Origin of the sequence: Arthrobacter sp. 2MCAF14 (assembly GCF_052115645.1) — a bacterium.
Classification (GTDB): Bacteria; Actinomycetota; Actinomycetes; order Actinomycetales; family Micrococcaceae; genus Arthrobacter.
In genome coordinates this window covers 1-56,342 of sequence record NZ_JBFRHB010000030.1, presented here as the reverse complement: position 1 = coordinate 56,342, position 56,342 = coordinate 1, and the positions used below count along the sequence as shown (strand labels likewise).

General features: G+C 64.3%; 52 protein-coding genes, 1 tRNA gene, 2 pseudogenes and 1 riboswitch (1 of these 56 running past the window's edge). Of the genes and pseudogenes, 29 read left to right on the top strand and 26 right to left on the bottom strand.

What is annotated here, in order from left to right:
* A pseudogene (locus AB4074_RS18535) lies at positions 1-421 on the bottom strand (helicase HerA-like domain-containing protein); it reaches 1,279 nt to the left of the window's first position.
* Between the two features lie 58 nt (positions 422-479).
* A complete protein-coding gene (locus AB4074_RS18530) occupies positions 480-1,037 on the bottom strand; it encodes a dihydrofolate reductase family protein (protein WP_441414698.1) in 558 nt (185 codons plus the stop codon).
* 44 nt (positions 1,038-1,081) lie between these two features.
* On the opposite strand from AB4074_RS18530, the gene AB4074_RS18525 reads away from it, so the two are divergent.
* The gene (locus AB4074_RS18525) at positions 1,082-1,660 is read left to right on the top strand and encodes a DinB family protein (protein ID WP_441414697.1); all 579 of its coding nucleotides are present in this window, start codon (positions 1,082-1,084) and stop codon (positions 1,658-1,660) included.
* 51 nt (positions 1,661-1,711) lie between these two features.
* Here AB4074_RS18525 and AB4074_RS18520 read toward each other — a convergent pair whose 3' ends face one another.
* The gene (locus AB4074_RS18520; RefSeq protein WP_441414696.1) at positions 1,712-2,233 is read right to left on the bottom strand and encodes a GNAT family N-acetyltransferase; all 522 of its coding nucleotides are present in this window, start codon (positions 2,231-2,233) and stop codon (positions 1,712-1,714) included.
* 56 nt (positions 2,234-2,289) lie between these two features.
* Positions 2,290-4,239 carry an FAD/NAD(P)-binding protein gene (locus AB4074_RS18515; protein ID WP_441414695.1) on the bottom strand — a complete coding sequence of 650 codons (1,950 nt, stop codon included), beginning with the start codon at positions 4,237-4,239 and terminating at the stop codon, positions 2,290-2,292.
* Positions 4,240-4,503: 264 nt separating this feature from the next.
* Here AB4074_RS18515 and AB4074_RS18510 point away from each other — a divergent pair, with 264 nt between their 5' ends.
* The 10 genes and pseudogenes from AB4074_RS18510 to AB4074_RS18465 all read left to right on the top strand — a co-directional run bounded on the left by AB4074_RS18510 (position 4,504) and on the right by AB4074_RS18465 (position 14,353).
* Positions 4,504-5,586: an amino acid ABC transporter permease gene (locus AB4074_RS18510; protein ID WP_441414694.1), complete on the top strand. Its 1,083-nt coding sequence runs from the start codon at positions 4,504-4,506 to the stop codon at positions 5,584-5,586.
* Positions 5,583-6,377: an amino acid ABC transporter ATP-binding protein gene (locus AB4074_RS18505; protein WP_441414693.1), complete on the top strand. Its 795-nt coding sequence runs from the start codon at positions 5,583-5,585 to the stop codon at positions 6,375-6,377. The genes AB4074_RS18510 and AB4074_RS18505 overlap by 4 nt, the downstream gene beginning before the upstream one ends.
* Before the next feature lie 11 nt (positions 6,378-6,388).
* The gene (locus tag AB4074_RS18500) at positions 6,389-7,372 is read left to right on the top strand and encodes an ABC transporter substrate-binding protein (RefSeq protein WP_441414692.1); all 984 of its coding nucleotides are present in this window, start codon (positions 6,389-6,391) and stop codon (positions 7,370-7,372) included.
* A pseudogene (locus AB4074_RS18495) lies at positions 7,369-8,532 on the top strand (LLM class flavin-dependent oxidoreductase); the annotation flags it as partial. The gene AB4074_RS18500 and the pseudogene AB4074_RS18495, both read left to right, overlap by 4 nt.
* A complete protein-coding gene (locus AB4074_RS18490) occupies positions 8,530-9,411 on the top strand; it encodes a DUF1684 domain-containing protein (protein WP_441414702.1) in 882 nt (293 codons plus the stop codon). The pseudogene AB4074_RS18495 and the gene AB4074_RS18490, both read left to right, overlap by 3 nt.
* Positions 9,408-10,595: an LLM class flavin-dependent oxidoreductase gene (locus tag AB4074_RS18485; RefSeq protein WP_441414691.1), complete on the top strand. Its 1,188-nt coding sequence runs from the start codon at positions 9,408-9,410 to the stop codon at positions 10,593-10,595. Before AB4074_RS18490 ends, AB4074_RS18485 begins: the two co-directional genes overlap by 4 nt.
* Positions 10,596-10,604: 9 nt before the next feature.
* Complete coding sequence (locus tag AB4074_RS18480) at positions 10,605-12,002, top strand: NtaA/DmoA family FMN-dependent monooxygenase (protein ID WP_441414690.1); 1,398 nt, start codon at positions 10,605-10,607, stop codon at positions 12,000-12,002.
* 628 nt (positions 12,003-12,630) lie between these two features.
* The gene (locus tag AB4074_RS18475) at positions 12,631-13,176 is read left to right on the top strand and encodes a hypothetical protein (RefSeq protein WP_441414689.1); all 546 of its coding nucleotides are present in this window, start codon (positions 12,631-12,633) and stop codon (positions 13,174-13,176) included.
* A gap of 238 nt (positions 13,177-13,414) precedes the next feature.
* Complete coding sequence (locus AB4074_RS18470; RefSeq protein ID WP_441414688.1) at positions 13,415-13,978, top strand: GNAT family N-acetyltransferase; 564 nt, start codon at positions 13,415-13,417, stop codon at positions 13,976-13,978.
* 114 nt (positions 13,979-14,092) lie between these two features.
* Complete coding sequence (locus tag AB4074_RS18465; protein ID WP_441414687.1) at positions 14,093-14,353, top strand: ribbon-helix-helix protein, CopG family; 261 nt, start codon at positions 14,093-14,095, stop codon at positions 14,351-14,353.
* Between the two features lie 731 nt (positions 14,354-15,084).
* Here the strand turns inward: AB4074_RS18465 and AB4074_RS18460 are convergent.
* Together AB4074_RS18460 and AB4074_RS18455 are read right to left on the bottom strand one after the other, a co-directional pair.
* Positions 15,085-16,356, bottom strand: a complete 1,272-nt coding sequence (locus tag AB4074_RS18460) for an ATP-binding protein (protein ID WP_441414686.1) — start codon at positions 16,354-16,356, stop codon at positions 15,085-15,087.
* Positions 16,357-16,377: 21 nt separating this feature from the next.
* Positions 16,378-17,055: a MepB family protein gene (locus AB4074_RS18455; RefSeq protein ID WP_441414685.1), complete on the bottom strand. Its 678-nt coding sequence runs from the start codon at positions 17,053-17,055 to the stop codon at positions 16,378-16,380.
* Between the two features lie 146 nt (positions 17,056-17,201).
* On the opposite strand from AB4074_RS18455, the gene AB4074_RS18450 reads away from it, so the two are divergent.
* The gene (locus AB4074_RS18450) at positions 17,202-17,360 is read left to right on the top strand and encodes a hypothetical protein (protein WP_441414684.1); all 159 of its coding nucleotides are present in this window, start codon (positions 17,202-17,204) and stop codon (positions 17,358-17,360) included.
* A 606-nt stretch (positions 17,361-17,966) separates the two neighbouring features.
* On the opposite strand, the gene AB4074_RS18445 is transcribed toward AB4074_RS18450, so the two are convergent.
* The 3 genes from AB4074_RS18445 to AB4074_RS18435 all read right to left on the bottom strand — a co-directional run bounded on the left by AB4074_RS18445 (position 17,967) and on the right by AB4074_RS18435 (position 20,439).
* Entirely contained in the window at positions 17,967-18,401 is a 435-nt protein-coding gene (locus AB4074_RS18445; RefSeq protein WP_441414683.1) for a GNAT family N-acetyltransferase, read from the bottom strand.
* A 45-nt stretch (positions 18,402-18,446) separates the two neighbouring features.
* The gene (locus AB4074_RS18440; protein WP_441414682.1) at positions 18,447-19,397 is read right to left on the bottom strand and encodes a D-2-hydroxyacid dehydrogenase family protein; all 951 of its coding nucleotides are present in this window, start codon (positions 19,395-19,397) and stop codon (positions 18,447-18,449) included.
* 67 nt (positions 19,398-19,464) lie between these two features.
* Complete coding sequence (locus AB4074_RS18435; RefSeq protein ID WP_441414681.1) at positions 19,465-20,439, bottom strand: ABC transporter substrate-binding protein; 975 nt, start codon at positions 20,437-20,439, stop codon at positions 19,465-19,467.
* A gap of 189 nt (positions 20,440-20,628) precedes the next feature.
* Here AB4074_RS18435 and AB4074_RS18430 point away from each other — a divergent pair, with 189 nt between their 5' ends.
* The 3 genes from AB4074_RS18430 to AB4074_RS18420 all read left to right on the top strand — a co-directional run bounded on the left by AB4074_RS18430 (position 20,629) and on the right by AB4074_RS18420 (position 25,057).
* Positions 20,629-21,057, top strand: a complete 429-nt coding sequence (locus tag AB4074_RS18430) for a YybH family protein (RefSeq protein WP_441414680.1) — start codon at positions 20,629-20,631, stop codon at positions 21,055-21,057.
* Between the two features lie 111 nt (positions 21,058-21,168).
* On the top strand, positions 21,169-22,158 hold the full coding sequence (locus AB4074_RS18425) for an LLM class flavin-dependent oxidoreductase (RefSeq protein ID WP_441414679.1): 990 nt from the start codon (positions 21,169-21,171) through the stop codon (positions 22,156-22,158).
* A 259-nt stretch (positions 22,159-22,417) separates the two neighbouring features.
* On the top strand, positions 22,418-25,057 hold the full coding sequence (locus AB4074_RS18420; RefSeq protein ID WP_441414678.1) for a trehalase-like domain-containing protein: 2,640 nt from the start codon (positions 22,418-22,420) through the stop codon (positions 25,055-25,057).
* A gap of 73 nt (positions 25,058-25,130) precedes the next feature.
* Here the strand turns inward: AB4074_RS18420 and AB4074_RS18415 are convergent, their stop codons facing one another.
* The 3 genes from AB4074_RS18415 to AB4074_RS18405 all read right to left on the bottom strand — a co-directional run bounded on the left by AB4074_RS18415 (position 25,131) and on the right by AB4074_RS18405 (position 27,025).
* Positions 25,131-26,057: an AEC family transporter gene (locus tag AB4074_RS18415; RefSeq protein ID WP_441414677.1), complete on the bottom strand. Its 927-nt coding sequence runs from the start codon at positions 26,055-26,057 to the stop codon at positions 25,131-25,133.
* A gap of 151 nt (positions 26,058-26,208) precedes the next feature.
* Positions 26,209-26,637, bottom strand: coding sequence for an aspartate 1-decarboxylase (panD, locus tag AB4074_RS18410; protein ID WP_172465683.1), 429 nt, complete (start codon positions 26,635-26,637; stop codon positions 26,209-26,211).
* Between the two features lie 55 nt (positions 26,638-26,692).
* A complete protein-coding gene (locus AB4074_RS18405; protein ID WP_441414676.1) occupies positions 26,693-27,025 on the bottom strand; it encodes a hypothetical protein in 333 nt (110 codons plus the stop codon).
* A 99-nt stretch (positions 27,026-27,124) separates the two neighbouring features.
* Here AB4074_RS18405 and AB4074_RS18400 point away from each other — a divergent pair, with 99 nt between their 5' ends.
* The gene (locus tag AB4074_RS18400; protein WP_441414675.1) at positions 27,125-27,718 is read left to right on the top strand and encodes a TetR/AcrR family transcriptional regulator; all 594 of its coding nucleotides are present in this window, start codon (positions 27,125-27,127) and stop codon (positions 27,716-27,718) included.
* Here the strand turns inward: AB4074_RS18400 and AB4074_RS18395 are convergent.
* Complete coding sequence (locus AB4074_RS18395) at positions 27,702-28,556, bottom strand: LysR substrate-binding domain-containing protein (RefSeq protein ID WP_441414674.1); 855 nt, start codon at positions 28,554-28,556, stop codon at positions 27,702-27,704. The genes AB4074_RS18400 and AB4074_RS18395 overlap by 17 nt on opposite strands.
* 150 nt (positions 28,557-28,706) lie before the next feature.
* On the opposite strand from AB4074_RS18395, the gene AB4074_RS18390 reads away from it, so the two are divergent.
* Positions 28,707-30,104 carry an MFS transporter gene (locus AB4074_RS18390; protein WP_441414673.1) on the top strand — a complete coding sequence of 466 codons (1,398 nt, stop codon included), beginning with the start codon at positions 28,707-28,709 and terminating at the stop codon, positions 30,102-30,104.
* A 78-nt stretch (positions 30,105-30,182) separates the two neighbouring features.
* Here AB4074_RS18390 and AB4074_RS18385 read toward each other — a convergent pair whose 3' ends face one another.
* The 3 genes from AB4074_RS18385 to AB4074_RS18375 form a co-directional block, all read right to left on the bottom strand.
* The gene (locus AB4074_RS18385; RefSeq protein ID WP_441414701.1) at positions 30,183-31,316 is read right to left on the bottom strand and encodes a N(5)-(carboxyethyl)ornithine synthase; all 1,134 of its coding nucleotides are present in this window, start codon (positions 31,314-31,316) and stop codon (positions 30,183-30,185) included.
* Positions 31,317-31,333: 17 nt separating this feature from the next.
* Entirely contained in the window at positions 31,334-31,468 is a 135-nt protein-coding gene (locus tag AB4074_RS18380) for a hypothetical protein (RefSeq protein ID WP_264637052.1), read from the bottom strand.
* An 86-nt stretch (positions 31,469-31,554) separates the two neighbouring features.
* Positions 31,555-31,628 (bottom strand) — tRNA-Gly (locus AB4074_RS18375).
* Between the two features lie 237 nt (positions 31,629-31,865).
* On the opposite strand from AB4074_RS18375, the gene AB4074_RS18370 reads away from it, so the two are divergent.
* Positions 31,866-32,312, top strand: a complete 447-nt coding sequence (locus AB4074_RS18370) for an SRPBCC family protein (RefSeq protein WP_236818717.1) — start codon at positions 31,866-31,868, stop codon at positions 32,310-32,312.
* A gap of 61 nt (positions 32,313-32,373) precedes the next feature.
* Here AB4074_RS18370 and AB4074_RS18365 read toward each other — a convergent pair whose 3' ends face one another.
* Entirely contained in the window at positions 32,374-34,155 is a 1,782-nt protein-coding gene (locus AB4074_RS18365; RefSeq protein WP_441414672.1) for a CAP domain-containing protein, read from the bottom strand.
* Between the two features lie 133 nt (positions 34,156-34,288).
* Here AB4074_RS18365 and dcd point away from each other — a divergent pair, with 133 nt between their 5' ends.
* Positions 34,289-34,864: a dCTP deaminase gene (gene dcd, locus AB4074_RS18360; RefSeq protein WP_236813334.1), complete on the top strand. Its 576-nt coding sequence runs from the start codon at positions 34,289-34,291 to the stop codon at positions 34,862-34,864.
* 54 nt (positions 34,865-34,918) lie between these two features.
* On the opposite strand, the gene AB4074_RS18355 is transcribed toward dcd, so the two are convergent.
* The 7 genes from AB4074_RS18355 to AB4074_RS18325 form a co-directional block, all read right to left on the bottom strand.
* Complete coding sequence (locus AB4074_RS18355; RefSeq protein WP_441414671.1) at positions 34,919-35,860, bottom strand: endonuclease domain-containing protein; 942 nt, start codon at positions 35,858-35,860, stop codon at positions 34,919-34,921.
* 127 nt (positions 35,861-35,987) lie between these two features.
* Positions 35,988-37,193 (bottom strand): cation:proton antiporter, encoded by a 1,206-nt coding sequence (locus AB4074_RS18350; RefSeq protein ID WP_441414670.1) that lies wholly within the window; start codon positions 37,191-37,193, stop codon positions 35,988-35,990.
* A 5-nt stretch (positions 37,194-37,198) separates the two neighbouring features.
* Positions 37,199-37,681, bottom strand: coding sequence for a cation:proton antiporter regulatory subunit (locus tag AB4074_RS18345; RefSeq protein WP_059389838.1), 483 nt, complete (start codon positions 37,679-37,681; stop codon positions 37,199-37,201).
* A 77-nt stretch (positions 37,682-37,758) separates the two neighbouring features.
* Positions 37,759-38,544 (bottom strand): glucosamine-6-phosphate deaminase, encoded by a 786-nt coding sequence (locus AB4074_RS18340; RefSeq protein WP_441414669.1) that lies wholly within the window; start codon positions 38,542-38,544, stop codon positions 37,759-37,761.
* A 50-nt stretch (positions 38,545-38,594) separates the two neighbouring features.
* The gene (locus AB4074_RS18335) at positions 38,595-40,118 is read right to left on the bottom strand and encodes a glycoside hydrolase family 3 protein (RefSeq protein ID WP_441414668.1); all 1,524 of its coding nucleotides are present in this window, start codon (positions 40,116-40,118) and stop codon (positions 38,595-38,597) included.
* A 64-nt stretch (positions 40,119-40,182) separates the two neighbouring features.
* Positions 40,183-41,349, bottom strand: a complete 1,167-nt coding sequence (locus tag AB4074_RS18330) for an ROK family transcriptional regulator (protein ID WP_441414667.1) — start codon at positions 41,347-41,349, stop codon at positions 40,183-40,185.
* An 84-nt stretch (positions 41,350-41,433) separates the two neighbouring features.
* Entirely contained in the window at positions 41,434-42,837 is a 1,404-nt protein-coding gene (locus tag AB4074_RS18325; RefSeq protein ID WP_441414666.1) for an MFS transporter, read from the bottom strand.
* A gap of 86 nt (positions 42,838-42,923) precedes the next feature.
* Here AB4074_RS18325 and AB4074_RS18320 point away from each other — a divergent pair, with 86 nt between their 5' ends.
* The 6 genes from AB4074_RS18320 to mnhG are packed head-to-tail and all read left to right on the top strand — an operon-like array spanning position 42,924 to position 49,337.
* Positions 42,924-46,016, top strand: coding sequence for a Na+/H+ antiporter subunit A (locus AB4074_RS18320; protein ID WP_441414665.1), 3,093 nt, complete (start codon positions 42,924-42,926; stop codon positions 46,014-46,016).
* A complete protein-coding gene (locus AB4074_RS18315) occupies positions 46,013-46,468 on the top strand; it encodes a Na(+)/H(+) antiporter subunit C (RefSeq protein ID WP_236813318.1) in 456 nt (151 codons plus the stop codon). Before AB4074_RS18320 ends, AB4074_RS18315 begins: the two co-directional genes overlap by 4 nt.
* Entirely contained in the window at positions 46,465-48,039 is a 1,575-nt protein-coding gene (locus AB4074_RS18310; RefSeq protein ID WP_441414664.1) for a Na+/H+ antiporter subunit D, read from the top strand. The genes AB4074_RS18315 and AB4074_RS18310 overlap by 4 nt, the downstream gene beginning before the upstream one ends.
* On the top strand, positions 48,036-48,602 hold the full coding sequence (locus AB4074_RS18305) for a Na+/H+ antiporter subunit E (RefSeq protein WP_441414663.1): 567 nt from the start codon (positions 48,036-48,038) through the stop codon (positions 48,600-48,602). Before AB4074_RS18310 ends, AB4074_RS18305 begins: the two co-directional genes overlap by 4 nt.
* Positions 48,599-48,877, top strand: a complete 279-nt coding sequence (locus tag AB4074_RS18300) for a monovalent cation/H+ antiporter complex subunit F (protein WP_078107371.1) — start codon at positions 48,599-48,601, stop codon at positions 48,875-48,877. Before AB4074_RS18305 ends, AB4074_RS18300 begins: the two co-directional genes overlap by 4 nt.
* Complete coding sequence (mnhG, locus tag AB4074_RS18295) at positions 48,867-49,337, top strand: monovalent cation/H(+) antiporter subunit G (RefSeq protein WP_441414662.1); 471 nt, start codon at positions 48,867-48,869, stop codon at positions 49,335-49,337. Before AB4074_RS18300 ends, mnhG begins: the two co-directional genes overlap by 11 nt.
* Here mnhG and AB4074_RS18290 read toward each other — a convergent pair.
* On the bottom strand, positions 49,334-49,594 hold the full coding sequence (locus AB4074_RS18290) for a DUF4235 domain-containing protein (RefSeq protein WP_306963155.1): 261 nt from the start codon (positions 49,592-49,594) through the stop codon (positions 49,334-49,336). The genes mnhG and AB4074_RS18290 overlap by 4 nt on opposite strands.
* A 51-nt stretch (positions 49,595-49,645) precedes the next feature.
* Positions 49,646-50,392, bottom strand: coding sequence for an NUDIX hydrolase (locus tag AB4074_RS18285; RefSeq protein ID WP_441414661.1), 747 nt, complete (start codon positions 50,390-50,392; stop codon positions 49,646-49,648).
* Positions 50,393-50,604: 212 nt separating this feature from the next.
* Positions 50,605-50,741, top strand: a riboswitch (TPP riboswitch).
* Positions 50,742-50,815: 74 nt separating this feature from the next.
* Between AB4074_RS18285 and AB4074_RS18280 the strand changes: the two genes are divergently transcribed.
* The 4 genes from AB4074_RS18280 (at position 50,816) to AB4074_RS18265 (ending at position 55,493) form a co-directional block, all read left to right on the top strand.
* Positions 50,816-51,445: an ECF transporter S component gene (locus AB4074_RS18280; protein WP_441414660.1), complete on the top strand. Its 630-nt coding sequence runs from the start codon at positions 50,816-50,818 to the stop codon at positions 51,443-51,445.
* The gene (locus AB4074_RS18275) at positions 51,445-53,061 is read left to right on the top strand and encodes an ABC transporter ATP-binding protein (RefSeq protein WP_441414659.1); all 1,617 of its coding nucleotides are present in this window, start codon (positions 51,445-51,447) and stop codon (positions 53,059-53,061) included. Before AB4074_RS18280 ends, AB4074_RS18275 begins: the two co-directional genes overlap by 1 nt.
* Positions 53,058-53,864 carry an energy-coupling factor transporter transmembrane component T family protein gene (locus AB4074_RS18270; protein ID WP_441414658.1) on the top strand — a complete coding sequence of 269 codons (807 nt, stop codon included), beginning with the start codon at positions 53,058-53,060 and terminating at the stop codon, positions 53,862-53,864. Before AB4074_RS18275 ends, AB4074_RS18270 begins: the two co-directional genes overlap by 4 nt.
* Positions 53,865-53,969: 105 nt before the next feature.
* A complete protein-coding gene (locus AB4074_RS18265; RefSeq protein ID WP_345448475.1) occupies positions 53,970-55,493 on the top strand; it encodes a UDP-N-acetylglucosamine 1-carboxyvinyltransferase in 1,524 nt (507 codons plus the stop codon).
* The last annotated feature ends 849 nt before the right edge of the window (positions 55,494-56,342 follow it).

Here is a 56,342-nt window from a genome sequence, read left to right as displayed (position 1 = left end):
AACGAGGTGATGGTCGCCCGGACGGGAACGCCGTTGCCATCCCCGCCCAATGAAAGGAACTCGACCGGAAAGCCTTGCCGGACCACTCTTGGCCGAGGCTCGCGGTGCGGGCGGTGAGTTTCTCGCTGGCCGTCGCCGCGGTGGCGAGTCCCGAAAGGTCACCCTTGATGTCCGCCAGGAAGACGGGCACTCCGCCAGTGGACAGCTGTTCTGCCATCATGTGCAGGGTGACGGTCTTGCCGGTGCCCGTGGCGCCTGCCACCAGGCCGTGCCGGTTCATCATGGACAGTGGCAACCGGACTTGTGCTTCTTTGTGGACTTCGCCGTCGACGATGGCGGCACCCAGTTCGATCGTGGCGCCATCGAGGCTGTATCCCTGCTGGATCGTAGCGATCTTTTCAGCTGTGGTTTTCGTGGCCATGCGCATAGCCTAGTGGTGCAGGGCCGCAGTTTGGCCGAAATAAATCTTGCCGTATTTCCTATGCTCGCTTGGCATACCGGAGGTAGACGACGCCGTTGCCAAAGCGACGTTCGTCCAACAGCTCAAGGGTCAGGCCCACGCCGTCGGGGAGGAATTGTTTGCCGCCTCCGACGACCACCGGCGTGAGGAAGAGACAGAACTCGTCCACCAGGCCGGCCTTGATGGCTTGGGCGGCGAGAACCGTGCCACCAATGGACATGTCCTGCTCTGACGAATCTTTCAGCGCTCGGATGGCTCCGGCGTCGAACTCCCGCTCAAGGCGTGTCTTTGCGGTGGACGGACTTTCCAAACTTGTGGAATACACGATCTTGTCCGCGGCACGCCAGATCTCCGCGTAGTCCCGCATGACCGGTGGCTCCTCGGAAAGGGACATGTCCTCCCATGCGGACATGACCTCGTACATCCGCCTGCCGTAGAGGTATGTACCGATGGGCCGCTCAAGGTCGTTGACGAAGGCGTGCACTTCTTCGTCCGGCATGCTCCAATCGAACTTTCCGTCGACATCGGCGGTGTAGCCGTCCAGGGACATGATCCCTGCGTAGATCAGTTTTGCCATGCACAGACGGTACACACTCGCGACGGCAACGGTATAGTGCCCGGATGGATGACAAAGCGGTTCTGCTCAAATATCTGCGTGCCCGTCGCGGCGAGCTCCTCGCCAAGCTTGACGGACTCGACGAGTACGACGTCCGCCGGCCCATGACCCCCACCGGCACCAACCTCCTGGGCCTCGTCAAACATGTGGCCAGTGTGGAGCTGGGGTACTTCGGGGAGGTCTTCGGTCGGCCCAGCGGCCGGGACTTGCCGTGGCTCGCGGACGATGCCGAAGCCGACGCGGACCTGTGGGTTCCCCCGGAACAGAGCAGGGAGGAGATCATCGAGCTGCACCGGTTCTCGGCCGAGCACAGCGATGCAACCATCGAGTCGCTCCCACTCGACGCTCCCGGGGAAGTGCCGTGGTGGCCGGAAGAACGCCGACACGTGACGCTCCATCAAATCCTGGTGCACATGTGCGTCGAGACAGCCCAGCACTTGGGGCATGCCGACATACTTCGTGAGCTCATCGACGGCTCGGCAGGGAAAGGCCCCGGGGACCTGAATTTGTCACAGCGAAGCCCCGAAGAATGGGCCGATCACCGGGCCCGGATCGAAGCCGCGGCGCGCCAGGCCGTGGGGTAGCAATCGAGGGGTGAGATCCCGGCCCTTTGCGCGCGCGAAAGGCCCGAGACCTCACGCCTCGATGGGCGCCAGGTCCTTCGTGAATGCCAAGTGCTTGATCTCTTCCGGATCCGCGTCAACATCGAACAACGGGGTGTAGCCCGTGGCCAGGTACAGGTTCTTGGCTTCGGGCTGCCGCGGACCGGTGGTGAGGTAGATCCGTCGGTAGCCGCGCCGGGACGCCTCGGCCTCGAGTTCCGCGAGGACAACACGGGCCAGCCCACGACGGCGGTGGGCCGAATGCGTCCAGATCCGCTTGAGCTCCGCCGTCCGGGAGTCGTAGCGGCGGAATGCCCCGCCAGCCACGGTTTCGCCGTTCTCCTGCAGGATGAGGAGGCCACCGTGGGGTGCGGCAAACTCGCCGGCCGGGTACCTGTTGAGCTCTTCGGCCGCACCACCGCTGCCGAAGAGGTCGCCATAGCGCGTGGTGTATTCGAGGGCGAGTTCGTCCAGAAGAGGCTTGACGCGTGGATCGCGCATGGGCAGTGTCAGGACGGAAAGGCCCGACGGCGGCAGGGTTGGCGTTGTTGTCATGGCTTACCTTTCGTGAATTTCCCCAACAAGCTCGCAGTTGTTGTCGTTATCGGGCGTCAAAACGACAACAAATGTGAGTTGGTTGGGTGGCTGGTGCTTGGGTGACGGGCGGAGAGTTCGGCCAGGAGGCGGCGGGCCAGGGCATCGTTCTCGCGGAACGGTGCTGCGTTGGTTCCGGGCCGCGCGAACGCACCGGCGCCCCAACCCGAGGTCCAGGGTCCGACGGCGAAAAGCCCCGCCTGCCGTCCGCCGTCGGGAGCCAGGACTTCGTGCGAACTCGAGACCAACAGCTTACCGGTGGAGTGCGGGCCGTCCGCGGTGAGAAGCGACTGTTCGGTGCCCCAACCGGCGTCGTGCAGGTCCGCCAGTGCGGGGTTGGCCGATCGCGCCACCGACGGCGAAGGCAGCCGTGCTTCGATGTACGCCGCCGCGTCCACTACCACGGGCGATTGGAAGGAACCGGCCACGAAACGGCCTCTGGCCTCGTCCGGGCGCACCCACATGCCCGGGCCCAGGAACTGCAGCAATCCGGCGCGATGCAGTGCGAGGATTTCGCGCAATCGGTGAGGCGGCGGGCCTGAATCCACGAAGCTGAAGAAACCGTGCCACCATCCGTGCACCGCTTGTTGGGAGCGCGAATTGAGCCTCTCCTGTGGGACCAGCCGGCCGAGTTCCATGTAGACGCGGAGCAGTGCCGTGAACAAGGCGAGGGTTTCCGAATGGTCGGGGCTCGTGCGGAGCTTGAGGTCGCGTTCGATGTAGTTCGCCACGGACCTCTGCACCGCGGCATGGTCCGCGAAAGCGCAGCCGCTGAACGGTTGGTCCAGGGTCTCGAGGTCGAGCCGGAGGGTCGGGTCGGGGATGGCCGCGGCCACGAGGTCTTCGCGCGCGCGGCTGTACCAATCCAGGGCCTCGAAGCGCGCGGAAAACTCGTCCCAGCTTCCCCGGACGCGCTCGGGATATCCGGTGAAGAGTTCGCGGTAGTAGGCGTGGCCGGCGTCCTTGGCGATGAGCGGCCAGAGCTGGGTCCGGAAATCCAGCTCATCGTGGGCTGCGAGCAGCGATTCCACGGCGCCCGCGGTGAAGTACCGGGGTGCGCCGACGGGCTCGCCGCGCAGGGTCGACAAGATCTTGGAGTGGTAGGGGACTCCGCGGCGCGAGCCTGCCCAGAGTCGCGGTTCGGCGCCGGACGGCACATAGTCCAGGCCGCCGTCGGGCCTGTCTTCGAAGCGACCGCCGCGGCCCTCGAACAAGAGCACCAGAAGGTCCACGAATGCCAGACCCATGCCCGAGACCAGGACGTCCTGTCCAGGGGCAATCGGCGAATAGTCGACGTCGGTGGTGTACGACGGCGCCGCGTGGAACCCGCCATGGCGCGCGGCAAATCCGTCCAGCCGCGCTGATTCCGGCCCGGCTCGGGAATCCGTGTGCCCCAGCGAATACACCACGAGGTCCGCCTCAAGCACCCCGCCGGAGGCGAGCCGCACACGGTACTTCGCACCGCCGCGCTCCGAAACAAGATGCTCGACGGCGGTGGCCATGTCCCGGTGGACCGTCACCGTAACGTCCGGGCCGAGTGCCGCGACGGCCCTGCGGAAGAACCACTCGAGGTACTTGCTCTGGAGCTGGCGGCTGGGAAACGAGGCCGGTGTCAGCGCCCGAAGCTGCTCAAGGAGGTGGGGCTCGAACTGCGGGACGTCGCGGATGGAACCGTCCAACACGCCGGCTGCCCACGCGGCGAGGCCCGGTCCGTCGACTGCGGGTCCGTCGCAGGCCACGGAACTGTCGGTGAACATCGTGACGTCCGCTGCCGTGGAGTTGAGCAGGAGTCCCGGGCTCTGGTCATAGCGCCAGATCCTCCCGGAACCGGGTTCGTACGGCTCGACGACGTGGATGGAGAGTGGGCCGTCGAAGAGTCCGGGCTTGTTGGCCGCGAGCCGTTCGAGGATGCCGGCTGAGCGCGGACCACCGCCAATGAACACGATCGCGGGGGCGAAGGACGGCATGGCAACTCCTGTTGGCGGTGGCTGGTGGTACCCGAGCCTAGGGACCTGGCGGTGCTTCGGTCGAGGCGCCGGTAACGGCCGTTCACTGCGCGTCACGGTGCGTCAACAAGCGCAAAGAACGGACTCATATGGCTCCATATGAAGCCGCGCGAAGCGCGATGAATCCCCATGAAGAAGTGCAAAAATCCGCCTTGCAGCCGCTTCGAAGACGCCCCTAGATTGGCAGCCATCCGATCAATCAAGCGATACGAAGCGAGGTGGCGCGTGAGTTCAGCAGCAACCAAAGTGGCGCAGTCCGCACAGCAATGTGAACCGGAACCGGCACCTGGCGCCTTTTTGGAACACAGCGCCGCCGCGGAAAGCCCGACGGCGGAAGCTTCCCAGAGTGCCGCAGCCCAGAGTGCCGCAGCCCACAGTGCCCCAACCGACTACTCCGGCTACAAGCTGGTACCGGCCCGGCATCCATGGCGCTGGGTAGGCACCGTGCTGGTGGCGCTTGGCGTCGTCGCTGTTGCCTGGTCCCTCGCGACCAACCCGCGCTGGGAATGGGGTGTCGTGGCGCAATGGTTCACCGCGCAATCCGTGGTGAACGGCCTCGTGGAGACACTCAAGTTGACGGCAATCTCCGGCGCGCTCGGTTTTGTCCTCGGTTTCATCCTGGCGCTCATGAGGCTCTCGGCCTCCCCGCTGCTGCTCTCAGTGTCCTGGACGTTCTCCTGGATTTTCCGCTCAACGCCGTTGTTGGTCCAGATGCTGCTTTGGTACAACCTGGGCTACCTCTACGAGAAAATCAGCTTGGGCATCCCCTTCACGGATATCCGCTTCTTCGAAGTCCAGACCACTACGCTCATCAGCCAATTCGCGGCGGCCGTGCTGGGTCTGACCCTCAACCAGGCGGCATACTCGGCGGAGATCATCCGCGGCGGCATCCTCTCGGTGGATCAGGGCCAGCTCGAGGCAGCCGCGGCCCTGGGCATCCCGGCGTGGCGACGCTCCACCAGGATCGTGTTGCCGCAGGCCATGCGGGCCATTTTGCCCACCGCTTTCAATGAGATCATCGGCCTGGTCAAGGGAACGTCGATCGTCTACGTCCTGGCCTATTCCGAGCTCTTCTACACCGTGCAGGTTATCTACAACCGCACCCAGCAGGTCCTTCCGCTGCTCCTCGTAGCCACCCTCTGGTACGTGGCGATTACGTCGGTCCTGAGCGTCTTCCAGTACTACATCGAGCGGCACTACTCGAAGGGCGCCGTCCGCAACCTACCGCTCACTCCGCTGCAGAAGGCCAGGAAGTTCTTTTCCACCCACGCCCCCGTGAACACTGACCGAGCAAAGGAAGTCCGATGAGTACCGCTGCAACCCGCGGTCACGTGGAAATCACCAACGTCCGCAAGTCTTTTGGGGGCACTGAAGTCCTCAAGGATGTTTCCCTGACGGTTCCGCCAGGCGGCGTTGCGGTGATCGTGGGGCCCTCCGGTTCCGGGAAATCCACCCTCCTGCGGACGATCAACCACTTGGAAAAGGTGGACGGCGGGTACATCACCATCGACGGCCAATTGGTGGGCTACCAGGTCCGGGGAAACAAGCTGCACGAACTGCGCGAAAAGGACATCCTCAAACAGCGCACGGACATCGGCATGGTGTTCCAGAACTTCAACCTGTTCCCGCACCTCACCGCACTGGAAAACGTGACTGAAGCACCCGTCGTCGCGCTCCGCCGGAACAAGGCCGAAGCGCGCAAGCGTGCGCTGGAACTCCTGGACCGCGTGGGACTCATGGACCGGGCCGATGCCTATCCGCGGCAATTGTCCGGCGGCCAGCAACAGCGCGTTGCCATCGCCCGGGCGCTGGCCCTTGACCCCAAGATCCTGCTCTTCGACGAACCCACTTCGGCGCTGGATCCGGAGCTCGTCAACGAGGTCCTCGATGTCATCCGCGAACTCGCCACCTCGGGCACCACGTTGATCATCGTCACGCACGAAATGGGCTTTGCCCGCGACGTGGCGGACACCGTGGTCTTCATGGACCAAGGCCAGATCGTGGAGCAAGGCAGTCCCCGGGAGATCTTCGCGAATCCCCGCGAACCCCGGACACGCAGCTTCTTCTCCAAAGTCATCGAACCAGCTTTCAACATCTGAGGAATCCCTAAATGCCAAGCATCAAAACCAGGCTTCTGGCGCTCGCGGTGCTGCCCGCCGTCGTACTCCCGGCGCTCGCCGCTTGCTCCGACCCCGGTGCGTCCGCTGCTGGGACCAGCCCGTCCGCGAGTGCTGCCCGCAACGGCGTCGTCTACAACACCTCGCCCGAGCAGAACCGCATCCGAGCACAGAAGGACCCCGCCGCGGCAGCCGCCGTTCCTGCTGCGATCGGCAAGGACGGCAAACTGACGGTTGCCACCACCGCCGGGTCCATCCCGCTGTCCTTCCACGCCACAGATGACAAGACCCCGATCGGCGTCGAAGTGGACATCGCACAACTTGTAGCCGACAAGCTGGGCCTCGCCCTGGACGTCCAGGTCACCTCCTGGGAGAACTGGCCGCTCAAGACGCAGTCGGGGGATTTCGAAGCCGTGTTCTCGAACGTGGGCATCAACAAGGACCGGGTGAAACTGTTCGACTTCTCCACATACCGCGCCGCATACATGGGCTTCGAAGCCAAGAAGTCGTCGACGTACAACATCAAGGGCGCGGACGACATCTCCGGACTGAAGGTCTCGGTGGGATCGGGGACCAACCAGGAGAAGATCCTCCTGGCCTGGAACAAGGACCTGGAATCCCGCGGCAAGGCGCCTGCAACCCTGCAGTACTACTCCTCCGACGCCGACACCATCCTGGCGCTCTCCTCGGGCCGGACAGACTTGAACCTCGCGCCCTACCCGTCAGTGTCCTATCGGGAAAACACCCGGAACGACCTCAAAGTCGTGGGCAAAGTCAATGCCGGTTGGCCCTCCGAGACCCTCGTCGCGGCTACCACCCTCAAAGGCAACGGCCTGGCTCCGGCCATCACGGATGCCCTGAATTCGGCCATCAAGGACGGTACCTACGGCAAGGTCCTGGATCGCTGGGGTCTGAGCGAGGAAGCACTCCCGGAATCCAAGACCGTTACCGAGGCAAACTTCGGGAGTGCGAAATGAAGTTCCAGGTACTCGATATCATTCCGCACCTGAAGAACCCGGTAACCGGCGAAATCGTCTCGACGGCGGAGCGGCTCAACCAGGTGGTGGAGACTGCCCGCCGGGCCGAGGAGCTGGGTTTTGACAGTTTCGCGGTGGGGGAGCGGCACGCCGGTGAGTTCATCTCTTCGTCCCCGACGACGGTCCTCGCCGCGATCGCCGCTGTCACCAGCCGCATCAGGCTCCAAACGGGGGTCACCGTGTTGTCCGTACTCGATCCCGTGCGGGTGGCCGAAGACTACGCCACGATCGATCAGTTGAGCCGGGGCCGCCTTGAACTCGTGATCGGCAAGGGCAACGAGGTGCTTCAGTACCGCATGTTTCAGCAATTCCCCCTCTCCCTGGATGACCAGTGGGAGCTGCTCGCCGAGAAGTATGGCTTGTTGCGGCGGCTGTGGCGTGAGGATAACGTCATGTGGTCCGGCCGTTTCAGGCCCTCATTGACCGAAGCGACGACGACGACGCCGCGACCGTTTGCGGGTTCGCCACGGATTTGGCACGGCTCAGCTACAACCCTCACCTCGGCCGCGCTCGCCGCACAGTGGGGCGATCCGCTGTTCACCGCCAACGCCATCCAGCCTCGCGAGAACTACAAGATCCTGATCGACCATTACCGCGAGGAATACGAACGCCACGGTCACGATCCGCGGCACCAGTACCTCGGTTCGGGTTCCGGGGCAGGCGGCGTGTTCATCGCGGACACTACACAGGACGCAAAACGCCAGTTCGGGCCCGTCTATGAGGCGTTGACGGTTGGACGCAACGTCCCGGGCAACAATTCGCCGTTCCGGGACATCGACCACGCCGTGGCTGAAGGTCCTGCGCTGGTGGGCAGCCCGGAACAGGTCATCGACAAGATCCTGAGCTACCACTCGCTCTACGGACACGATCTGCAATCCATTTCCTTGCCCACCACGCTTCCTCTCGAACAGCAACTAGAGATCCTGGAGCGGTTCGCCCTCGAAGTCATCCCGGCCGTCCGCGCCGCCGCGCCCACCACCCTCTGGGAGCCAGCGGATCCCTACGGCGGTCGTCCGGAATTCACTGGAGCCGCCTCGCCTGACGCCGCAGGAACCGTCACCGCAGACCATGCCAACCACAGGAGGAATCATCCCCACCTGCTCCCTAACCTCGCAAGCTCGGCCAGGGAACCCGGCAGGCGTGGCCCCCGCGCCCGGTTCGAAGAGCAGACCCCCACCGCCGCCGCCTGGCAGGAATGGCACGCCGCACACGAGCGCCACCGGGCCGATCCGCACGGATTCCTCGCCGTCACGCACCTGCACTGGCTTGGTTCGGCAGCTGCTCCCTTGGATGGGGTGCCTGGCACCTGGAGTGTGGAGAACGACGTCGTCACCGTCGTTTTGGGGGCGGGCGAAGGCCTGCTTCGGGATGGCAGGGAACTCAACCCTGACGCCGCCGGGGCCACCGTCACCTTCGGTCCCATCGCTGAACGCGACGGCATCAACCTCAACGCGGGGGACACAGTCGTCGAACTCGCCAAACGCGGCGGCGAGTACATCGTCCGGCCGCGGCATCCCGGGAACCCGCTGCTCAACGAATACCGCGGCACACCGGCATATGCTCCGGATGCCCTGTTCGCGGTGAGCGGTACGTTCGTGCCGTTCGAATCCCCTCGTCCCACGACGGTTGGTGCCGCCGTCGAAGGCATCCAGCACGTCTATGAGGCGCCCGGCGAGCTCCATTTCACGCTCGCCGGCCAAGACCAGGTACTGACGGCCTTCAACGGACATGCGCCGGGCACGCTCTCGGTGCTGTTCACGGATGCGACCTCGGGCAAGACCACCTACGCGGCCAATCGCTCGCTCACGGTGACCCCGGCTGCGGACGGCTCCGCGGTCCTCGATTTCAACCGTGCCGTCAACTTGCCCTGCGCCTACACCGACCTTGCCACCTGCCCACTCCCACCTGCCGAGAACCGGCTGACCGTGGCGATCGAAGCCGGCGAACAGATCCCTTACGAAAGGCAGGAGCAGCAATGAGCCGCAATCCTCGTCCGGGCCGGCCCGGATTCTTGGCCTTGGAGCTCGACGGCGACGGGGCCCACCCGGCTGCCTGGCGCAAAGCCCGGCATGCCCCGGATGAGTTGCTGAACGGTGCGCGGATCCGGAGTACGGTGCTGGCGGCGGAGTCGGCCGGCTTCCATGTGGCGACGTTCGCCGACGGGCCCGCGGCCAGTTCAGTCGCTCGCGTGCGAGATGCTGGGGGCCGCCTTAACGCCCTGCAGCGCGCCGCCTTCGCGGGGCCTGTGACGAGTTCCATTGTGCTGGTCCCCGAAGTCGACACCGTCTACACCGAGCCCTTCCATATCTCCACGCAACTGGCGAGCCTCGACTATGTCTCCGGCGGACGGGCCGGTTGGCTCGTCGCGGCGAGCGGTTACGCGGAGGAGGCTGCCGCCGTCGGGCGCTCTTTCGTTGAAGATGCCGCCCGGGCGCAAGAGGCCGCGGCGTCGGTGGAAGTGAGCAGGCGGCTCTGGGATTCCTGGGAGGACGACGCCGTGATCCGCGACGTCCCCACCGGGCGGTACCTTGACGTCGACAAACTGCACTACATCGACTTCGAGACGCCGGCGGATTTCGCAGGGGCCGGGTATTCCGTGAAGGGTCCCTCTATCATTCCGCGCCCGCTGCAGGGGCAGTTGCCCGTGGTGGCGCAGGCTGGCTTGCTTCCTTCGGACGTCGATGTGGTGCTGGTGTCCGCTCCGACGCCTTCGCTTCTTGCCGCAGAGGTTGCGGAGGTGCGTGCCCGGACCGTTATTGGGGGCGGCCCGACTCTTGCGGGCGGCCCGGCGGTGGTGGCGGAGCTCGACGTCGTCCTTGACTCGCGTGGGCAAAGCGCCTCCGCGCGGCTCGCCGAACTGGACGCGTTTACTCCTTGGTCCAGTTCCCGGGCGCGTTTCGTCGGCACGGCCGCGGAATTGGCCGATTTCCTTGCCGAGTTGCTGGCGGTGGCCGACGGCGTTCGTCTGCATCCGGCTGTGTTGGACGTGGAACTCGAGGAGTTGGCGCAGTTGGTGCTGCCCGAGCTTCGTCGCCGCGGGGCGCTCCAGCCTGTTGCCCACGGCGGGACGTTCCGGGAATTGCTGGGTCTTGAACGGCCGCTGAGCCGGTACTCGAGCTTGGGCGCGGCGGCGGGTGCCGCCGTCGTTGGCGCGGAAAACTGAGGAGAGAATATGACACAGCACAACCGTGCTAAATTCCAGCCGAGCGGGAAGATCCAGTTCGGGATCTTCTTCCAGGGCGTGAACTCCGGCACCATCTGGAAAGCGCCTGAATCGGGTTCGCAGACCGACTTTGAGTCGTTCCGAAGGGTCGCCCAGGCCGCCGAGCGCGGGCTGTTCGCAGCCTTCTTCCTGGGCGAGGGCCTGCGCCTGCGGGAACACCTCGGCCGTCCACACGCCTTGGACGTCGCGGGCAGGCCGGACGCGCAGACCGTGCTGGCCGCGTTGGCGTCGGTGACGTCCAACATCGGGCTCGTTGCCACGCAGAATACGACGTACAACGATCCCGCCGACCTCGCTCACAGGCTCGCCTCCCTCGACTTGCTTTCCGGCGGCCGTGCGGCCTGGAACGTCGTGACCACGGACAATGCCTGGACCGGGGCCAACTTCCGGCGGGGCGGCTACCTGGATCACGCCGATCGATACGTCCATGCCGAGGCTTTCGTGGAGACGGCCAAGAAGATCTGGGATTCGTGGGAGGACGGAGCGGTTTCCTCGTCAGTTTCCGCGGAGTCCTGGGCGGTGCCCGGCCATGCTCGGCGTGTGCACCACTCCGGGCAGCACTATTCCGTGGACGTCACGCCCCGGCTCCCGCGCAGCGCCCAGTACAGGCCGGTGCTATTCCAAGCTGGCGATTCCACGGAAGGCCGCGACTTCGCGGCCCGCCAAGCTGACGTCATCTTCTCGGCGCACCCGAAGTTCGACGACGCCGTGGAGTTCCGCGCTGATATCGTCTCGCGTTCCTTGGCAGCCGGACGGGGCGCCAACGACGTCCAGATCATGCCTGCCAGCGAGTTCATTCTCGCCGCCACTGACGAGGAAGCTTGCGAGAAGAAGGAGTGGGTCCGCAGCCTGCAGATCGGGCCCCAGCAGGCGGTCGCGTATCTCGAACAGTTCTGGGGCCGTGAGCTGTCTGGCTACGATCCCGATGGTCCGCTTCCGGAGATCGATCCTGTGGTGGAGGAGACCTCGGAAACCCGGGGGAGCGGTTTCCACGGGGCCAAGGCCCGGCAGCTCGCCGAACAGTGGCGTGCCGAAGCCAAGGAGAAGAACTTGTCCATCCGGCAGTTCGTGAGCTCCAGGACTTCCAGGGTGGACGCGACGTTCACGGGATCCTACACAGCCGTGGCCGATACCTTGGCTGAATACGCCCACGTCGGTGCCGTGGACGGTTTCAACATCTCGCCCTGGCTCATTCCGACGGGCCTGGACGACATCGTGAACCATCTCGTGCCCGAGCTGCAGGAACGCGGCGTGTACCCCACGGAATACCTCGGCTCGACCCTCCGCGAGAACCTGGGGCTGGCGACGCCGGTGCGCTCGGAGTCGTTGGTTCCGGTGCAGCTTTGAACTTCCATCGATTGCTGAGTAAGTGCCGTTTGGGGGGTCCAAAACAGCACTCTGGGACTACGCCGGCAGGGTTCCCTGGCCGAACTTGTGAGGCGAGGGGTCCGGTGGGGAACAGCGGATACAACCATGACGGACTGGTGCGGCTCAAATTAGCAGTATGGGAACAGCAGCTCTAGACGGCTGCATCAAGAACGGAAGAAATCATGAGAACATCCACCTGACCCGGGGTTTCCAAGACAAAGCCGTGGCCTTGGCAGAGGCGGAGGGCCGGGCTCGTATCTCTGCGTTAACGAGATGACGTGGCGTGTAGCGTTTAGGGCACCCCGGGCATTTAATCGGGCGGGTCATACGGGAACCAGAGAGTGCCTGCATATCGGTTTTCTCGAAGGTAAGGCATGAAGGTGGCGAGCTGACCGGCGGGGGACCGTCTTACGGACGATGCTAAGTGGATGCCTAGGGCCGCATTTGACCGAACAGGAGTGGGCGAACACCATGCCGTGGGCACCTTGACTGGTGGGGCTAGGCTTTGGACAATCCAGGAGAAGTCCCGCGGATGCACGCTTCGACAGCGACGAGCTGGCAAAGCGGGAGGCCAATTTCCGGACAACCCGAAAGAAGGACGGGCAGGATGCGACAACAAGACCTGAGTCCCGCGCCTAGAGGATGGGTTGAGAAGCTGCAAGACGCCAATGTTCCCAGCTACCTCCTGATCGTAATTCTTGTGTCGCTGTTTTCACCTCTAGAGGAATCGATAGGATTTTGGCCGGCCTTGGCTACCGTCTTTCTGGCAGGTTTCGCGGCACTACGGCTAGTTGAAGTGCTCCTACGGCCGATGAAGAGAAAACGGATTGCGCTGGACGCGGAGCAAGGACTCTTTGAATGCGCGCATCGTGAGGAAGGATCAGCGCTCAAGCGAAAATGGACTTTAGGGTACGTGAAGGCAGAGCCAGGCAAAGTGCTATTTCAAGCGAAGACGGGCCTCACCGGTTCCGTGGCCGGTCCAGTCGAAATCTATTCAGAGCCACGGCTTGTGCGCGACGGGGTAAAAGCACCATGGACGGTTTTCCCGAAAGGAAGCGTCATTGTTCTGAGTACCAACAAGGGGAGCATTGAACTGGCTGCATCGGCATCCAGCCTAAACCTGCTCACCGAACGAGCCCTGAACGGTGACTGAACTAGCTCGGTCCTGTCGAACGTGTCCGCAGGATCATCTATTCCCGCTAGGCGTCGCGCCTGTGTCCGGTGAAGGATCCTCGAACGGAACGTCAAAACCGCCAAACCGAACTGTGAAAAAGCCGCCATTCCGAACCAACAGTCACAACCGGCCTACGGACACAGTTGAGCGGTGATCAGGCCGCCACCCGCTCAGACAGGCGCCGGAGCGGTCATTCGTCGTTGATAGTGTTCGGGGTATGTTCAATCCCTACTCCCCGTACGCCGAACCAGGGTTCGACGCATGGAAGCAAGGGCTGGAGGCATTGCCACCTTCGGAGGTCTTGATCCGTAAGGCGGAGCAGACGGCGCAGGACGGTCGCTGGATGCGATGGATGCAGGCAGACTGCGAGTCAACCAACATTCAGTCTGTCGAGGACAACGTATCGAAGATTGGGCAGCAGCTCGTTTTGTTGGCAGAGATCGCTGATTATCCTGTCGGCTTTTGTTGTGTGCTCGCGGGTCGAACCGATTCGGACCCGTTGTTCATTCAGCTGGTTGCAGTAGTTCCCTCCGCGCGGCGACGAGGGGTAGGACTCGCGCTCCTTAGCGTGGCCGCCGCGTCGCAGCCACAACGCAACATCGTGATGGCCACTCTCGACGACAACTTCGACGCGCGAAGGTTGAATGAGCGTTTCGCGCAATCGATCGGTGGGAACATTCAGCGTGTTCCCGTCAGCCGGTTCCGGCCGTCCGATTTAGGATTCGCTCGAGACGAGCGTCACCGTCCCTGGATGATCGACCGGCAACAGGAAGCTGATTGACAGCCGCGCTCCGGCGAGCACAGTTGCTGCTCATGCGCCCCGCAAAGGGATCCCCTAACGGACAATGGTCAGTTCATCTGGTCACCGGCAGTTATTCGTAATACGATTGTCTGCATGGAACGCAAGATGCACGGACGGGAGGTCTCGGAGGCCGAGATCGATGAGTGGGTCGAGGAAGCCGAGGCCGGTTACGAGCTTGAGGAGCTGAAGGCGCGGATGGGGCGCCCTGCCCGGGGCGCGGAGGCGTCTCAGGTCGTTCCCGTACGGCTGACGGTCGAGGAGCTTGCAGCGGTGATGGCACGGGCCGAGCGCGAGCACCTCAACCGGTCCGAGGCGATCCGCGCCGCCCTGGCCGCTTGGTCGCACGCGGCGTGATCGTCCGCCGCTCCGCACACAAGCACGGGATCAGCTCCGCTGACGGGATCGAGGCGGCGACCTGGCCGCTGGTATCCGTCCCCCTGGACGATGGCGACCCGCGCAGGTTCCTCCGCCTCGGCTTTGACACCCACGGCCGGCTGCTGGAACTCGTGGTGCTCGTCTGGGACGACGGTAGAGAAGAAACTCATCCACCCAATGAAATGCCGCCCCCAATACCTCGGGATGCTCGACTAGCACTATCTCACCAAGACATCGACACCGACTTCGATTGTGCTCTCACCGATCGGCTAACGGACACCCTCTCCCGCGCCCAATTGTTCATCTTGCGATGTCTTGGTCGTCCTGTCGCTCCGCTCGTGATGCAGCTTCACTCGGATTCCAACGGCTACGAGGACGACGATTAGCCCACCTGCGGCAATGCGCCAAGGATCGAACTCCGGCCGGAAAATGATTGTCCTTGCAATGACCAGGAACCCCACCGTTTGAGGCCAGGAAAGTATGAAGTTCCTTCGCATGCTTCTCCTTAAACAGGACCGACGCGCGGGAAATCGCTCCTGAAGAAGGTCCGCCTTGACATGTTCGGAGCCTACGTCCCAGTACCCGTCCGTGACAGGCTTCTCATCTTTGGGGCAGCTATCGTCCGCTGAGGGTTCCGCTTGCGGGCGTCACACCTCGAGCACCGACCGAAGCGAGCGGTTTCACGCTTTTCCGTGCCCGCAGACCGTCACTCAGGCGGTGAGCAACGCGAGCGGGACGACCGCCACGCCATCCTGTCGACGATACGCGTGGGCGCCCGTGTTGATGACGACGAGATCGACGACTTGGTCGGGGAGCGACTCCTTCAGCCAGAGCAGGTGGCGAACGTCGTGGTCAGTGATCGCGGACTTTAGCTTCACTTCAACACCCACAGCTTCTGCGTGTCCTCGGTGGATGATGAAGTCAATCTCGTGCCTCCCATCATGGTCGCGGAAGTGAGATACTTGCGCGTCGTTCGCCTCCGCATAGGTCTGGAGGCTGAGGGCGACGAGTGCTTCGAAGAAATCGCCGAGGCGAGTTCGGTCCCCGTTGTCGGTCGCGGGTTGGGCGGCGGACATCAGTTTGACCTCGTTGAGGTTGAGCAGGCGCGCGGAGAGTGCCGGATCGGCGAGAAAGTGCTTCGGCGCGAGGGAAGCTCGTGACAGGATCTTCTGGCCGGGCGACCAGGCGTCGACTTGGTCGAGCAGGTAGAGGCTGCTGAGGACGTCACGGTAAGCGATCGACGTCTTCTTCGTCGGTCCTGTTGGTTCACCTGGGTCGAGACTGGCACCGATCTTCGCGAAGGTGGTTGCGGACGCGGTGGCCGAGGCGTAACCCCGCAACCAACCTCGCAGCAGTTCAGGCCGGCGTATGCGGTGTCCCTGTTCGGTGAAGTCGTGAGTGATGACTCGCTCGATGTAGTCATCCAGCCAAACTCCGCGGGCACGATCGCTCATCTGCCGGGGCTGCGGGAATCCCGAGGCGACGATTTCGCGGACGTAGTCACGCAGTTCAACATCACTGGAACCATGGATGTCCGGCGTGTCTACGCCGAGCAGATCGCCGACGCGGACGGTGGGCGTTGCCAAGTTGCGTTCCGCGATGGAGAGAGGTCGCATCCGGAATCTGATGATACGGCCGGCGCCGGAGTGGAGGCGGGCGCCAACGGGTGCGGCGCTGCCGGCCAAGATGAACCGTTCGCCGGTCGAGTCACTGTCGACGAGGCGGCGGACACGGTCCCAGACCTCGGGGACACGTTGCCATTCATCGATGAGGACTGGGGTGTCTACTCTGCTCAAGTACTTGGGATCTGCTTGGATCAACTGCCGTATTTCGGGGAGGTCCAAGTCGAGAATTGTCTGCGCTCGCTGCCTCCCAGTGGAGGTCTTCCCGATTGCCCGAGCCCCGTCGATGGAGATTGCAGCGAACGAGGTGAAGAGCTCGTCGATTGAGTCATCGATGATCCGTCTCTTGTATCCGTCCATTGTGATGATTCTCCAGGTTGACTAGTACACCATTGCGAGCGTTTCCAAGCTACCATTTTGAGCACGCTTACTCCACCGTTTTGAGCGTTCGTGGTAAGCCACTTTGAGCGCCCGCTCGCTAAACGTCCCGCAAGAGGTTCGGCTAACGGACCCTTGTTGGGCCAGACCCTCAGCCGGAAAGAGGACGTGGTGCAACGTACGGGGTCGAGATGGTTGCCAGCCTGTTGCAGGGGCCCGCGACGCGACACTCGGAGGAAGCTCAGAGAACGCAACTCCCTGCGCGCGCTGAGAGCGTGACGCTTGAGGATTCAGGTCGGTGCACCATGCGGGATAGACGCGGAAACCGCGCTTGCCGGGGTGAAGGTCGGAGCTGACGTATCCGAGCGAGATCAGGTGCGCCTTGGTGAATTGGAAGACCCCGAATCGTTCCTGCTCCTCTACGAAGACGAGCAGTCCGGACATCGACTCTTCAGCCGTGAAGGGCCTGGTCGATCCGCCTTCGTCTCGCTTCCAGACCGCGACGAAGGCGCCCGGCTTCGTCGGTGTGATCCGGGCGGTGCGGATTCTCCACTGCTCCATCCCGATGCGGGCGACCCCAGATTCGTAGTCGTTGTTCTGTTCTTCAACCTGGATGACACGCTGTGCATCGGCAGGAACAGGCGCAAGGTCGATGAAGCGCTTGAGTGCGTGGAAATTCACCCTCAAACTGTATTCATCAAGAATCAGGCCTGAAAGCTGCCGGTTGACTATCGGCTAACGGGCACCAAGGCTGACATTCATCGCTGCGATTCCACACTTCGTCCTGGCATTGAATTGTTCTTTGCCCTGTGGGGCAAGATGGCAGGATGCCTCTTGCCAATCTGCTCGCCAGCCTGAGAGAACTTCCTGAATCGGTATCGCGAGACACGTATCTGCAGTTCCTGAACTTGGCGGGGGACGCGGCATTGCGTCGAGATGGCGATCTGGAGCATGTCACCGGGGTCCTGCTTCGTGTTTTCGCCTGAATTCGATCGTGTTCTCCTGTGTTTCCATCGCAAGGGGCAGTTCTGGGTGCAGTTCGGCGGTCACGTCGAGTCGGAGGACGCGTCGGCTGGTTCCCCGATCAACGAATTGCCAGTTCAAGTGCCGGTAGGCTTCTGCGGTCGTTTGGAACGCGTCCGGCGCGCCGCGATCTCACTGAGTGGGACACGGATCGATTAAGAGTGCACGACAGGCTCGGCGTTGAGGTGGCCATCCATGATGTGTCCATTGCGCACATGGCAGAAGAAGGACTCCTGACCGCCCGGCGTTCGCGGCTGTCCGCTCATACCGGTCGGACTGGTCAGTGACACTGAACTTGTCATACTGGACGATCGCCGACCCCTCGACCGAGCTCCTCCCGGAGGATGGCCAGCCCGCGCGGTGGGTCGACGTCGGCTCGGACTGGCGAACGTTCCATAAACCGGATGCGACTGTGATAGCCCGGTTTGCAGAACAGCAGAGCACCTATTGACCCCTACTGCTGCTTGCTCCTGTGATATGGAGGCATTGGCGTTGCCTCGCCGACCAGTCGGCGGACTCAGGATTGCCGCCGATCGTGGCGGGCCGTAGACGACCGCATTCGCTACAAATCAGGCTGCGACCATGAAAACGTCTACCGGATCCTCGGTCTCCAGGACAAAGCCGTGGCGTTCGTAGAGGCGTCGGGCCGGGCTGCCCTGGAGCACGTTGAGCCGGAACGGTCGGTGGTCCTTGGACTCGCCCATGACCCGCTGAAGCACGCCGGCCCCAAGACCTTGCCCCTGGAATCCAGGGTTGATGTAGAAGTGCTCGATCCACAGCGCTTCGGGCTCGGGACGGACAGCGATGACACCGGCAGCTCGCCCTTCCACGGCAATGACGAAAGTGTGATCCGGCTGGAACGCATTCAAGAACCGCTCCCTGACGCGGACCGGATCCCAACGCCCAAGCCGCTCCAAATCCGGATGCATGACGACGGCGCGCAGCTCCGCGATCCAGTGGGCATCGGCAGGCAGGGCGGGACGGAGCGAGAATTCGGCAGGCACTCGACTATTCAACCCCAATCTCAACCCCCATTCGACGCCGCCGAATCAAGCCGTGAGCACCCGCACCGGATTGCCCCGCACCCACGCTCGGACGTCCTCGAAGGCCTCGCCATAGAAATGGGCGTAGCTTTGCGAGGTGACGTAACCCAAGTGCGGCGTCAGCACGGTGCGCGGGGCCGTGAAGAGGGCGTGGCCAGCCGGGAGGGGTTCGACGTCGTACACGTCCAGGGCCGCGCCGCCGAGCCAGCCCTCGTTGAGCCCGCGGAGGAGCGCCGCTTCGTCCACGATCGGCCCGCGGGCTGTGTTCACCAGGACGCCTTCCGGGCCGAGGAGCCTTAGCTCGTCCTCCCCGACGAGCGCCCGGGACCGTTCCGATAACCGCACGTGGACGCTAACGACGTCGGCCTCCCGGAAGAGTGCTTCCTTGCTCACCTTCCTGGCGCCGGCAGCGGCGGCAGTCTCTTCCGTGAGATTGGGGCTCCAAGCAATGACATCCATGCCAAACGCCTTGCCGTAGCCGGCGATTTTGCTCCCGATATTGCCGAGTCCCAGCACCCCTAAGGTCTTCCCTGACAGTTCGAAACCCACCGTGCTCTGCCAACTTCCAGAGCGGAGCCGGCGGTCCTCGAACGGCACCTTGCGTGCGAACGCCAGAAGGAGGGCCCACGTGAGCTCGGGCGCCGCGGCGGGTGAACCGCCTGTCCCACAGACAGTGATGCCCTGCTCCCCGGCCGCGCGCACGTCGATGGCTGCGTTGGCCATCCCCGTGGTGACCAGGAGTTTCAGCTTCGGCAGTTGCCGGAGGATCCCGGCGTCGAAAGTGGTCCGTTCCCGCATGGCCATAATGATGTCGAAGTCGCGGAGGGCATCCACGGCGTCCTCCAAAGACTCCGTGAAGACGGTGACATCGACGCCGTCGTCGGTGAGCCCAGCCCACGGCGCGTAATCGTAGGCGACCGCTTGGTAGTCGTCGAGGATGGCAAGGCGCCGGCCCATGGAATTCCCTTTCGCTTGTCCGGATCGCGGTTCCGGATACGTGGAAAGGTACACCCCGCAGCTGGCCCTAGCTCTTCGGCAAGCCCGGCGGGTTCAGTTCCGACTTCTGGATTGCCTCCGCCGAAAGGCCCCAGCGGTCCAGGATCTTTCCGTACGTGCCGTCCTTGATGAGCGAGTTCAGGCCTGCCTGGGCTGCCGCCGCGAAACCGTTGCCCTTCTTGGTGGTCACCGCGATGCTCGCCTTGAGCGGCCACCCGCCGTCGACCAGGCCCACGTTCTTGGTCTTGCCATCGGTCTGCGACTTGTAGGACGCGGTCGCGTTCGGCCCGAACGTCAGGTCCGCACGGCCCGACTGCAGCGCCAGCGTGGAGGCCGAGTCGTCGTCGTAATACTGGAACTCAACCGGCTTCAGGCCGTTCTTCTTGTTCTCGGCGTCCCAACGCAGCAGGATTGCCTCCTGATTGGTGCCCGAGCCCACAATGATCCGCTTGCCCGCCACGTCCGGAGCCGAGTCCACCTTCGTGATGGAGCTGTCGCTCTTGGCGTAGAAGCCCAGTTTGTCCTCGCGGTAGCTGGCGAAATCGAACTTGAGCTTGCGCTCTTCCGTCACCGTGACGTTCGAGATAACGGCCTCGTACTTGCCCGATTCCACGCCCAACGGCCAGTCGGCCCACGCCGTCGGGACAATGTCCGCCTTGAGTCCCAGCGATTCTGCCAGCGCGACGGCGAGGTCCACCTCGTTGCCCACCGGCGTCTTGTTGTCCGTGGCGTAGACGGCCAGCGGCGCGGCGAACGGGCTCACCGCGACCGTCAGTTTGCCGTCCGCCTTGACCGAATCGGGCACCAAGGCAGCGGCTTCCGGCGAGACCTGAACATGGAAGCGGTTCTGCTCGGGCGCCAGATTGAAGGTTTTGCCCGCGGACGCGGACGACGACGGCGCTGGCGCGGCCGAGGCGCCCGGGTCCGAGCACGCGGCGAGGCCGAGAGTCGTGGTTACGGCGAGTGCCAGTGCGGTGCCTGTTTTGAGGCGTGAGATAGCCATGGAGTCCCCTTCGAAAGTGATGGATGGTGTGCGTTGCAGCAACTATCCGGCAGGGCCAAGAGCCGGTCAAAGCGCTGTGAAACGCTGGGATACAGGGGTTAACGGAGGTTCATTCGAGGTCCCGAAGGGTCACAAAACAACCACGGTGTAGGCTTCCCACACAACCGCCGACACGTGAGGAGATTTTTCGTGAGCAACGAGCAAACCCCGGTCAATCAGGCGCTGGAGGCTTACGCAGTTGCTGTCCACGCGAAGGACGTCGATGCATTCACGGCGCTCTACGACGACAACGTCCACATCTACGATTCCTGGGGACAATGGCAATACACGGGAATCGAGGCCTGGCGGGCGATGGCGGGCGAATGGTTCTCCTCGCTTGGCGATGAGCGCGTGCAAGTCGAATTCAACGATGTGCAGTCCGTCGCGGGGGAGGACGTGGCTTTCGGGCATGCGGCCGTGACCTTCGCCGGGATCTCGGCCGATGGGGAACGGCTCCGGGCGATGACCAACCGCTTCACCATTTGCCTTGAGAAGAAGGACGACACCTGGAAGATCGCCCACGAGCACTCTTCCCTGCCCATCGACATGGAAACCGGCAAAGGGATCTTCACGAGCTGAGACGGAACCCACGCAAGCAAGAGAAATAACCCGGCCACCGCCGTCGTTGTCGCAAGAGTGGCCGGGAAACCGGCCCCTCGAACGAAACCACCTTCGAAAGGCCGGCATAACGTGACTGTTCCCCTCTCCATCCTCGACCTGGCAATCATCGGCAAAGGCCAGACGGCGGCGGAGAGCTTCGCCGGGAGCGTCGCCATGGCGCAACTGGCCGAACGGCTCGGCTACCGCCGGATCTGGTACGCCGAACACCACAACATGGGCTCGATCGCTTCTTCGGCCACGAGCGTCCTGATTGCCCACATCGCCGCCAACACGAGCACCATCCGGCTCGGCGCCGGCGGCGTCATGCTGCCCAACCACTCGCCGCTCACCATCGCGGAGCAGTTCGGCACCCTTGAGACGCTGCACCCTGGCCGCATCGACCTCGGCCTTGGACGGGCGCCAGGCAGTGACCAGAACACAATGCGAGCACTCCGCCGCGATCCCATGGCCGCGGACACCTTCCCGCAGGATATGTTGGAGCTGCAGGGCTACCTCGCGGGACCCACGCGCATCCAGGGCGTCGAAGCCACGCCTGGAAAGGGCACCAACGTGCCGCTCTACATCCTCGGCTCCTCCCTGTTCGGGGCGCATTTGGCGGCGCAGCTCGGCCTGCCCTACGCCTTCGCCTCGCACTTCGCGCCCAACGCGCTGCAGGACGCCGTCGCCGTCTACCGCCGCGAGTTCAAGCCGTCCGAGCAGCTGCAGGAGCCTTACGTGATAGCGGGCGTCAACGTGGTGGCCGCAGATTCGGCGGCAGAAGCCCAACGGCTCTTCCTCGAGGTCAAGCGGGACCGCGTCTCCCGATTCCTCGGCGGCGGACGCGAATTTACCGACGCCGAAGCGGACCTCATCCTCGACTCGCCGCAAGGCCAGCACATCGCGCAAATGGTCAAGTACTCCGCCGTGGGCACGCCGGAGGTGGTGCGCGATTACCTCGACGAGTTTGCCCGCCACGCCGACGCCGACGAACTGATCGTCGCCCACCAGAGCACGGGCACGGAGCAGCGCCTGCGTTCCGTGGAACTGGTGGCGGAGGCCGTGGGGCTGGTTCGGGTGTAGCAAGGTGGGAAACCTAACGGCCGGCGCGGCAGTCATCCGGAAGCGTGCATCTAAGCTGGGCCCACGCCGTCGGGGGTCCCTGACCGAGCTTGCGAGGTTAGGGAGACGGCGGGGCGGTACGAGCGAGCACGCGGAGGATGGGTGCTGCGCCGCCCAAACGTAACCAAGCAAACTCGTTACACCCCGGCAATACGCGGGTCATGGAGGCGAAACCCGCCGGGCGGAAACTGGACGAATCACCCCGGAAGGATCGTCCCCCATGGCTACTCCGCTCAATTTGTCCGTGGCCGATTCGGCGCTGCTGACAAAATCGCTTCCGTTGGGCCTCCTGCGGACGGCAGTCCAATCCGAGGCCGCCCACGATGGAATCACTCCGGAGCTGCTCGCGGAACTGAGGATGCTGGCCCGTACTCCGGGTCTCCTGGTGGCCTGCAACTACGGTGGAACCCTCTGCGCCGCGGAAGGGGTATCCACTGAGACGCTCCCTTTGGGGAGTGCCGCCGTCGCGCTCCGGGCACTGGCAGCCCTGCCGAGTACGCACGCCGCCGTCATCTCCGGCAGGTCGTTGCGGGACCTTGCCGCGGTGTCACGGCTTCCTGCGGAAGTCCACCTGGTCGGTTCGCACGGCGCCGAGTTCGACATGACCTACGCGTACAGCATCTCGATGGCCACGGAAGCCGTCCTTCAACAGGCAGCCACGGCCCTCAACGAATCCATCGGTTTCGAAAAGGGCATCAGCATCGAGCGCAAGCCCGTGGCGGTAGCCATCCACACCCGGCCGGCCACGCCTGCCGTCGTTGCCAGGGTGACGCGCGAGGCGCACCAGATCGCCCGTGAATTGGGCCTGTTTTTCATTGTGGACGGATCTGTACTGGACCTGTCCATCGTGGAACCCTCCAAAGACGCCGCGCTGGAGCATCTGCGTACACAGTTGGGGGCCAGCGCGGCCCTGTTTGCCGGCGACGCGGACAGCGATGAGCTCGCGATCGCCACCTTGCGGGGCCCGGATCTTGGCCTGCACGTCGGAGACGGAGAAACGAAGGCGCGCCACCGCCTGCCGGACCCGGAATCCTTCGCCAAAGTGCTCGCCATCCTGTTCGAGCTGCGCCGTGCGTGGCTGTTCGGCGAGGACGCGGTGGGGCTTGAACGGCATTCGATGATCGGCAACGGGACCTCGACGGCGCTGCTCACTCCGGAGGCCAAGATCTGCTGGATGAGCCATCCCCTCCCGGATTCCGGCTCCTTGTTCGCCCATATTCTTGGTGGCGATCCGGCCGGCCACTTCAGCGTGGAACCGGTCAAGACGTCGAAGGTGCTCGGCCAGCGCTATGTGGACAACACCATGATCGTGGAGACGCGCTGGGCCGACGTCACGGTCACCGACTACCTTGAGCCGGCACCGGACGGCATCACCAGCCTGGTCCGTGTCCTCTCCGGAACCGGCAGCGCGCGGATTGTTTTCGCCCCGCGGCCGGACTACGCCAACGCTCCGTTCAACATGGAAATCCGCGGCGACGAGTTGCACGTCGTCGGCACTTCGGATCCCATCATTCTCTTCGCACCCGGAGTGTCTTTCACGGTCACGAGCGACGGCAAGCACGGCACCGCCACCGCGGAGGTGAGCCTCGCGTACGGTCCCGTCGTCATGAACCTGAGGTGCGGAGACACTGAGCCGACGACGCCGGACCCCGCCGGAGAGCTCGCCCGGCGGGCCGCCGTCGCGCATCAATCCCGGCAGTGGGTCCGGGGGCTGGAACTGCCCGACATGAAGCCGTCGTTGGTGCGGCGCTCGGCGCTGGTCCTCAAGGCGTTGGTGCACGAGCCGACCGGGGCCGTCCTGGCGGCGCCGACTACGTCGCTGCCGGAAGGGATCGGGGGCACCCGCAACTGGGACTACCGCTATTGCTGGCTCCGCGACGGCTCCATGACGGTCAATGCGCTCGTGGATCTGGGTTCCACCGAGGAGGCAGACGGGTTCCTCCGTTGGCTTGGCCGCATCCTTGAGAACGCTCCCGGGCCGGAATGGCTGCACCCCCTGTACTCCGTGACCGGCTCCCCACTGTCCACGGAGGCCATTATCGAGAGCCTCCCCGGTTATGCCGGCTCGCGGCCCGTGCGGATCGGGAATGCCGCCGATCACCAGGTGCAGCTGGACGTGTTCGGGCCGATCGCCGAACTCATCCAGACCCTCAGCAGACGCCGCGGGATGCTGCCGGACGAGCACTGGAAGCTGATGGAGCAGATGGCCTCCGCCGTGCTGGCCCGCTGGCACGAACCCGACCATGGCATCTGGGAAGCCCGGCGGGCGCCACGGCACCACATCTACACCAAGGTGATGTGCTGGGTGACCTTGGACCGGGCCATGCAGACGGCGGTCCGGTTCCGGCGCCCCATCGGGGCCGAGTGGGAGGAAACGGCCAACCTCATCCGCGCGGAAGTCCTCCGCGAGGGCTGGGATGATTCCGCGAGCTCCTACACCGTGGCCTACGACAGCCCGGACCTGGACGCGGCGGTGCTGCACATCGGACTCTCGGGCCTGCTGGACGTCCGCGACCAGCGCTTCCTGGACACCGTCACCGCCGTCGAGCGGGAACTTCGGGTGGGTCCCACAGTGTTCCGGTACAGGTACGACGACGGCCTGCCGGGTTTGGAGGGCGGGTTCCACATCTGCACCACTTGGCTGATCGAGGCGTACCTGGCCGTCGGTCGACTGGACGATGCGCTTGAGTTGTTCAACCAGCTCGTGGCCCTCTTCGGGCCGACAGGACTCCTTCCCGAGGAGTTCGACCCCGGCACCGAGACCCACTTGGGAAACCACCCGCAGGCGTATTCGCACTTGGGCTTCATCCGCTGCGCACAACTGCTGGACAGGTACCTCGACTCGGTGGACGAAGAGTAGGCGCCGACCCAACTGACTCGCACTTAATGTCGTTTTCGGCGCCCAAAACGACAACAAATGCGAGTCAGTTGGGTTAGGTGAGCAGGAGGGCCACTCCGATCATTGCCGGGACGGCCACCACCGTGGTGATGAGGACCGTATCCTTGGCCACGGTGACTCCCGTGTTGTAGCGGCTCGCAGCCACAAATACGTTCTGCGCAGTGGGCAGGGCCGCCGTGACAACCACTGCGAACAATGCATGCGCCTCCAGGCCCAGTGCGAAGCGGGCGAACAGGTACGCGATCGTGGGGTGGACAAAAAGCTTGAATCCGCTGGCCAGGAGCGCGTCCGTCCGGCGGCCCGTGTCCTTTTGGAGGGGCCGGGAGCCGTTCAGGCTCATCCCGAACGCCATCAGCATCGCGGGAATGGCGGCTCCGCCGATCAAATGGATCGGGTCCATGATGAGCGAGGGCACTTGCCAGCCCGTTCCAGCCACCACCAAACCGAGGGCCGATCCCACGATCATCGGGTTCCGCACGATCATCAAGACGAAGCGCACGGGAGTGGTGCGGTGGGCGCTGGTGCTGGCATCGAGCGCCATCAGGTACATGGGCGTGAAAAACGCGAGCTGGAAGATCAACAGCGGTGCCACGTAGCTTGCGTCGCCCAGGACGAACACAGCGATAGGGATGCCGAGGTTCGCTGAATTGGCCAAGGAAGCGCTCATGGAGGACATGAGCGATTCGGGGAGGGAGCGTTTGAGCCAGAACTTCACGATGACGAAGAACAAGCTGCCTGTGACGACGGCCCCCACCGCCGTGACAAGGAGCGGGGCGGCGAAGATGTCGCGGAGATGGGCCTTGCCCAGGGTTTCAAAGAGGAGCGCCGGGCTTGCGACGAAGAAAGTCAGGCCGCTGAGGACCGAACGCGCATTGTCTCCCAGGATCCCGCGCTTGCCGACGAACATGCCCACCAGAATGATGGCCCACACCACGAAGAACCCGGAAAGGACGCCCAGCACTACGGCATCCGGATGGGGACGGGCGCGGAGCGGCGTGGGTTCACAGTCCCAGCCTAAATCAGCTTTATTCGCCTGTAAGGCACGACGGCGGCATGTTCCGCCATGTGGACCGCGAAGAGGGGGTGTCCGTGGGGCAGTGGAAGAGGGGAGTCTAGTTCAGCTGTGCGTTGTTGAGGGCATGAGGCGGGCGCATGATGCCCGGAGTAATGCCTTCGGCGGGATCGCTGCCGAGCTGGACGATTTTGTTCGCCCTGTCCACATGGACAACCTTGGGCTGGTAGGCCTTGGCCTCTTCGGTGGTCATCTCGGCATAGGTGATGAGGATGACGACGTCACCCACGTGCACGAGGTGCGCTGCGGCACCGTTGATGCCAATGACGCCCGAGCCGCGTTCGCCGGCAATGGTGTAAGTTTCCAGGCGCGCGCCATTGGTCACGTCAACAATGGAGACGAGCTCGCCGGGGAGAATATCCGCGGCATCCAGCAGATCCAGGTCGACCGTCACTGAACCTACATAGTGCAGATCGGCATGGGTCACCGTGGCACGGTGGATCTTGGACTTAAACATTGTGCGGTTCATAACGTGACAAGTTTAGCGCGTGGCCGCTCGATCGCCTGGTGATGCCTGACACAGGCTAGGCCTTGGCCGTGTCCTTTCCTGCCTGCCGCCTCTTCAGCGAGCCGTAGCCAGCGAGCAGTTTCGGGACAATCACGTAGACGGCGGTAGGAACCACAACGAGGGTCAGGACGAGGGCGCGCAGCGCGGGGTGCCAGGACTCCGTGAGCGGAGCGAGGATCGTCATGCCGATCGCGACGAGGGGGAAGATGGCCAGCCACGTGATGGCGGCACGCATGTGTACTGACGGCGTGTGCACGGAAGGCAGGTGCGCAGAGTGCGGAGCGGGCGCGGGAACCGGCGCAACCGCGGCGCTATCCGCGGGTGCGGAAACGGGGATTTGGGTGCTCATGACATTCTCCAACTAATTGGTTGCTTTCGGCGTGAGTTCAGACTAGACCTCGCCATCAAAAACTGCAACTACTTGGTTGGAATCTGTTAAGGTGGACACATGGCATGGGATACCGAGCGGACCAAGCGACTCCTCCTTGAGGCAGCGACTGCCGAGTTTTGCCAATTCGGACTCGCCGGCGCCAGGGTGGACCGCATCGCTGCTGCGGCCGGAGTCAACAAGGAACGCATCTATCAGTACTTCGGCAAGAAAGATCTTCTCTTCGACGCCGTGATCGCGTCCCAGCTCAGCAAGGTGGTGGACGAAGTCCGCATCGAGGGCGCTGGTCCCGAAGCCTTGGCCGATTACGCCGGACGCCTGTTCGACCATCACCACCAAGATGCCACCCTTCCGAGGCTGCTGTTTTGGGAGGGCTTGGAGCGGGGCGAATATGTGGTCAACCGTCCGGACCGGGCCGCGAACTGCAGAAACAAAGTTAACGGCGTCATCCGAGCCATGCCAGGGACGTCCAGGGAAGATGCGGCCGATCTGATGCTCACCATCATTGCGTTGTGTGACGCCTGGCCGGTACTGCCCGAGCTGGATGGCCTCATGGCCGGCAGCAAGGGGTCAAGCAGGGCGGAGCGGCGCCGGAAGACGATCGTCCGGACCGTCCTCCTCGCTGCGCAGTCGCTGGCTACGCCTGCTTGTTGAGCGTTCTGCCGATGATCGCCTGTGTCAGCGCATCCACTACCTCGGCGTTCGCCAAAGGGTTGCGGATCAAGGTGAAGTCGACGTCACCCACGGGCGGGAGGTCGAAGCGTTTGGTGATCACCGTGAGGTCTTCGGGAACCAGCGACGACGGCATGACTGCGACGCCGATGCCTGCGCGCACCGCTGCCAAGACGCCCGCGATCTGCTTGGTCGAGCAGGTGACCCGCCACGTCCGGCCTATGGCCTCCAGCGCGTCGATGGCAAGTTTCCGGCTGACGCTCGGGGCCGGATAGCAGATTAGCGGCACAGGGCTGGCGGGGTCCAGCACCGTCTGTTCGACGCCCACCCAGGCAAACTTGTCGTGCCGGACGACCGTGCCGTCCTTCGCCTCGCCCACCCACTTCACGAATACGAGATCCAACTGCCCCGCATTGACGCGTTTGTAGAGCTGGTCACTCTGGCTGACCGTGAGTTCCAGGTTGATCTGGGGGTACAGTTGCCGGAACTCGCGCAGGATCCGAGGCAACCCTGTGATGGCGAGATCGTCGGCGGTTCCGAACCGGAGGCGACCGCGCATCGCGGAGCCGGAAAAGTACCTCGCCGCGGAATCGTGCGCGGAGAGGATATTGCGGGCAAAGCCTGCCATGGCGTCGCCATTGTCCGTGAGCCGGACATCCCGGGTATCGCGGGCTACAAGCGCCCGTTTGGCCGCCGTCTCCAGCTTTCTCACGTGCTGGCTGACCGTGGGCTGCGCCAAGCCGAGGCGCTCGGCGGCCTTCGTGAAACTCAAAGTCTCGGCCACGGCCAGGAAGGACCGAAGCTGCACGGGTTCGAACACGGGACTCCTTGAATAGCTACGTTCACCGCCGCTCACGCCGGTGTATTGCACTTCGCAATGCTAGTTATACGGCTAATTCACTTCCATAATCACCGCGGCCAACCCTAGCGTTAAAGGCATCCCAGCGAAACGTCTATCCAAGGACTACTTTTGGCACCCCCACCGCCCTCAGCGGCAAACGTCAGCCAACCCATCATCGATTCACTCGCCGCAAGCAGCCGAATTTCACACGCTGCCGAACCGGACACGGTCACCCAGCCAATCGCCGTTGTCAGCGAACGGTTGCCCTGGCGGCATACCTTCATTTCTCTCAAAGTACCCAACTTCCGGATTTTCGCGATGGGCCACTTCGTGGCTGTCATCGCACTCTGGATGCAGAGGATTGCCCAGGACTGGTTGGTACTCCAGCTCTCCGGATCCGTCACCGCCGTCGGAATAACCGTGGCATTGCAGTTCATGCCGTCGCTGTTCCTGGGCCCCTGGGGCGGCATGATGGCGGACCGCTTCCCCAAGCGACGCATCCTCATCCTGTGCCAAAGCGTGGCGGCCTCCTTGGCCGCCATCCTTGCCGTGTTGGCGTTGAGTCACCACATCGAGGTGTGGCACGTTTACGTGATCGCGTTTGTCCTGGGCCTTGTGACGGTCCTCGACCAGCCGGCCCGGCAGGTCTTCGTCAACGAACTCGTGGGACCGAAGTACCTGCGCAACGCCATCAGCGTCAACTCCACCACGTTCCAGCTGGGCGGCCTGATTGGTCCCGCCCTGGCTGGCGTGTTGCTGACCGCGGTCGGCGCGGGCTGGGCTTTCGCGGCGAACGCGGTGGCCTGCTGCTCCACCGTGACCATGCTCCTGATGCTGCGCAAGAACGAACTTTATGTCAGCACGCCCGTGCCAAAACGCAAGGGAATGCTGCAGGAAGGCCTGCGATACGCCCTCAGCAAGCCCACCATCTACTGGCCGTGGCTCATGGCCGGCTTTGTAGCGGTCTTCGCGATGAGCCTGCCTGTGCTCCTCGCCGCCTTCGCGGACCACATCTACCATGCGGGTGCCGGCGGATACGGCTTGCTCAACGCCATGGTTGCCCTTGGCGCGCTGGCCGGAGCAATCACTTCGGCCCGCCGCCGCCAATTGCGCCTACGCTCGGTGGTGCTGTGCGCCGGGATGTACGGCTTGATGCTGTGCCTGGCGGCGTTGGCACCGTCCATGGTGTGGCTCTCCGCCGCCATGGTTCTCTCCGGATTCTGGTGCCTCATGTTCCTGACTGCCGCCAACCAGCTGGTCCAAGTGAGCGCCAACATGAGCATCCGCGGTCGCGTCATGAGCCTCTACATCATGGTGCTCATCGGCGGCCAAGCCATCGGTGGACCCATGATGGGCTGGCTTGCCGAGCACCTGAACCCGCACGCGGCTCTCTTGGTGTCAGGCGGGGTGCCGGCGCTCGCGGCAGCGACAGTCGCCGTCGTGCTCGCCCGGAAGTCTGAATTGCGGCTCAAAGTGAACGTGCGGGATCGACGCCGGATGGTGCGGATCGTCCCGCAGTCGACGTAGCGGAGTAACGCCTGAACGCGGTTGAGCCGGGCACCCACAAGGCGCCCGGCTCAACCGCATTATTAGGCTGCGAGGCGATTACGCCGCAAGGTGCGGATAGTCCGCTGTGCGCCCTTGGAACTGCAGCACGTCCGGGTTGCGGATGACACCGTCCCGGATCTCGATGGCCCGGGAGATCGTTTCGCTGGCGTCCCAGGCCTCGGGGCCCGAAATGACCGTCCCAAGGAACGGCAGGAGCGCTTCGCTGATCTCCCAGCTGGACGAATTCCACAAGTAGGACGGGCTGTGGTCCACGGCGTAGTAGTTGATGTGGTCGCCCACCGTGAACATGGGTTCGGCGAACGTCGTGGTCCGCGCCCAACTGAAGCCCATGCCTTCGTCGCAGGAGACGTCAACAATCAAGCTGCCCGGCTGGAATGCGTCAAGGTCCTCGGTCCGCAGGTATGTCAGCGGCGAGTTGGGATCCTGAAGCGTGCAGTTGACCACGATGTCGCTCGCGGCAAGGAACGGCGCGAGTGGCAGGCGGCCACGATCGGTAATGACCTCGCTCAGGAAAGGGGCGTTCTGGTCGTGGTCGAACTGCACTATGCGCACCGAGTGGATGGGGGAACCGACCGCCGCAACGCCGCGGTTTGTCAGCACCTGGACATCGTGGACGCCGTGCGCGTTCAGGGCGGTGACCGCGCCGCGCGCTGTGGCTCCGAAGCCAATCACGACGGCGCTCAGCCGCCGCCCGTAGTCACCCGTCGAGCCCGTCAGGGCAAGGGCGTGGATGACGGAACAGTAGCCTGCAAGTTCGTTGTTCTTGTGGAAAACGTGGAGCCCGAAGCCGCCGTCGCTGGCCCAGTGGTTCATCGCCTCGAACGCGATCAGGGTCAGCTTCTTGTCGATGGCCAACTGGGTGATGGCCCTGTCCTGGACGCAGTGCGGCCAGCCCCAGAGAACCTGACCGTCGCGGAGGTCAGCAAGGTCTTCCGGCTGCGGTTTGGGCAGGAGAATGACATCCGAATCCGCGATCAGTTCTTCACGGCTTGCCATGCCAGCGACCAGCGGCTCAAGTTGGCTGTCCGAAAAGCCGAAGCGCTCGCCGTAGCTGCGCTCGAGCCGGATGTGCTGCCGGAGTTCCGGAGCTATACGCTCCAGGTGCAGGGGATGGACAGGCAGCCGGCGCTCGTCCGGCTTCCGCGAGGACGACAGGATGCCGAGGGTCATGGCGCCTATATGGCCGCTCACTTTTTGTTGCCGGTTGCCGGCTTGGCCACCGTGGTTGCGGAGGACTCTGAGGCCCGCTTATCCGCGCGCTTTTCTTTGATGGATTTGCCGGATTTTTTCGATGCAGCTTGGCGAGGTGATTTGTCAGCCATGATCGCTCCCTTAGAGCAGAGCCGAAATGGCTCCTAGCTTCTGACGATACACCCAGGCGATGGGACGCCTTGTATCCGGTCAAAACTGGAGCGGGCGACGGGAATCGAACCCGCGTATCGAGCTTGGGAAGCTAGCGCTCTACCATTGAGCTACGCCCGCAATACTCCGCAAACCAGCCGGAGCAGATCCCAGCTTAGCGCAGATGGCGCGCTGATCCAGACACAGACTCACCGGTATCACGGTCTCATCAAATTCCCTACGGAGCTCGTAAAGATTCGGTTAAGGCTCGACGTGGGTGTGTTGCGCTGCGCCGCGCCTGACTATTCTGTAGCAGTTAGCTGCTGCGTCATGGGGAACCCGGCTATGTCTATGAGCCGTACGCCGAAAGAGGATTCCGTGGCATTTGCAGAGCATGAAGTACTCATTGGTCGCGATGCCATGACTGTCTATCAATTCCTGGTGGACGGACTCAACAATCCGCTGTGGCGCAGCGGTATCCGCAGCATTTCGCTCCGTTCGGGACACGCCGGCGAAAAAGGCGCCGTTTACCAGCAGACTTTGGCGGGCCCGGGCGGGCGGCCGATCGCGGCTGACTTCCAAATCACTGAAGCCAGGCCAGGCGCCGAAGTGCGTTTCGCCGTCGTCGCCGGTCCTGCGCGGCCCACAGGCGGCTACTACCTCAGCACCGAGGGGCCCAATACCCGCCTGCGCTTCGCCCTGGAGTACCACCCCAAGGGCCTGCAGAAACTCATGAACAGCATGATCCAGAAGACCATGGAAGATGAAGTGGTCCAGTTGGAGCAGCTCAAGTCGGTCATCGAGGAGCAAACCCCGGAGGCATAGTCCCCACCGCCTCCCTCGCCTCGCTCCGCTCGCCCAGGGAACCCTGGCGGCGTGGGCCCAGCTACTGCGCCAGCTTGAGTCCGCCTAAACCGGTTATCGGAGTGCTCGGAGTCGTGAGGCGTCCGCCGGTCAGGTCCCAATACTCGATCGTTCCATTGCTCAGCAGGCCCGCGATTCCGGCGGTGTTGAGGCCAGTGACACCCTTGAGCGAGCGCAATCCGGAGTAGTCGGTCCAGGCGGTTCCGACCACTAGATGTGCCTCTGCCCTCGGCGCGGTGAGCCCGGAGCCGCGGTAGAGTCGCAGGTTCCCGTTTGCTTCCATCGCCAGCAGGTCCTGGAAGCCGTCGGCGTCGTAGTCCACCACGCTCAGCCGGATCGCGCTGACGCCCGAGCCCACTTGGGTCCGTCCGACCAGGGCGGTGAGCCCCAGGTTCCGGTACAGGTAGAGCGCGCCGCTGGAATCAGTGGCGAGGATTTGCGGGAGCCGGTTGTTGCCGCACCAAATGCCCACGGCCATGGTCATCGACTGCCAGCCCGATCCGCCTAACGTCACTGGCGCTTTGAATCCTCCGCTCACCGCTCCGGGGTAGAGCAGAAGCCTGCCGTCCAGCATTTGGACCAAGACGTCGATCACACCGTCGCGGTCCCAATCGGTGGTCATCACTTCTTTCGCCCCTGCGAAACCGGATCCGACCGTCCGGGCGGGACCGAACGTGCCGTTGCCGAGTGCCGGGTAGTCCCTCAAGTTGCCGGAGGGGTCGACGGCGACCAGGTCACCGGAGCTGCGGATGGCTGCGGCGCTGAGGTCCAGCGTGGGCGGCTGGTGCTTCGCGATGGGGTCGCAGACTGTCGGGGGCGGAAGCTGGGGAGGGGCTGTGCCGGCGCCCGGGCTGTTGACTGTGCCGGCGGGGAGCGTCGTATAGCCGAAGAGATTGACCACGCCCCACATCGTGTAGCTATTGGGGGTGGTCAGGTAGTTGCCGTTGGTGAACGTGATACCAACGCCGATCACGTTGAAACGGGGGTCACGCAGCAGCGCATCGTGGGCGGGTGAGCTCTTCCACCATTCGACAAGCTGGGCGGCATTCCGATCCCAGCGGACCGCGATGATCTCGCCTGCCCCGTTGTTGGGGTTCAAGGCCCTGGGGTCGGTCCAGAAGTTGCTGCGGTGTTCAATCACTTGGCGGCTGGCGATGTTGTTGGACCAGTCCTGCGAAAGAGTGGACACCGTGGGGTTGTACTTCACCGGATTCAAGCCAAGCGACGTCCTGTAGGCATTGATGGCGTTGAACACGGCCAGCACCTGGGCGGAATTATCGTCATTGACCAATGCCTGCGTCGAGACCAGGGGCACAGCTGCGGGTGAGGACTTCGTCGGGGCTGGGGCCGGCTGTGTGGCGTCCCCTGCCGCGGTTCCGGGGAGCGGGTCCGGGCCGGATGCCGGCGGGATGGAGGGCAGCGGGGGAGGGCCGGCCACTGCCTGGGGTGAGGTGCCGTTGCCGGGCTCGATGACGGGGATCCCCTGCGCAGGGGAGGTCGCCGCTGGGACGGTTGAGGCGGTGCCCGCGCCAGCCGCGGCTGCAGCAGGGGCGGCTGCTGGTGGTGCGGGAGTGGCTGTTGGTGACCCCGGCGCGGGTGCGGCCTGCGGAAGGCTGGATCCCGACGGCGGTGCGGACGCCGTCGTCGTACTTTCAGCGCCTGCGGTGGTGTTTGAGGTGGGAGGCGCGGCAGCGGCGGCAGTTCCCGCGAGCGAAACCGGAACGGCGAGCGGGCCAGAGGCAGGGGCCGTCACCGTGAGAAGGCAGGCCACCAGCACGGCAACGGGCACCGCAATTCGTCTCAATGTTTCCCCAGATTCGCGTCGTGCCACCGTTCCCAAACACAACAGCGGTAACGGTAGTCTATGTGGTGCACTATAGTCCCATGCGCCACTCCGGCACCACGGGGTGCGCGATGCATACGGTACTTTTGATCCTGTGCTGATCTCTGACCGCGACATACGTGCCGAAATCGACTCCCGACGTATCGTCCTGGAGCCCTACGACCCCGCGATGGTTCAGCCGTCCTCGGTGGATGTGAGGATTGACCGTTTCTTCCGGCTGTTCGACAACCACAAATACGCACACATCGACCCCTCCGAGGAACAGCCTGAGCTGACCCGGCTGGTTGAGGTCGAGGGCGACGAGCCTTTCATCCTGCACCCGGGCGAGTTCGTGCTCGGTTCAACATACGAAACCGTGAGCCTGCCGGACGACGTCGCCGCACGACTGGAAGGAAAGTCTTCGCTGGGCCGCCTCGGCTTGTTGACGCACTCCACGGCCGGCTTCATTGATCCCGGGTTCTCGGGCCATGTGACGCTTGAACTCTCCAACGTTGCGACGCTGCCCATCAAGTTGTGGCCCGGCATGAAGATCGGCCAGTTGTGCTTCTTCCGACTCTCGTCGGCCGCCGAACATCCCTATGGTTCCGGCGGTTACGGCAACCGTTACCAAGGCCAGCGCGGCCCTACCGCCAGCCGCAGCCACCTGAATTTCCACCGGACGGCTGTTTAGCCCTTGCCGAGAGGTGAGATCTCGCCTCTTTGAAGGTACGAAAAGGCCGAGATCTCACGCCTCGCTGACCCACCCTGCGCAGGCCAGGGCGCCTCGCACGCGGTGTACGACGCCGTCGAACCCGCAAGCTTTCACGTGCCGTGCCGTAATGGTCACCGAGGTCCAGCCGATCGCTGCGATGGATTCGTCACGGCGAATGTCCGATTCCTTTTGCTCGGCTGTCAGGTGGTGGCCGCCGTCGTAGTTGATGGCTACTTTGTACCGGGGGAAGGCCAAGTCCGGCCACGCCAACTCCCAGCCGGTTGAATCCTGAACAACAAAGCGCAATACAGGTTCGGGCAATCCCCGCCGGCCGATGGCAAGACGGAGCTTGGTTTCCGGCACGGAGTCGGCTCCAACCCTCGCGAGTTCCAGCGCCAGCAGGGCGTTCCTGCGTCCACGGATGCCAGGGTTTCCCTCCACCTGCGAACGCAAATCCTCAAGGGAACAAAGCGCGGCTCGGTTGTGGCCGAAACTGCGGGACTGACTGCAGATGAAGTGGTCTGCAGCGGCCACGAGATCGTCGTGGGGCAGCAATGCCGCCAAATCGAGCCACGTCCGGGCAGGACTCGTCACGGGGACTCCGTCAATGGTCTGACGGTCGGCGGCCCTCAAAGCTACCCTGCGCCCGGCGACCCCTTTCCGAACTGGCCGGTTCCCGCCGTCCCACCGCAGCAAGTGCACCAACGGCTGGCGTTCGAGGTCAAAAGGGAGGGGACAACGCCACAGGATTGCCGCCGTCGGGCCGCAACAGACTGTTCCCGGTGAGATGCCGGTCAGCAGGCGTCCGGTGTGGGCAAGTTCCTGGGCGGCGCCCCACGGAACACGGACTCCGCGGCTGGCCACGCGAAGATCCTTGTTCCAGGCCCGGTTATCCGAAACCCCGGCAGCGCGTTGCTCGGAGAGCGTGAACGAGCGGCCCCTGAGGGTTTCAGGAAGAGGTCCAGGACTGCGCATGCACCAATTCTTGGCACAGCGTAGGCGCCCGTAGCCGGTTATCCACAGTGGGGAGGAGTAGTGACGGTCCGCTTACGGATCGAGGCGTGAGATCTCGGCTCTTTGAACGCACGAAAAGGACGAGATCTCACGCCTCGAAGGACGCAATCGGCTCGGATGCCTTCGGTTTGCGCGGGGACTTGCGGAAGGCCTTGACCGTCGGTTCCACGAAACGGGCCGCGAGCGGTCCGGTGATGGCCATGAGCAGCACATACGCGGTGGCGAGGGCGGCAAGCTCGCGCGGTACGACTCCCGAGGTCACGGCCAGGCCCGCAATGACAATGGAGAATTCGCCGCGCGCAATCAAGGCGGCTCCCGCGCGGAAACGGCCAGGAACGGCGATCCCGGCCCGTTTTGCCGCCCAGAATCCGGTCAGCACCTTGGTCACGGCTGTCGCAAGAGCAAGGAGCAGCGCCCAGCCCAGCACTGGCGGGATGCTGGACGGGTCCGTGTTGAGACCGAAGGCTACGAAGAAGATCGCCGCGAAGAGATCCCGCAGCGGTTCAAGGATCCGCGTCGCGTTGTGGGCCGTTGCCCCCGAAATGGCAATGCCCAGCATGAACGCGCCCACGGCCGCGGAGACCTGGAGGGCGGACGCGATGCCGGCCACCAGAAGTGCGGCCCCGAGGAGGTTGAGCAGGAAGACTTCGGAGTTTTCGCTGTGCACGGCCTGGGATACCCGATGGCCGTGCTTGAGGGCCACCACCAGCACGAGGGTGACGACGGCCAAGGCAATGCCCACCGTCTGGAGCCCGCCCAGGAAGCCCACGCCTGCAAGGATCGCCGTCAGGATCGGAAGGTAGATGGCCATGGTGAGGTCTTCGAAAACCAAGATGGCCAGCACCACTGGCGTTTCACGGTTACCGATCCGGCCGAGGTCCGTGATCACCTTCGCGGCGATGCCGGAGGAAGAAATATAGGTGACGCCGCCCATGACGATCGCGCCCACGAGTCCCCAGCCGAGCCACACGGCGATGCCCGCACCCGGTAAGAAGTTCAACACCAGGTCCAACACGCCGGCTTGCCAGGAGCGCCGCAGTCCGGTGACGAGTTCCGCGGCCGTATATTCCAAACCGAGCATCAACAGGAGCAGGATGACGCCGATTTCGCCGGAAAGATGGGCGAACTCGTGCATGCCATCCAGTTTGATCAGTCCGCCCGCTCCGAACGCCAGTCCCCCTACCAGATAGAGCGGAATGGGGGACATGCCGATCCTGCCGGCCAAGCGCGCCAAGAGGCCGAGACAGAAAACGACTGCGCCCAGCTCTATGAGGGTCAGGGCCAGGGGGTCCATGGACGTCAGCCGTTGCGCAGAATGGCAGCCGCAGAGTCAAGACCTTCCTGCGTACCGACAGCCACCAGCAGATCACCCGTGTGAAGGACGACGTCGGGCGCCGGTGAGGGAACCACTTCGCCTTCGCGCATGATCGCCACGATCGAGACACCACTGCGGGTGCGGATCTGGGCTTTGCCCATGGGCTGGTTGTTGAAAGGGGAGTCCGCGGTGATGGAGAACTGCCGCGTGACAATGCCGGGGATTTCCTTGTGGGCTTCGGCCAAACGCATCGCGATGTGCTGCCCGCCCAGCAGGTTGCCCAGTGCGGCGGCCTCGTCTGCGGTCAACGGGATGGATGCCTGGCAGGTATCGGGATCGTCCCATGTGGAGACGAAAAGCTCGGTCTCACCCTCCCGCATCTCGACAACACCGATCCGGCGTCCCGAGGCCGTGATGAAATCCTTGCGGACCCCGAGGCCTGGAAGTTCTGTCTCATCCACGTTCATAAGTCCACCCTAGCCCTCTTGAAGGGGCGGCGGAATGATGCCACTCGCAGCCGCCGCGCAAAGCGGTCCGCGACTTTCTAGGGGGTCAAAGCCAGGCCGCGCGAGGCGTCGTCGTAGTATTCGCGGTTCGCCAATCCGGCGGCGGCCGCCTCGTCCAGAACCACCACAGCGTCGGCATGCCATTGCAGGATCGAACCCGGGCACGACGCCGTCAGCGGCCCCTCGACGGCGGCAGCGACCGCGGCGGCCTTCGCGGTGCCGGTGGCGATGAGCACCAGCCGGCGCGCATCCAGCACGGTCCCCAATCCCTGGGTGATGCAGTGGGTAGGGACATCGCCGTCGTGGTCGAAGAACCGGGCGTTGTCCCGCCTCGTGCGGGCCGTCAGCCTCTTCAGCCGCGTCCGGGAGGACAAAGAGGATCCGGGCTCATTGAATCCCACATGGCCGTTGGCGCCAATGCCCAGGATCTGCACATCGACGCCGCCGGCGGCACCGATTGCGGCGTCGTAGGCAGCAGCTCCCGCTTCGAGCTCGGCCTGGGTGGTGCCGGTTCCGTCAGGGACATTCAGCCCGGCCAAGGGAAGCCCGATGACCTCGCAGACCTCGCGGATCAGGACCTCGCCGTAGGACTGGACATGTCCAGTCGGAAGGCCCACGTATTCGTCCAAGGCGAATCCCTTGGCGGCCGAGAAATCCACGCGACCAGCGGCCGCCGCGGCTGCGAGCTCCGCGTACAGTCCCAGCGGCGACGAACCGGTGGCCAAGCCGAGCACTGGTCCCCTGCCCGCAGGAAGTCCCGAGAGGACGGCGTGTGCGGCAGCCGAAGCGGCCGATTCCGGAGTGGGCGTGACGATGACTTCCATGGCAACTTTCTGTCGATGGGTGGTGCGCGGGCGCAAGCAGCTTGCGGCAGTCAGGCTTTGGCGCTTCCGTTCAGCAGCGCCGTCAAGGCTTGGGAGACGGTGAGGGACGCGCCATAGGTGACGATGTCCGCTCCGCCGCGCGGCCAGCCGCACTCGACAGCGATCACCGCGTGCCCCTCCGCCCTCAAACGGGCGAAGACGGTCCATAGCGGGTGCTCGGCATCCAGGCCGCGCCCGACGACGGCGACCCGGGCGCCGTCGGGCACCTCGCCTTCGCGGACCACTGCCGAAGTCGTGGCAGCGGGGCCCCACGCCACGCGGCCGACCGCGAAATTGGATCCGGTTTCAACCTGCACGATCGCCACGGGTTCCTCCCGTGCAAGCCACCTTTGGGCGGCTTCGGAGACCTCGAAGGCCTCGGCGATGCGCTCCCCGTCAAGCGCCTCCGGGTCGGCAGGCACGCCGGCAGGCTGCGGCTGGCCCGGCAGGCCGAGCTGGCCCCTGATGGCGGCCTCGTGGATTTCCGCAGCACCCGCAGCGGGGAAACGCGAGGACAATGCCGCCGTGCGGGCAACAGCGTCCGCGAGGCGCTCCATGGGCAAGCGCCCCTCTTCAACGGCATCGGCGATCGCGGTGAGCGTTTGTTCGAAGAGGGCGGGTCCCGTTTCCGAGCCAAGGCAGAGCAGGTCTGCCCCGGCCATCAGTGCACCGACGGCTGCTTCCGGAATGCCAGTCTGGGCCGACGCGCCGGCCATGTCCAGGGCATCCGTGATGATGACACCGTCGAATCCCATGTCGCGGCGCAGCAGGTCCTGCAGGATGCGCGAGGAGAAGGTGGCGGGGTGGTCCGGGTCCAGGGCTTCGACCAGGATGTGGCTGGTCATGACCGTGGCTCCGCGAGCGGCGACGAGCGCACGGAACGGGACAAGTTCGCGGGCATCCAGCGTTGCGGCGTCGGCCGTGACCCGAGGGAGCGCCAGGTGGGAGTCCATGGTCGTGTCACCGTGGCCCGGGAAGTGTTTGGCGCAGGATGCCACACCGGCGTCTTCGAGGCCGCGGATCCAGGCAGCGGTGTGCCTGGCCACCAGATCCGGTTCGGCCCCGAAGCTGCGCACGCCGATCACGGGATTGTCCGGAGCGGAATTGACGTCTGCATCGGGGGCCAGGTTCAAGTTGATGCCCAGGCCTGCGAGTTCGTGGCCGATGGCGCTGGCGCTGGCAGCGGTCAGTTCGACGTCGTCCAAACGTCCGAGCACCGCATTCCCGGGCTCCGTTGATCCCGTGAGGTAGTGCAGCCTCGTGACGTCCCCGCCCTCTTCATCGACGGCGATGAGCGTGTTCGGGGAATGGGCACGGAGCCCGGCGCAGAGCTCGCGCAACTGCACGGGGGACGCCACGTTGGTGCCGTAGAGGCACACAGCCGCCAGCCCGGCGTCGTACGCTTCAAGGATCCAGACGGGGACGGCGATGCCGGTGAATCCGGGCATGAGGGTGCCTGCCGCGAAGCGGCGGAGGTGGGCGCGGGCGGGCCCGGTGGCAAGGAACTGAGTAGCGGGTGACTGAATCGTGTCCATGTCCGGCTCCTTCGAAGGGATGCTTGGCTGGTAGTCAGGGCTGGAAACGGCGCGGACGCGGCACTCAGGCCACACCAAGCTGGTCCCACAGGACCATCACGGCGGCTCCGCGCAGGACAATGTCCTGTGCGTTTGCCGCGAGACGGACGGACACCGGTGAAGGGTCCTGGTGCAAGAGCCGCTCAAGCAAGGTCTGCTGGACGGCGTAGAGAAGGGGGCCTTCCAAAAGCTCCCGGGGTCCGCTGAGGACCACTTCGCCCAAATCGAGGGCTCCAACCACGGGCGCGAGGGCGATGGCGAGCCGCTCCCCTGCTTCCCGGAGTACGACGCCGGCCGCGGCGTCCGGTTCGAAGCTCGCCGCCGCTTCGGCCAAGGCCCGTTCGAGGCTGGGGACGGACATCCAGGTTTCGAGGCAGCCCGTTTTACCGCACTTGCACACGGTTCCGCCGTCGGTGCCGACCGTGACGTGGCCGATTTCGCCCGCCGCGGAGTGGGCGCCCCGCGCCCGCGTGCCGCCCACGATGAGGCCCGAACCGACACCGCGGCCGATTTTCACGAGGACCATGTCGTCACTGCCGCCGCCGAAGGTGTGGTCCGCGTGGACTGCGGCGTCGGCGTCGTTGGAAACGAGGGTCGGCAGGCCGGTGTGCTCCTGCAGGAGATCGCGCAGAGCGACGTCCTTCCAGTCGAAGTTGGGGGCCGTGGTGACCACGCCCTCCGCGTTGACGATACCGGGGGTCCCGACGCCGATCCCGAGCAGTGTAGCGGTGGCTCGGTCGACGGCCTCCGACGCGAGTTCGAGGACCTGGTTGACGACGTCCCGGCCGGTTTCCGAAGCAATGGTGCGCTCGAACCGTTCGAGGATGTTTCCGTCAAGGTCGAGGACGGCGGCACGTAGCACGGAATTTTCGGCTAAATCCATGCCGATCACCTGGAGGCCCCGGCGGTTGATGTCCACCAGAATGGCCGGCTTCCCGGGGCGGACTTCATCGGAGTGCCCCAGCTCCACGACGTGGCCGCGTTCCAGGAGGTCCGAGACGAGGTCCGATACCGTGACGCGCGTCAGGCCCAAGGTCCGGGACAGATCCGCGCGGCTCATCGCTCCAGCCGAGTGGAGCGTCTGGCGCACCAAGGAGAGGTTGTGGGCGCGCCCGTCGGAGGGCAGGGTTGCTGCGCCGGTTCGATCGGTGCGCTGACGGTCGGTGCGCGGGCGGTCACGAAGGGCTTCCATGTCAGTTAGTAAACTCTACTAACAATTAAAGATCAAGGGTTTTCGGCAGATTGTGTGGAATCAAGGCACCCGCGAGCCCCACCCTCAGCACAGCGGAACGGTGGCGATTTCCGTCTTGTTGGGTGACTTGACGGGCAGGATCAACAGCAGGCCGGCCAGGAGCACCACCATGATGCCCAGGATTCCCCAGCGTTGGGCCGCGCCCGGGGCCACAAGAGGGGTCGCCAGGGTGATGCACAGGGTGAAGAGCGCCGGTGCCAGGAAGCTCACGGCCCGGCCGGTGGTGGCGTAGAGCCCGAACAGCTCGCCGGATTCGCCGTCCGGCGCCAGCCTCGCGAGGTAGGCGCGGGAGGAAGCCTGCGCTGGTCCCACGAAGAGGCAGAGGAATAACCCGAACACCCAGAACGTGGTGCTGCCTGCCCAATGGGCTCCGAAGAACACGTAGTCGCCGTTGCCGAGAACCAGGATCGCGGTGCCGGCTACCAGGAGTCCTAGAAGGGAGATGACGATGACGGCCTTGGGCCCGATCCTGTCGTCCAGGAATCCGCCGATCATGGCGCCGACGGCGGCCACTACGTTGCCGAAAATCGCGAAGAAGATGACTTGTTTGAGCTCGAAGCCAAAGGTCCCGGCAGCAATGACCCCGCCGAAGGTGAAGACCGCCGCAAGGCCGTCGCGGAAGATGGCGCTCGCGAGCAGGAAATAGATGGTGTGCGGGCTGGTTCGATAGATGGCCTTGATCCTGCGGACCAGCAAACCGTAGGAGGCAAGGAACCCGAGACGGGATTCCGGTTTCTTGACGGAGAGTTCCGGAACCGCGAAAAGGACCGGTAGCGCGAAGATGAAGAACCAGAGTGCGGAGAAGACAGCCACGAGCCTGATATTCAGGCTGTCCTGGGTGGAGGCCCCGAACCACTCGAAGGACGGTTGGACGAATAGCTGCAGCACCACGAGCAGCGCGATAATTCCGCCCAAGTATCCCATCCCCCAGCCGAAGCCGCTCACTTTGCCGATATTGGCGGGGGTGGAGATCTGGGCCAGCATGGCGTTGTAATTGACGCCCGCGAACTCGAAAAACACATTGCCGAGCGCGATCAATGAGACGCCCAGGAGCAGGAACTCCGGCTTGGGGAAGACAAAGAAGCACGAGCCAGTCAGGACGGCCACGAGCACGGTGTTGACTCCGAGCCACAGTTTCCGGCGGCCTCCCGAGTCGGAACGCTGACCGGTGACAGGCGCGAGGATCGCAATCGCGACGCCGGCAATCGCCAGCGCGGCACCCAACGTCGCCGACGCGGAGTCTTCGCCGCCAAACGCCTTGGACGTCAGGTAGACGGTGAACACGAAGGTGGTCATGACGGCATTGAATGCCGCGGAACCCCAGTCCCAGGACGCCCACGCAAGGATCTGGCCTTTGTTCGACAGGGCGGGCCCTGAAGCAAGTTCGGATGCCGGGTGCGGGGCCTCAGGCGCAGTTGCCATGTTCATGCTTGATAAACTACCTGCACCGAACCCAACGTTTGACCGCCTGCTCCAACTTTTGACAACTCATTCCTGACTTTGCGGAGATTCCAGTGATCACAGTCCTTGCCGTGACCTTTGCAGCGGCAACTGTGGCGCCCTGGATCTTCCGGAAACTTCAGCGGAATGCCTTCTACGTCCTTGCGGCGGTTCCCGCCCTCGCCTTTGTCTGGCTGCTCCTGCAGTACGACCGGATCTATCCCGGAAAAGGCGGGGACCCCACCGGCGGCTTCATTGAAGAAACCCTCCCGTGGATTCCGAACCTCAAGCTTGAATTCGCCTTCCGCATGGACGTCCTGGCGTGGGTGATGTCCCTGCTGGTCCTGGGGGTCGGCGCGCTGGTCCTGGTCTATTGCGCCCGGTACTTCAAGAACAAGGATGCCGACCTAGGCGGGTTCGGAGCGCAACTTCTTGCCTTCGCCGGGGCGATGTTCGGCCTGGTGACGGCCGACGACCTGCTGATGATGTTCATCTTCTGGGAACTCACCACCGTCCTGTCCTATCTGCTGATCGGCTATGCGCGCACCCGCCTTTCCGCACGGCGCTCGGCTTTGCAGGCCCTCATGGTCACCACCGCTGGCGGCCTGGCCATGCTCGTCGGCCTCATCATTCTGGGCCAAGTGGCCGGAACATACCGGATATCGGCGATCATGACTGAAGCGGCCGCCCTCGTCACGGGAACCGCACAAGGTGCGGTTGCTGCCGCCGTCGTACTCATCTTGGTAGGTGCGATTACCAAATCGGCGCTGGTCCCTTTCCACTTCTGGCTCCCGGGTGCCATGGCCGCCCCCACCCCGGTGAGCGCCTACCTGCATGCAGCGGCCATGGTGAAGGCCGGGATCTACATCGTCGCCCGAATGGCGCCCGGGTTCAGCGAAAGCCCGTACTGGTTGCCGCTGGTGCTCGGGCTCGGCCTGGCAACGATGCTGGTGGGCGGCTACCGGGCGCTCCGGCAGACTGACATCAAGCTCATCCTCGCCTATGGAACCGTCAGCCAGCTCGGGTTCCTCACCATGGTGGTGGGCCTCGGCCGGCCCGACGCCGCGCTGGCAGGACTCGCGCTGTTGCTGGCACACGGTCTGTTCAAGGCCGCGTTGTTCCTGGTGGTGGGCATCATCGACCACCAATCCGGCACGCGCGATATCCGCAAGCTCTCGGGGGTGTACAAGTCCTCCAGGGCGCTCGCCATCGTGGCGGGCATCGCCGCCGCGTCCATGGCCGGCATACCGCCGCTGGCAGGTTTCGTGGCCAAGGAATCCGTGTTCGAAGCGTTCGTCCACTACGGCACAGATCACTCGGGTACTGCCCCTGCTTCCCAACCGTGGGGGCTGGTCCTCCTAGTCGGCTTGGTCCTGGGGTCCATCCTCACGTTCGCTTACAGCGCCCGCTTTATGTGGGGTGCGTTCGCCACCAAGCCGGGCGTGGACCGGACGCCGTTCAAGGCCATCCAGCCATCGTTCCTGGCCGCGCCCGCCATCTTGAGCTTCCTCACCATCGTGTACGGCCTGTGGCCGGATCCCGTGGACGGGTGGATCCAGCCGTATGCCGCGCTCTTTGTAGAACCCGCTGCCGGAACAAACGCAGCCGGACCAACCGGAGCCGGGGCCAGCCACCTTGCGCTGTGGCACGGACTGACGCCCGCCTTGGGACTGACCGCCGTGACGTTCGCGGCCGGCGTCGTGATGTTCTATGCCCGGAACCTCGTGGCGCGGGCGCAGAGTCGTATCCCGGACTGGGTGGACGGCGATCGCGCCTACCAGCGCACCATCGGGGCCTTGGACGACGTCGCCGTCTGGGTCACGGGGCGCACGCAGCGCGGTTCCCTCTACTTCTACCTGGCGGTTATTCTCACCGTGGCGTTCGCCGTTCCGCTCACGGCACTTATCGTGGCCAACAAGCCCCTCCCGGGCGGTCTCTTTTTGGTCGACCCGAATTCTCCGCTCCAGCTCATCGCCGCGGCAGGAATCGTGGTTGGCGCGCTGGCCGCCGTCCGTGCCAATAAGCGCTTCCTCGCAGTGCTGATGGTGTCTGTCACGGGCTACGGCATCGCGCTCATGTTCGCGTTGCAGGGAGCCCCGGACCTCGCCTTGACGCAAATGCTCGTGGAGACCATCATCCTCGTGGCCTTCGTGCTGGCCATGCGCAGCCTCCCTCCGGAGCTCCGGGACCGCACCGGCGGCAAATACCGGGTGGTTCGCGTCATTATCGGTGTGGCGTTCGCCGTCACCATGATCTTCGTGGCGATCTACGCGATGGGCGCACGCATCGCCGAGCCCGTGTCGCTCTCGTTCCCCCGGCTGGCCTATGAAGGCGGCGGCGGACTCAACGTAGTCAACGTGACGCTGGTGGACATCCGGGCCTGGGACACCTTCGGTGAGATCTCGGTACTGGCAGTCGCCGCTACCGGCGTCGCGAGCTTGATCTTTGTCCGCGGCAGGGGTGAGCGCCTCAACAAGGCCGCCACGATTCCCGAGGGCATTGTCGGAAGGCGCGCCACGGCCGGGGGCAGTTCGCGCGACGACGCCTCGCTGGCACTCGTCCGCAAGTTCGCGGGCTCCCTGACGGACCCTTGGCTCGTGGCCGGCCGAACCCTTGCTCCGGAACGGCGTTCCATCATCTTCGAAGTGGTTACGCGGCTTATTTTCCACTCGATGATCGTTTTCTCCGTGTACCTCTTGCTGGCGGGACACAATCTTCCGGGAGGCGGCTTCGCCGGCGGACTCACTGCCGGGCTCGCCCTGACCATCCGCTACTTGGCCGGCGGACGGTTCGAGTTGCGGGAAGCCGCACCGATCAGCGCCGGCATGCTGCTGGGAACAGGTCTTGCGACGGCGGCCGCGGCGGGCTTCGTCCCTCTGCTGCTGGGCGGCCAAGTGTTCCAAAGTGCCATCATCGGGTTCTGGCTACCGCTGTTCGGTGACATCAAGTTCGTGACCTCGACGGTCTTCGACATCGGCGTGTACCTCGTGGTCGTAGGGCTGGCCTTGGACGTGCTGCGCAGCTTGGGAGCCGAGATCGACGAACACTTCGAAGAGACCGTTGGCGGAGACGCTCGGGGTTCCGGGGAAGCCCGGTCCGAAGCCGCCACCGCCACCGCAACTGCGGCAACCACCGCAACTATTGCGCCAGGGAAGGGGACCCCATGAGCGTCAACTTGACCTTGTTGATCGTCATGGGAGTGCTCTATGCCTGCGGAATTTATTTAATCCTGGAACGCAGCCTGACGCGCGTTCTCCTGGGGCTTATGCTCCTGGCCAACGCAACCAACCTGTTGATCCTCGCCACGGGCGGATATGCCGGGCTGGCCCCGCTGTTCAACAAATCGACGGATCCTCGCGACTACAACGATCCTTTGCCACAAGCCTTGATCCTGACGTCGATCGTGATTTCCTTCGCGGTGACGGCATTCATGCTCGGCATCATCTACCGGACCTGGGCGTTGGCACGTCAAGACGACATCCAGGACGACGCCGAAGACCGACGTGTGGCGAAGACACCCAGCTTTGACGCCGAAGACGACTCCGTGGTTCCTGAGGAAACGTCCGAATTCCCGGTTACGGCAGTAACCGAAGCAGCCAAGGAAGGGGGCCCCCAGTGAACATCGCCAGCCTGGCGCCGCTCGCCGTCGTACTTCCCATCCTCGGTGCCGCCCTGACGTTCGCCCTGAACAGGAATCCGCGGGCCCAACGCGCGGTCAGCATCGGTTTATTGTCCCTGACCTTGCTCCTGGAATGCTGGCTCCTTGCCTCGGTATGGACCACGGGCACAGCCTCCGTCACTCTGGGTGGCTGGCAGCCGCCGTTTGGCGTGGTGATGGTGGTGGACCAGTTCTCCTCGCTCATGTTGGTGGTTTCCTCCGTCATCAGCCTCGCGGTGCTCATCTACGCCACCGGCCAGGGCATGGCCGACGGCGACCGCGAGGCGCCGGTGTCGATCTTCCACCCGACTTACTTGATCCTGGTAGCCGGAGTCTCGAACGCTTTCCTGACAGGTGACCTCTTCAACCTGTACGTGGGCTTCGAAATCCTGCTGACGGCAAGCTATGTGCTCATGACGCTGGGCGGCACCGGTCCGCGCATCCGCGCCGGGGTCACGTACGTGGTGGTTTCCGTCGTGTCTTCTGTGCTGTTCCTGATCGCTATTGCGATGATCTACGGAGCCACCGGGACCATCACCATGGCGGATCTCGCCGTCAAGCTGGCCGGATTGGATCCAGGCACCAGGAACCTGCTCCACGTCATGCTGCTCGTGGCCTTCGGCATCAAGGCTGCTGTGTTCCCGCTGTCCTTCTGGCTGCCCGACTCGTACCCGACCGCACCGGCACCGGTCACTGCCGTGTTCGCCGGCCTGCTCACCAAAGTGGGCGTGTACGCAATGGTCCGCACGGAGACCCTGCTCTTCCCGGGCGACACCTTGAATACCCCGTTGATGGTGGTAGCGCTCCTCACCATGCTGGTGGGCATTCTCGGCGCCATAGCCCAGAGTGACATCAAACGATTACTCTCCTTCACCCTGGTCAGCCACATCGGCTACATGGTGTTCGGGCTGGCCATGTCTTCCGTTGCGGGGCTTGCTGCTGCGGTGTTCTATGTGGCCCACCACATCACGGTCCAAACGAGCCTGTTCCTGGTGACGGGCTTGATCGAGCGCCGCGGTGGCAGCTCGTCTATGGACAGGCTGGGTGGGCTTGCCAAGCTGTCTCCGCTCCTCTCGCTCTTGTTCTTCATTCCAGCCATGAACCTCGCGGGAATCCCGCCCTTCTCAGGGTTCCTGGGGAAGCTCGGACTCCTGCAGGCAGGCATCGCCCTCGGGACACCCCTGGCCATTACCTTGGTGGTGGGCGGCGTGGTCACGAGCCTCTTGACATTGCTGGCAATTGCCCGGGTCTGGAACCGCGCATTCTGGCGGAAGCCCGAGGACGCGGAATACCCGGCCGCCGCCCTCAAGGACACGGCAGCAGTCGGCCTGCTTCCGCGGACCATGGTGGGGCCAACTGCCGCGCTGGTGGTCTTTGGCGTGGCGCTGACGGTCTTCGCCGGCCCGCTGTTCCAATTGGCCGGAAACTCCGCGGAACAGATGCTGGACCGTACGGCGTACATCCATTCCGTGCTCGGCGGGAATGCCAAGGTTCCGGAGATCGCTGCGCCGGTGCAGGGAGGTGGCAAGTGAGCCGCAAGCGGATTTCGTTCCGCACCGAGTTGCCCCTGCTGGTCTGGCTGGTGGTCGTCTGGGGTGCGCTTTGGCGGGACTTCAGCCCCGGCAACTTGGTGTTTGGTGCGCTGATCGCGGTGGTGGTAGCCAGGGTCTTCTACTTGCCTCCAGTGGAGCTCAGCGGTCGATTCCACGTGTTGCGCGCCATTCCTTTCGCCGCAGTGTTCCTTGGCAAAGTGGTGGCCGCGAGTTTCCAGGTCATGTACTTGGCGGTCTTCCGCGGGCCTTCGGTAACCAACGCCGTGGTCGCTGTTCCCCTGCGCAGCCATTCCGACCTCATGGTGACTGCCACCGGGCACGTGATTTCCCTGATTCCGGGTTCCTTGGTGGTGGAGGTGGATCGCTCCACGTCCACGCTCTATATCCACGGGCTCAATGTCCGCAACGATGTGGACACCGCCAAGCTGCGCAAGGAAGTCCAGGATACGGAGGCCTCGCTGATCCGGATCATGGGTACCCGCGCGGAAATGGACGCACTCCAGGCCGAAGGCTGGCCTGCAACGACGGGAGATCGCTCATGAAAGACATCGTGCTGATCGTCACGGCGGTGATTCTTAGCCTCGCGGCGGCAGGCGCGATCTATAGGATCGCCGTCGGGCCTTCCCTGCTGGACCGGGTGCTCGCCTCAGACGTGCTTCTCGCCATACTGGGCGCCGCGCTGGCCATCGACATGGCCGTCAACAGACACCTCAACAACTTGGTGCTGCTCGTCGCGCTGACGCTGATCGGGTTCGTTGGCTCGGTGACGGTGGCGCGCTTCGTGGCCGACCGAAGGGGACAGGTCAATGACTCCTAATGCCACCGGAGTTGACGGCGTGATCGATGCCGTCACCGCAGTGTTGCTGATTGTTGGTGCGCTCATGTCATTGGGCGCGGCAATCGGCCTGTTGCGTTTCCCGGACCTGATGAGCCGCATGCACGCAGCTACCAAGCCGCAAGTGCTGGGGTTGTTCCTTGTTTTGGCGGCCATCGGGCTGCAGATGCGCGAATGGTGGGTTTGGCCGATCCTGGCAGTCGCCTGGATCTTCCAACTGCTGACCGTGCCCGTGTCCGCACACATGGTGGGCCGCGCAGGCTACCGGACCAAGCACCTCCACCGCGAGTTGCTGAGCATAGACGAACTTGAGGCCGTGGTGCTCCGGGCTGCCGGTCAGCGGGCAGCGGAGAAAGCGCAGGAAACGGGACCGGCAATGCCCCACACCGGGAACGGCGGGAGCTCAGCCGCGAACGGCCGGGACGGCGGGCCGTCAGCCTAGACGATGTCCTGCGTCTTCGAGAAACGCGAGATGGCACGCTGGGTACTGCGGCTTGCGAAAACCTGGATGACTGCGCTGACGGTCGCCGAAATCAGTGCGAAGGTCAGTGCCGAGCGCAGGCTTGCCTCCATGTCGTCGTGACCCTTGGGAGGCTTCTTGCCGGTGGACTTTTCCCACAACGCATTGACGATCTTGGTGCCGACAAAGCCTGCGCCGATGCTGACGCCAGTGCCGAGCAGCTTGATGAGGAGGTTCATTCCGGGACTCCTTGCGGGAGGAAACAGGACCGTCCCCAGCCTAACCCCACTTCAGGGCAGTTCCGGAGCAACGGTTGGGGATTGGCGCCTCAGCCGGAAGAACTCCTCCAAAGCTCCAGGCTTTGGACGGACGGGCACGATGTCACGGTCCTCGGCCAGTATCGCTTCCACCGTGCCGAGAGCGAGGAGCTCATCCAGCAGCGCCAGCGTGGGCGGCATGAGCTTGAGGGTTCCGGCGGCTTCGGCATCCAGGATTCCGCGGACCGGCATCCACAAGGACGATGACGCTTCCGTGGTTTGGTGCCTTGGCTCGGCACCGGAAAGCGGGCAGGCAAGGTAGAAGTATGTGTCGAAGCGCTTGGGCTGGTCTGCCGGGGTGACCCAGTTGGCCCACGGGCGGAGGGTGGCGGCGTCGAGCTTCAGCCCGGCCTCTTCGAACACCTCGCGCTGTGCAGCCGCCAGCACCCGGCCGGCGTTGAACCGGGCCGAAGCGGGCTCGACGGCGATGCTGCTCCGGCGCCAGGCGTTGGCGTGCCGCTCGACGACGTCGTCCTCGAAGTCCCAGCCGGAGCTGTCCGCCTGGTCCACTCGCCCCCCGGGGAAGACGACCATGCCCGCGGCGAAATCCATCGTGGTCACGCGGTGCTGCACGAACACCTCCAGGCCGCGCCCGGCATCCGCCGGAACCTCCGGGTCTGACTGAACCGTGTGAACGGGGGCCTCGCGGACCAGGATCACGCTCGCGGCGAGCCTAGGTTCGGCCACCGTGGTGCTGTTCGCTTCGCCAATGCCTGCCAAGACCGCTCCTTTGCCCGCGCTGCGTCACATTCTGCTGGATCATTCTCCCAGCTTCTGCGCCCGCCCGCGCCAATCCGCGCCGGCCAGGGCTCGCCCGGCGAATGATCCAGCAGAATCCGTCGTCCCACATGTTTGTGACCGTTCCGCGTAGGCCAGCACAGCGCCCGCAACCCCGCCAAGGTGTAAACTGAACCACGCCCAAAAGGGTGGATTGATAACGACAGGGGAGCGCCGCCGTCGGGCTCGCAGCAATGCGGCACGGATGACGGGCGCTGAGAGTGCGGACAGCCGCAGACCCTCGAACCTGATCCGGCTAGTACCGGCGCAAGGGAGTCGAGTTCTCATAGTGTCCGGACCGGGGCGGCGGAAACCGCTCGCAGGCAACCGGAAACACTTTCCCCTCCTGTTCCTCAGGAGGACAAAATGACTGGTATTTCTGCAAGGCCGGGCCTCACCAAGCCTGGTTACAGCTGGCGCGTCGTGGACATCGTCGTGGCGGCACTGATCTCGATCGCCGGTGGCGTGATCTTCTGGGCATGGGACCAGATGGCTCTGGTTGCTACGCCGATGTCCGCCGGCTACCCGCCGCTGAGCGGCCTGATCGCCGGCGGCTGGATGATCCCGGCAGTCCTGGGCATGCTCATCGTCCGCAAGCCCGGTGCGGCAATTTTCTGCGAGACGGTGGCCGCCACCAGCGAGCTCATCATGGGTTCGCAGTACGGCACCACGGTCCTGATCTCGGGCCTGCTCCAGGGTCTCGGCGCGGAACTCATCTTCCTGGCCTTCATGTACAAGAAGTTCAACCTGCCGGTGTCCCTGCTGGCAGGTGCCGGCGCGGGCCTGTTCTGCGGTTTGAACGACTCCTTCCTGCCGTGGGGCTGGAACATCGCCTACGAACCGGTCGACAAGCTCGCGTACATCGTGTTCTGCACGATCTCCGGTGCCGTCATTGCCGGAGCCCTGTCCTGGATCGCGACCCGCGGCCTGGCCAAGACCGGTGTCCTGAGCGCGTTCGCGTCCCGCAAGGCCGCCTCGGAGCCCGTCTTTTCCTGATGCCCAGTCCTGATTCCGGCACCCCTGCTGTGGTGCGACCCGCCGCCATTTCCGCGCAAGGCTGGGGCTGGCGGCACGCTGGCCGCACCACGCAGGCCATCCACGCCCTGGACCTGGATATTCGTCCAGGGGAGCGTGTGCTCCTGCTCGGCCCCTCGGGCGCGGGCAAGTCGACGCTCCTGCATGCCTTGGCGGGCGTGTTGGGCGAGGAAGGTGACGACGCCGACGAGACGGGCTCGCTGCTCGTGGACGGCGTTTCGCCGAAGGCCCAGCGGGGCCGTGCCGGACTCATGCAACAGGACCCCGAAACCCAGGTGGTGCTTTCCCGGCTGGGCGATGACGTCGCGTTCGGTGCCGAGAACCTTTGCGTGCCACGGGAAGAGATCTGGAAACGCGTCCATGAAGCGCTCGACGACGTCGGGCTCCTGCGTAGTGCCGGTGGCAGTGCCAGCGGCAACTTCGCGCTCGACCACCCGACGTCGGCCCTCTCGGGTGGGCAGAAGCAACGCCTTGCACTGGCCGGCATCCTGGCGATGCGGCCCGGCTTGATCCTCCTGGACGAGCCGACCGCCAACCTTGACCCGGCCGGCGTTTTGGAAGTGCGCGATGCCGTGGGCCGCTGCCTGGACAAGACCGGCGCTACCTTGGTGGTGGTGGAACACCGGGTCTCCGTCTGGAAAGACCTCGTGGACCGGATCGTGGTGCTGCAGCCGGGCAGCTCCTCCTCCACGGAAGGGTCGACGCCGGCGGTGCTCCTGGACGGCGATCCGGACACCGTGTTGGTGCAAGCAAGGGACATGCTCATTGCTGCGGGCGTGTGGGTGCCCGGGTACGTGCCGGCCACCCGGCCACGTTCGGGAACAGGTTCCGGAGCAGGGGCCGGCCCCGGCAACGCTGGAGGGCTGCTGCTCGCCACGCAGGAGCTCGCGGTGTCCCGCGAACGGCCACGGCGCCGCGGGTTCAAAACGATCCCGCCCCTTCCTGTGCAGTCCGGACTTGACGCCGAAGTGCTCGCCGGGCAGGCCCTGACCATCACCGGTCCCAACGGCGCCGGAAAATCGACCTTCGCGTTGACCCTCGCGGGCTTGTTGGCGCCGGTGTCCGGCATGGTGACTGCCGCCGTCGGGCTCAGCGACGGGGCCGGCACCGACCCGTTCAAGTGGAAGGCCCAGCAGCTGATCTCCCGCATCGGGACCGTGTTCCAAGAGCCTGAACATCAGTTCGTGACCGGCCGCGTGCTCGACGAGCTCCTGTTCGGCCCCAAGCACCTTGGCCATGGCGAGGAACGGGTGGACGAGTTGTTGGAACGGCTGCGCCTGGGGCATTTGGTGGACGCCAATCCGTACACGCTCTCCGGGGGCGAAAAGCGCCGGCTGTCCGTGGCGACGGTGCTCGCCGCCCACCCCCGGGTCCTGGTGCTGGACGAACCCACCTTCGGCCAGGACGCGAACACTTGGGCCGAGCTTGCGTCGTTCCTGTCCGAACTGCTCGACGCCGGCACCTCCGTGGTGTCCGTGACCCACGACCAGGAGTTCAGCTCCGTCCTGGGCGGGACCGAAATTCGGCTCGAGCATGCGTTCCAAGGCGGGGCCCGGCAGGAAGCGGGTGCGGCATGAGGGAAACCCTGACCCTGCGAGGCAACAATGCACTCCTGACACGCGCGAATCCGCTGGCCAAGTTCGTGTCGGTCTTCCTGATCACGCTGGTGTTGGCGCTGTCCATCGACCTGGTGTCAGCTTCGACGGCGCTCATCGGCGAACTGGCGTTGTTCCCCCTCGCGGGGCTCACCGTGCGCTTGCTGTGGCAGCGCGGCTGGCCCCTGATTATCGCGGCCGCGCTTGGAGGCTGGAGCACCGCGATCCTGTCGGCGGACAGCGGAAGGATACTGCTCGACGTCGGGATCTGGTCTATCAGCGAAGGCTCGCTTCAGCTAGGACTCGGGTTCATGCTGCGCGGCCTTGCCATAGCGTTGCCGGCCATTCTCCTGATGAGCTGCACCGACCCCACCGACCTCGCCGATTCCCTGGCGCAGAAGGCGAAACTGCCGCACCGTTTTGTCCTGGGCACCTTGGCGGCGCTGAGGCTCGTGGGACTCATGGCGGAGGAGTGGCAGACCATCGGCATGGCACGGCGCGCACGGGGTGTCGGCTCGCACGGGAGCCCGCCGCAACGCTTCAAGGCCATGCTCGGCCAAAGCTTCGGGCTACTAGTCCAGGCGATCCGACGGGCGTCCCGCTTGGCCGTGACCATGGAGGCGCGCGGCTTCGGCGGTGGACGGCGGACCTGGGCGCGCGAATCCACCTACAGTCGCCTGGACGTCTGGGTTCTCGCTGGCGGACTGCTCATCGCAGCCGCGGCGGTGCTCGCTGCCCAGTGGGCAGGGACGTGGCACTTCGTCTGGCTGAAGCAGCCCAACTAGTCCCCACCGCCGTGAATATCGCACGAGACGACTATTCTGCGACAAAATCGGCGAGTTGCTTCACGAAACCTCCGATTGATAGACCATCCGTGATATTTATTGGTTATGACGCAACCGACTGCCGAACATGTAGGTCTCCTTCTTCGCGACGCCCGCGGCGAAAAGGGCTGGACACAAGGACAGCTCGCTTCGGAACTGGGCACCAGCCAAAGCGCCATTGCCCGCATGGAACAGGGCAAGCAGAACCTCAGCCTCCGCATGATCGAGCGCCTTGAGTCGATCTTCGGACGAACCATCGTCAAAGTCGGCAAACGGCAGATGACCCACCTGCGTGTGGAGGGCGGCCGCACGCTCTCCGGCTCGGTGGACGTCAACAGCAGCAAGAATGCCGGCGTCGCACTGCTTTGCGCGAGCCTCATCAATCGCGGCACCACTATCTTGCGTCGGCTTGCCCGGATCGAAGAAGTCAACCGGATCGTCGAGGTTTTGACCTCAATTGGTGTCGAGTGCACCTGGCTGAACGGCAACGATCTTCGCATCCGCCGCCCGGAGACCCTGGACCTTGCCTCCATGGACGTGGAGGCGGCGCGCCGCACCCGCAGCGTCATCATGCTGCTGGGCCCCCTCTTGGATGAGGCGGCCTCGTATCAGCTGCCCTACGCCGGCGGTTGCGATCTCGGGACTCGAACCGTGGAACCGCACATGCAGGCGTTGCGGCAGTTCGGGCTCTCGGTGGAGGCCAAGTCCGGCTTCTATTCCGTGCAGGCTCCACCGGCCGACGGCGAGCACCGCACCTTTGTCCTCACGGAGCGCGGCGACACCGTGACGGAGAACGCCATCATGGCCGCCGCACACCGCAGCGGTACTACCGTGATCCGCAATGCCAGCCCCAACTACATGGTTCAGGACCTCTGTTTCTACCTGCAGGGGCTCGGCGTGGTGATCGACGGCATCGGGACAACCACCCTGAAGATCACGGGCCGCCCGGCGATCGACGTCGACATTGAGTACTTCCCGTCGGAAGACCCGATCGAGGCCATGAGCCTCATCACCGCGGGCATCGTGACCAACTCGGAAGTCACCATTTGCAGGGTCCCCATCGAGTTCATGGAGATCGAACTGGCCACGCTTGAGCAGATGGGCCAGCAGCTCGACATCTCCGGGGAGTACTTTGCCCGCAACGGACGGACTCGCCTGGTGGATGTCACTACCAAGCCATCACGGTTGCGCGCCCCGGAAGACAAGATCCATCCGATGCCGTTCCCGGGGCTAAACATCGACAACTTGCCGTTCTTCGCGGTCATCGCCGGCAATGCCGAGGGCCAGACCATGATCCACGACTGGGTATACGAGAACCGGGCGATCTACTTGACCGAGCTCAACAAGCTCGGCGCCCAGGTCCAACTCCTCGATCCGCACCGCATCTACGTCAATGGCCCCACCAAGTGGCGTGGTGCGGAAGTCGGATGCCCTCCGGCACTCCGACCCGCAGCTTGCCTGCTGTTGGCGATGCTGGCGGCCCGCGGCACGTCTGAGTTGCGCAACATCTACGTGATTGAGCGCGGATACGAGGACCTGGCCGAGCGGCTCAACACCATCGGCGCCAAGATCGAGTACTTCCAGGACTGACCGCGTCGGATTTAGAACGATTCGGACTTCCGGCGGAACATTGCCTTCTGACTCAAACTGCAGACGGGCGCTGATCTCGGGCACGGATTCGGACAGGCCGTCGGCCTTGGCCAGAAGCCTTCTGGCGTTTCCGTAGTAGTCGGCAGAGATCTCACTTTCGATCATGGCCTGCGGGATGCCGAACTGCTGCATGGCCGACTGCGCAATGGAAATAGCATCCGCGTCCGGCAAACAGGTCAGAGCGTGAATGACGGTGTCTTCTACGGATGCCATGGGGACGGCATTCTCCGGAGAGCGGCGAAGCCCGCCATGCCGGACGAAGCCGCTGCCCCGGCAATGCCGTGTAGCCAGATGCAAGCGCATGGGCTTGTCTTTGATCCACAGGCCGTAGCGTAAAGCTGCACTCGCGCACGTGATATGCCCATTGTTGAGGATCGCCGTGAGGTATTCCGGATCCGCCGACGGGAGGGCCCACACGCCCTTTCGTGGTTGGTGAGCCCCGGCGGAAGCCAACTTGTGGATTGCTGAGGGCGTATAGCCGTTGGCGCGAAGTAGACCTACCCGGGCGACGCCGCCAACTGAGGAGAGGAAATCCAGGGCATCCATGGATCCAGCTATCCATGGAATTGCAGCTGACGCCCCACGGAATGTGCCGTATGTGGATGAGTTGGCCGACATTCTGCTGGATCACCTGGGAGTGGCGAAAGTTGTCAAGCTGTGTGGAGTCACTGGGCTGGTTTTTGGGGTGTTTTGGTCTGGGGGAGGTTGATCCCGGCGTGTGTGGCGGGGGCCGGTGTGGTGGGTCGTTGGCGGAATCTTCCTCGGTGTCGTTCGTAGTAGTCCTGGTGG

Excerpts from the sequence above, each read along its gene's own strand:
- AB4074_RS18530 (WP_441414698.1), bottom strand. The coding sequence starts at position 1,037 with ATGGCAAAACTGATCTACGCAGGGATCATGTCCCTGGACGGCTACACC.
- AB4074_RS18525 (WP_441414697.1), top strand. The coding sequence starts at position 1,082 with ATGGATGACAAAGCGGTTCTGCTCAAATATCTGCGTGCCCGTCGCGGC.
- AB4074_RS18520 (WP_441414696.1), bottom strand. The coding sequence starts at position 2,233 with ATGACAACAACGCCAACCCTGCCGCCGTCGGGCCTTTCCGTCCTGACA.
- AB4074_RS18515 (WP_441414695.1), bottom strand. The coding sequence starts at position 4,239 with ATGCCGTCCTTCGCCCCCGCGATCGTGTTCATTGGCGGTGGTCCGCGC.
- AB4074_RS18505 (WP_441414693.1), top strand. The coding sequence starts at position 5,583 with ATGAGTACCGCTGCAACCCGCGGTCACGTGGAAATCACCAACGTCCGC.
- AB4074_RS18500 (WP_441414692.1), top strand. The coding sequence starts at position 6,389 with ATGCCAAGCATCAAAACCAGGCTTCTGGCGCTCGCGGTGCTGCCCGCC.
- AB4074_RS18485 (WP_441414691.1), top strand. The coding sequence starts at position 9,408 with ATGAGCCGCAATCCTCGTCCGGGCCGGCCCGGATTCTTGGCCTTGGAG.
- AB4074_RS18480 (WP_441414690.1), top strand. The coding sequence starts at position 10,605 with ATGACACAGCACAACCGTGCTAAATTCCAGCCGAGCGGGAAGATCCAG.
- AB4074_RS18475 (WP_441414689.1), top strand. The coding sequence starts at position 12,631 with ATGCGACAACAAGACCTGAGTCCCGCGCCTAGAGGATGGGTTGAGAAG.
- AB4074_RS18470 (WP_441414688.1), top strand. The coding sequence starts at position 13,415 with ATGTTCAATCCCTACTCCCCGTACGCCGAACCAGGGTTCGACGCATGG.
- AB4074_RS18465 (WP_441414687.1), top strand. The coding sequence starts at position 14,093 with ATGGAACGCAAGATGCACGGACGGGAGGTCTCGGAGGCCGAGATCGAT.
- AB4074_RS18460 (WP_441414686.1), bottom strand. The coding sequence starts at position 16,356 with ATGGACGGATACAAGAGACGGATCATCGATGACTCAATCGACGAGCTC.
- AB4074_RS18450 (WP_441414684.1), top strand. The coding sequence starts at position 17,202 with ATGCCTCTTGCCAATCTGCTCGCCAGCCTGAGAGAACTTCCTGAATCG.
- AB4074_RS18440 (WP_441414682.1), bottom strand. The coding sequence starts at position 19,397 with ATGGGCCGGCGCCTTGCCATCCTCGACGACTACCAAGCGGTCGCCTAC.
- AB4074_RS18435 (WP_441414681.1), bottom strand. The coding sequence starts at position 20,439 with ATGGCTATCTCACGCCTCAAAACAGGCACCGCACTGGCACTCGCCGTA.
- AB4074_RS18420 (WP_441414678.1), top strand. The coding sequence starts at position 22,418 with ATGGCTACTCCGCTCAATTTGTCCGTGGCCGATTCGGCGCTGCTGACA.
- panD (WP_172465683.1), bottom strand. The coding sequence starts at position 26,637 with ATGAACCGCACAATGTTTAAGTCCAAGATCCACCGTGCCACGGTGACC.
- AB4074_RS18405 (WP_441414676.1), bottom strand. The coding sequence starts at position 27,025 with ATGAGCACCCAAATCCCCGTTTCCGCACCCGCGGATAGCGCCGCGGTT.
- AB4074_RS18400 (WP_441414675.1), top strand. The coding sequence starts at position 27,125 with ATGGCATGGGATACCGAGCGGACCAAGCGACTCCTCCTTGAGGCAGCG.
- AB4074_RS18385 (WP_441414701.1), bottom strand. The coding sequence starts at position 31,316 with ATGACCCTCGGCATCCTGTCGTCCTCGCGGAAGCCGGACGAGCGCCGG.
- AB4074_RS18380 (WP_264637052.1), bottom strand. The coding sequence starts at position 31,468 with ATGGCTGACAAATCACCTCGCCAAGCTGCATCGAAAAAATCCGGCAAA.
- AB4074_RS18355 (WP_441414671.1), bottom strand. The coding sequence starts at position 35,860 with ATGCGCAGTCCTGGACCTCTTCCTGAAACCCTCAGGGGCCGCTCGTTC.
- AB4074_RS18350 (WP_441414670.1), bottom strand. The coding sequence starts at position 37,193 with ATGGACCCCCTGGCCCTGACCCTCATAGAGCTGGGCGCAGTCGTTTTC.
- AB4074_RS18345 (WP_059389838.1), bottom strand. The coding sequence starts at position 37,681 with ATGAACGTGGATGAGACAGAACTTCCAGGCCTCGGGGTCCGCAAGGAT.
- AB4074_RS18340 (WP_441414669.1), bottom strand. The coding sequence starts at position 38,544 with ATGGAAGTCATCGTCACGCCCACTCCGGAATCGGCCGCTTCGGCTGCC.
- AB4074_RS18335 (WP_441414668.1), bottom strand. The coding sequence starts at position 40,118 with ATGGACACGATTCAGTCACCCGCTACTCAGTTCCTTGCCACCGGGCCC.
- AB4074_RS18330 (WP_441414667.1), bottom strand. The coding sequence starts at position 41,349 with ATGGAAGCCCTTCGTGACCGCCCGCGCACCGACCGTCAGCGCACCGAT.
- AB4074_RS18325 (WP_441414666.1), bottom strand. The coding sequence starts at position 42,837 with ATGAACATGGCAACTGCGCCTGAGGCCCCGCACCCGGCATCCGAACTT.
- AB4074_RS18315 (WP_236813318.1), top strand. The coding sequence starts at position 46,013 with ATGAGCGTCAACTTGACCTTGTTGATCGTCATGGGAGTGCTCTATGCC.
- AB4074_RS18300 (WP_078107371.1), top strand. The coding sequence starts at position 48,599 with ATGAAAGACATCGTGCTGATCGTCACGGCGGTGATTCTTAGCCTCGCG.
- mnhG (WP_441414662.1), top strand. The coding sequence starts at position 48,867 with ATGACTCCTAATGCCACCGGAGTTGACGGCGTGATCGATGCCGTCACC.
- AB4074_RS18290 (WP_306963155.1), bottom strand. The coding sequence starts at position 49,594 with ATGAACCTCCTCATCAAGCTGCTCGGCACTGGCGTCAGCATCGGCGCA.
- AB4074_RS18280 (WP_441414660.1), top strand. The coding sequence starts at position 50,816 with ATGACTGGTATTTCTGCAAGGCCGGGCCTCACCAAGCCTGGTTACAGC.
- AB4074_RS18275 (WP_441414659.1), top strand. The coding sequence starts at position 51,445 with ATGCCCAGTCCTGATTCCGGCACCCCTGCTGTGGTGCGACCCGCCGCC.
- AB4074_RS18270 (WP_441414658.1), top strand. The coding sequence starts at position 53,058 with ATGAGGGAAACCCTGACCCTGCGAGGCAACAATGCACTCCTGACACGC.
- AB4074_RS18265 (WP_345448475.1), top strand. The coding sequence starts at position 53,970 with ATGACGCAACCGACTGCCGAACATGTAGGTCTCCTTCTTCGCGACGCC.